The organism is Pseudomonas sp. MHK4 (genome assembly GCF_054600775.1).
Genome location: NZ_BAAIAK010000023.1, coordinates 1 through 42014, shown reverse-complemented (window position 1 = coordinate 42014; position 42014 = coordinate 1). Strand labels below are relative to the sequence as shown.

Here is a 42014-nt window from a genome sequence, read left to right as displayed (position 1 = left end):
CTGGTGCCCTTGATGCTGTCGGGGATGACGCTGGCGCTCAGGGCTTGGAGGGAGTCGAAACCGAGGGTGTTGAGCATGGCCTGCTCGTCACCGGCGCGGGGGCCGATGTGGCGGGCGATGAATTCGTTGGCGGTGGTCAGATTCACTTGAGTCATGTCAGCGCTCCTCAGGCTTCGGCTTGGGCTTTGATCAGGCGGTCGTAGGCGTCCTGATCCAGCAGTTGGCCGACAGCGGCAGCGTCAGCGGGCTGGAAGCGGAAGAACCAGCCTTCGCCCAGCGGGTCTTCGTTGACGAGCTCAGGGCTGGCATCCAGCGCCGGGTTCACTTCCAGCACTGCTCCGTCCAGGGGCATGTACACGCCGCTGGCGGCTTTTACCGATTCCACGGTGGCGGCTTCTGCGCCTTTGTCGTAGGACTGCAGCTCTGGCAGTTGTACGAAAACCACGTCGCCCAAAGCGTTCTGCGCGAAAGCGGTGATGCCGACTGTAACGCTGCCGTCAGCTTCGGTGCGCAGCCATTCGTGATCTTCAGTAAAACGCAACTCGCTCATGGAAACTCCTAAGGGGGGCCAGACTCGTCTGGTGGACGCGATTGAATGCTTGGGCAATGCCCTGATTTATGGAGGGTTACTTAGCAAGAACGCGGCCAATCTTGTTTTATTGTTATAAATCAATAAGTTAGATTATTTTGTGGTGCAGCCAAATGCGTGGAGTGTAGCGAAATCGCTACAGCTGCGGCAGAAGAAAAAAGCTTAAGGGGATCAAAGCCTTGCGCAGGGCTGGTCGCAGAGGGGTGTAGCGAAATCGTTCCGCTGTAGCGCTTTCAGTACAGGTGGAGGTCGCTTTTAGAGAGAAGATTCCATGCCGGACTCAAAACCTGTGGGAGTCAGCCTGCTGGCGATATGGCCCTCACATTCAACATCACTGTTGTCTGTAAGACCGCTATCGCCAGCAGGCTGGCTCCCACATAGGTTTGTATTGGCAGGGAGAGCTATTTCAGGTCCGAGGATTACGGCTTATTGGGAATGCCGTACTTACGCAGTCGATGGGCGATGGCGGTATGCGAGGTCTGCAGGCGGTTAGCCAGTTGCCGCGTCGAGGGATAGCTGACGTAAAGCTTTTCCAGCAGGGTCCTCTCGAACTCATCCATGGCCTGCTCCAGGCTGTCGACCTCATGATCGCTCTGGCGCGCCACCGAGGTGCCGGCGATGTCGAGGTCGCCAATGTCCACCAGGCTGCTTTCGCAAATGGCCGCCGCACGGAAAATCACATTTTGCAGTTGTCGCACGTTGCCCGGCCAGCGGTTACCGAGTAACGCCGGATAAGTGCCCGGCGCGAGGCGGCAGACCGGGCGCTGGATCTGTGCGCAGGCCTGCTGCATGAAATAGCGGGCCAGCAGCAAGATGTCCTGACCCCGTTCGCGCAGGGGCGGGACTTCGACATTGAGTACGTTGAGGCGGTAGAACAGGTCTTCGCGGAACATGCCCTCGCTGACCATTTTTTCCAGGTCGCGGTGGGTCGCGCTGAGGATCCGCACGTTGACCTTGACCTCACGATCGCCGCCAACCCGACGGAAGCTGCCATCGTTGAGAAAACGCAGCAACTTGGCCTGCAAGTACGGTGACATCTCGCCGATTTCGTCGAGAAACACCGTGCCTTGGTTGGCCAGTTCCATCAACCCCGGCTTGCCGCCCCGTTGCGCGCCGGTGAAGGCGCCCGGAGCGTAGCCGAACAGCTCGCTTTCGGCGAGGTTCTCCGGCAATGCCGCGCAGTTCAATGCCAGGAACGGTGAGCTGTGCCGTGCACTGATGGCGTGGCAAGCCCGGGCCACCAGTTCCTTGCCGGTGCCGGTTTCGCCCTGGATCAACAGCGGCGCATCGAGTGCCGCCACCCGTTGCGCGCGAACCTTGAGCGTGCGAATTACCGGTGACTCGCCCAGCAGCGCATCGAAACCTTCAGCATGATCGTGGTGCAGGGCTGAGAGGCGTTCGCCGATACGGTTCGGTTGATACAGGGTCAGCAGGGCGCCAGCGTCGGTGATCGGCGTGGCGTCCAGCAACAACGTCTGGCCGTTGACGGTGATTTCCCGCAGCGGCAGGCGAAAACCCTGTTCGAGCAACGCGTCGAGCAGCGCTGGGTCAGCAAACAGGTCGGCGACGCTTTCACCGGCCGGCTCGCGGCCGTACAGGGCAATCAATGCGGGGTTGGCCAACAACACCTTGCCGGCGCTGTCCAGCGCCAGCACCGGGTCGGTCATCGCCGCGAGTAGCGCATCGAGCTGCAAGTGCCGGCGCTGGCCGGGCAGGATGTCGACCACGGTCATCGCCTGCACACCACGCACGCTCAGCAGTGCATCGCGCAGTTCCTCGAGCACTTGCGGGCTCAGGGTCGGCGCGTCGATATAGACGTTGGGCGGGACCATTTCCACCGCATCCAGGTTGAGGTTGCGTCCACCGAGCAGGGCCAGGACTTCCTGGGTGATGCCGACTCGATCGATGAAGCTGACGTGGATACGCATGGGGCGGTTTTGGGTTCTGGCGTGCGGAGGGTGGCAAGTATGCCTTGGAGCGGGGGGTAAGGTGAAATCCAGCGCAGGACTTCAGGTCAGCGATGATTCCCTGTGGGAGCGAGCAAGCCCGCTCCCACAAGGTACGTGGGTTATTCGAAGTGCTCGGGGTTCACCGGGTCGCCGGATTTCATATCCAACTGCTGCCGGATGTCTTCGAACATCAAGTCGTAATGCTTGTGGACCGAGCCGATCTGGCTATGGGATTTCGGAATGCCGTACTTCTCGGCAATCCTCGTCACATCTCTGGCGAAGTTGTAGGCCTCCTCCTTGGGCAGGAAGAAGGGCTCCGACATGTCCTTGCCCTGAATGCTGCCGTGCATGGTGAACTGGATGCCTTTTTCGCCTTTGTCATTCTTGCTGACTTCATAGTCGAGGTGCACGTTGTAGCTGACATCGTCCGGTGTCAACGCATGACGCTCGATGTGCAAGTGACCTGGCTCAAACTGTGCCATGGGCGTCTCTCCTTACGAGTAGGTAATGCCAGGTGTTGCCGTGCTGATGCGCGTGCCGGCCGTGCCCTGGACGATCGCTTCGATATCCGCGAGTGAGCCGATCACCGCGACCTTTCCAGTATGGCGCGCGAATTCGCAGGCTGCCTGCACTTTCGGTCCCATGGAGCCGGCGGCGAAGCCGAGTTTTTCCATTTCGTCCGGGTGCGCCTGGGTGATGCTTTTCTGGGTCGGTTTGCCAAAGTCGACAAATGCGGCGCTGACGTCGGTGGCGATCACCAGCAAATCGGCTTCAAGCTGTTCGGCCAGCAGCGCCGAGCACAGGTCCTTGTCGATCACCGCTTCGACGCCTTCAAGTTTGCCGGGTGCGGTGTACATGGTTGGAATGCCGCCACCGCCGGCGCAGATCACGATGCTGCTTTTTTCCAGCAGCCACTTGATCGGGCGGATTTCGAAGATGCGCTTGGGTTTGGGGCTGGCGACCACGCGGCGGTATTTGTCGCCATCCGGGGCAATCGCCCAGCCTTTCTCGGCGGCAAGTTTTTCGGCTTCGTCCTTGGTGTACACCGGGCCGATGGGTTTGGTGGGGTTCTGGAAGGCCGGGTCATTGGCATCGACTTCGACCTGGGTCAGCAGGGTGGCGAAGGGCACTTCGAAGTCCAGCAGATTGCCCAGTTCCTGTTCGATGATGTAGCCGATCATGCCTTCGGTTTCGGCGCCGAGCACGTCCAGCGGGTAAGGCGACACCGAGGTGTAGGCCGCCGCCTGCAGCGACAGCAGGCCGACTTGCGGGCCATTGCCGTGGGCGATGACCAGTTGGTTGCCGGCATGGATCTTGGCGATCTGCTCGGTGGCGATCCGGATGTTGGCGCGCTGGTTGTCCGCGGTCATGGGTTCACCCCGGCGGAGCAGGGCGTTACCGCCCAGAGCAACGACGATACGCATGGTGCATGTCCTTCTAGAAGAGAAGTAAGCGGGCGACTCGGTCTGTCGATGGAACCCTGATCCCTGTGGGAGCGAGCCTGCTCGCGATGGGATCGCCGCGGTCGGTCAGATGCACCGCGGCGCTGCCATCGCCGGCAGGCCAGCTCCCACATTGACCCAGGTCCTTCAGTGGGAGCCGAGTGGGCCGTTATAGGTCAGCCAGCGTCGACACCAGAATCGCCTTGATCGTATGCATGCGATTCTCCGCTTGCTCGAAGGCGATGCAGGCCGGCGACTCGAACACGTCATCGGTCACTTCGATGCCGTTCTTCAGGTTCGGGTACTGCTCGGCAATCTGCTTGCCGACCTTGGTGTCGCTGTTGTGGAACGCCGGCAGGCAGTGCATGAACTTGGTGCGCGGGTTGCCGGTGGCTTTCATCAGTTCGGCATTCACTTGATACGGCAGCAGTTGCTGGATGCGTTCGGCCCAGGCTTCGACCGGTTCGCCCATCGACACCCAGACGTCGGTGTGGATGAAGTCCACGCCCTTGACCGCCGCTTTCGGGTCTTCAGTGAGGGTGATACGCGCACCGCTTTCTTCACCGTACTTTTTGCAGCGGGCCACCAGGTCGTCCAACGGCCAAAGGGCTTTCGGCGCGCAGATGCGCACGTCCATGCCCAGTTTGGCGCCGATCAGCAGCAGCGAATTGCCCATGTTGTTACGCGCATCGCCAAGGTAGGCGTAGCTGATCTCGTGGATCGGCTTGTCGGCGTTTTCACGCATGGTCAGCACGTCGGCGATCATTTGCGTCGGGTGATATTCGTCGGTCAGGCCGTTGAACACCGGTACGCCGGCAAACTTGGCCAGTTCCTCGACGATTTCCTGCTTGAAGCCACGGTACTCGATGGCGTCGTACATGCGCCCGAGCACGCGGGCGGTGTCCTTCATGCTTTCCTTGTGGCCGATCTGCGAGGAGTTCGGATCGATATAGGTGACGTTGGCACCCTGGTCATAGGCCGCGACTTCGAACGCACAGCGGGTGCGGGTCGAGGTTTTTTCGAAGATCAGCGCGATGTTGTTGCCCTTGAGGTGTTGCTGTTCGGTGCCGGTGTACTTGGCGCGCTTGAGATCGCGGGACAGGTCGAGCAGGTAGCGCAATTCGCGAGGGGTGTGGTGTTCCAGGCTCAGCAGATTGCGGTTATGGATATTGAACGCCATTTTGGATCTCCTAAGGTGTCGGTTATCCCGATGGCCAGCACTGGGTAAGTGCGGGCCAAGGCTGATGGGTTAGTAGTCGATCGGATCGCGGATGATCGGGCAGGTCATGCAGTGGCCGCCGCCGCGACCGCGACCGAGTTCGCCGGCGCTGATGGTGATGACTTCCACCCCGGCCTTGCGCAGCAGGGTGTTGGTGTAGGTGTTGCGGTCGTAGCCGATGACCACGCCCGGTTCCACGGCCACCACGTTGTTGCCGTCGTCCCATTGCTCGCGTTCGGCGGCGAAGCTGTTGCCGCCGGTTTCGACGACGCGCAGGGCCTTGAGGTTGAGGGCCTGGGCCACGGTGTCGAGGAAGTTGGTTTCTTCGCGGCGGATGTCGATGCCACCCGGTTTGCTTTCATCGGGGCGCAGGGTGAAGGCGACGATCTGGTTCACCACTTCCGGGAAGATGGTCACCACATCGCGGTCGCAGAAACTGAACACAGTGTCCAGGTGCATCGCCGCGCGGGATTTTGGCAGGCCGGCGACTATGACTTTCTCCACGGCTTTTTTCTTGAACAGCTCCACCGCCAGTTGGCCGATGGCCTGGCGCGATGAGCGTTCGCCCATGCCGATCAACACCACACCGTTGCCGATCGGCATCACGTCGCCGCCTTCAAGGGTGGAGCTGCCGTGGTCCTTGTCCGGGTCGCCGTACCAGATTTCGAATTCGGCGTTGGTGAACTGCGGGTGGAATTTGTAGATGGCGGTGGTCAGCAGGGTTTCCTGGCGACGCGCCGGCCAGTACATCGGATTGAGCGTGACGCCACCGTAGATCCAGCAAGTGGTGTCGCGGGTGAATTGGGTGTTGGGCAGTGGCGGCAGGATGAAGCTGGAGTGGCCGAGGAATTCACGGAACATCTGGATGGTCTTGCCGCCGAAACTGTCCGGCAGGTCATCGGCAGAGACACCGCCAATCAGGAACTCGGCGATATGTCGTGGCTCCAGGCTGCGCAGCCACGAACTCGTTTCATTGATCAGGCCCAGGCCCACCGAGTCGGCGGTGATCTTGCGCTCAAGAATCCAGTCCAGGGCTTCGGGGATGGCGACGATGTCGGTCAGCAGGTTGTGCATTTCCAGTACATCGACACCGCGTTCGCGCATTTTGGTGACGAAATCGAAATGGTCGCGCTTGGCCTGGGCCACCCACAGCACGTCATCGAACAGCAGTTCGTCGCAGTTGTTCGGGGTCAGCCGCTGATGGGCCAGGCCGGGTGAGCAAACCATGACTTTGCGCAGTTTGCCGGCTTCGGAATGGACGCCGTACTTAACTTTTTCCGTGGTCATTTCAGTGAACCTCCAGATGGCAAGACAGTCGTGTTACAGGGTCAGGAAGCCGTCGTAGAGACCGTAGGCCGCCACCAGGGCGCCGACGACCACCAGGGCGAAAATCAGCTTCTCGACATTGGTGAAAACCGGTTTCTTCAGTTCCAGCTTGGCCTTGGCGAACAGGATCACGCCGGGGGCATAGAGCAGGGCGGAGAGCAGCAGGTATTTGACGCCGCCGGCGTACAGCAGCCAGACCGCGTAGATCAGCGCCACGGCGCCAATGATCAGATCTTTCTGGCGCTCCCCCGCCGCGCCTTCGTAGGTTTCGCCGCGAACCGCCAGCAACAGGGCGTACGCCGCCGACCACAGGTACGGCACCAGGATCATCGAGGTGGCGAGGTAGATCAGCGACAGGTAGGTGCTGGCGGAAAACAGCGTGATGACCAGGAAGATCTGCACCATGGCGTTGGTCAGCCACAGGGCGTTGACCGGGACCTGGTTGGCGTTTTCGCGGCGCAAAAACGCCGGCATGGTGTGGTCCTTGGCGGCGGCGAACATGATCTCCGCGCACAGCAGCACCCAGGACAACAGCGCACCGAGCAACGAGATGATCAGACCGACGCTGATCAGCACCGCTCCCCACTGGCCCACCACGTGTTCCAGCACGGCGGCCATCGACGGGTTCTGCAGCTTGGCCAGTTCCGGCTGGGTCAGGATGCCCAGCGACAGCACGTTCACCAGCACCAGGATCAGCAGCACGGTGATAAAGCCGATCACCGTGGCCTTACCCACATCGCTGCGTTTTTCTGCGCGCGCCGAGAAAATGCTCGCGCCTTCGATGCCGATGAACACCCACACGGTGACCAGCATCATGTTGCGCACCTGGTTCATCACGCTGCCCAGGTCCGGGTTCTTCATGCCCCAGATGTCGGCGGTGAAGATGTCCAGCTTGAAGGCGAAAATCGCGATCAGCACAAACAGAATCAGCGGTACGATCTTGGCGACCGTGGTCACCAGGTTGATGAACGCCGCTTCCTTGATCCCCCGCAACACAAGCAAATGCACGGCCCACAGCAACACGGACGCGCCGATCACGGCGGCGACGGTATTGCCCTCGCCAAACACCGGGAAGAAGTAGCCGAGGGTGCTGAACAACAGCACGAAGTAGCCGACGTTGCCCAGCCAGGCACTGATCCAGTAACCCCAGGCCGACGAGAAACCCATGTAGTCGCCGAAACCGGCCTTGGCGTAGGCGTAGACCCCGCCGTCCAGGTCGGGTTTGCGGTTTGCCAGGGTCTGGAACACAAAGGCGAGGGTGAGCATGCCGACAGCGGTGATCGCCCAGCCAATCAGAATGGCGCCGACGTCGGCACTGGCCGCCATGTTCTGCGGCAGGGAAAAGATCCCGCCACCAATCATCGAACCGACGACCAATGCAACCAGTGCGCCGAGTTTCAGTTTTCCGGGAGCTTCAGACATTCCGTGACTCCATGCAGGAGAAGTGAGACAGCAGACTAAGTCCGCCAGCCGAACGGTGGGCTGACTTAGATCAGTACAGGTCTACATTCCATTGTTAATAACTGAATGATTAGCTCGCACAAGGCCACAGCCTGTAATGCTTGTTCCAGAGGCCTCGTTGATTTTTTGTTGAAACTTTTTCGCATTCCCTGCGACTTATGAAGCTAGTTCGTTTTTTGCAATCCGCAAATTTTCCTCATGGGTTGTTAGAACTGAATTTCCTTACTAAAAAGTATTTATAAAGCGAAAAATTATATGGGACTCTTTTCGGTCATATTCCGCAGTTGAAGGGATGTTCGTTGGCGTTATCCAATAAACGTCATTACGCTTCATCCATTCAGTAAACGCAGGATATGTGACGATTTCGCGGCGACTGCCGCCCCTGGGAAACGGAGACACAGGCATGTCGCAATCGACGCAAAAGCTACGCCTTAGCGCACTGATCGCGCTGGTGGTGGGGTCGATGATTGGTGGCGGGATCTTTTCCCTGCCGCAGAACATGGCGGCCAAGGCCGACGCCGGTGCGATATTGATCGGCTGGGCAATCACGGCTGTCGGCATGCTCACCCTGGCCTTCGTGTTCCAGACCCTGGCCAATCGCAAACCGGAACTGGACTCGGGGGTGTACGCCTACGCCAAAGCCGGCTTCGGCGACTACATGGGCTTCTCTTCGGCCTGGGGCTACTGGATCAGCGCCTGGCTGGGCAACGTCGGTTACTTCGTTTTGCTGTTCAGCACCCTTGGTTTTTTCTTCCCGGTGTTCGGCGAAGGCAACACCCCGGTCGCCATCGCCTGTGCCTCGGTGCTGCTGTGGACGGTGCACTTCGTGGTGATGCGTGGGATCAAGGAAGCAGCCTTCATTAACCTGCTGACGACCGTGGCGAAGATTGTGCCGCTGATCATGTTCATCGTGATCGCCGCCGTAGCCTTTAAAGCGGACGTCTTTACCCGCGACATCTGGGGACGCAGCAACCCGAGTTTCGGCAGCGTGATGGACCAGGTGCGCAACATGATGCTGGTCACGGTGTTCGTGTTCATCGGCATCGAGGGCGCCAGTGTCTATTCGGCGCGCGCCGAGAAACGTGCGGACGTGGGCCGGGCCACGGTCATTGGGTTTCTCGGGGTGTTGGCGCTGCTGGTGCTGGTCAACGTGCTGTCGCTGGGGATCCTGAGCCAGCCGGAACTGGCCACCTTGCAGAACCCGTCGTTGGCCGCGGTGCTGGAGCATATCGTCGGCCCCTGGGGCGCGTTGCTGATCAGTATCGGCCTGGGGATTTCACTGCTGGGTGCCTTGCTATCCTGGGCGCTGCTGTGCGCCGAAATCCTCTTCGCCACGGCCAAGGACAAGACCATGCCGGCGTTCCTGACCAAGGAAAACGCCAACCATGTGCCGGTCAATGCGCTGTGGATGACCAACGTGATGATCCAGCTGTTTTTGCTGATCACCCTGTTCTCCGCCGGCACCTACACCAGCCTCATCTACCTCGCGTCATCGATGATCCTGGTGCCCTACCTGTGGTCGGCGGCTTATGCGGTGCTGTTGAGCGGGCGCGGAGAAACCTACGAACACGCGTCCGCCGAACGGACCAAGGACCTGCTGATCGGCGGCGTCGCCCTGAGCTACGCGGTGTGGCTGCTGTACGCCGGCGGCTTGAAGTACCTGCTGCTCTCGGCGTTGCTCTATGCGCCGGGCGTGATCCTGTTCGCCAAGGCCAGGCATGAACAGGGCATGCCTTTGTTCACCGCGATCGAGAAGGGCATCTTTACCTGCGTCGTCTGCGGAGCTGGGTTGGCGGCGTATGGGCTGTATAGCGGGCTACTCCGGTTGTGAAGTTATTGCTGGCGTTCCAGCCGCCCTACGACTGGCTGGCGATGCTGGAGTTTCTCTCGGCCCGGGCGATTGCCGGAATGGAAGAGGTGGTCGACGGCGCTTACTCGCGCAGCATCGGCTTGAACGGGGTTCACGGGACACTTTCGATCAAGCCGGCGACGGCAGACTCACTGGAACTGACTCTGGACTTTCCCGATGCGAGTGCAGTGCCCGAGATCGTCGCCAGGTTGCGGCGGATGTTTGACCTGGATGCCGACCTGATCACCATGCAACGGCACCTGGCGGCCGATCCACTGCTGGCTCGCCTGATTGCACGGCATCCGGGACTGCGCGTGCCGGGGGCGTGGGACGGTCTGGAACTGGCGATTCGTGCGGTGTTGGGGCAGCAGATTACCGTGAGCGCGGCCATCAAATTGGCTGGGAAACTGGTGGCGCAGTACGGCGCGCCACTGGCCTCGCCGCACGGTGGCTTGACCCATGTGTTTCCAGATGCGGCGGTTTTGGCGGCGGCGGACCTTGCGACATTGGGGATGCCGAAAAGCCGTGGTCGCACGCTGTCGGGTGTGGCTCAGGCGTTGCTTGATGATCCTTTATTGTTTGAACCTGGTCGGCAGGGTGGAGTGAAGCGGTTGCTGGCGTTATATGGGATTGGTGACTGGACGGCGCAGTACATCGCTCTGCGGCAGTTGCGGGAAATGGATGGGTTGCCGAATGGGGATGTTGGGTTGATCAATGCGTTGGCGGCATTGGAAGGTGGGGTGGTGACGGCTCGGGAGTTGTTGGCGCGGGCTGAGGAGTGGCGGCCGTATCGGGGGTATGCGGCGCAGTTGCTTTGGACTTCGTTGAGTCGGCAAAGTGAATAAGCGTTTGGTCGCGGCGCCCTGACGTACTGTGATGACCTGAATGCGACAGGATTTTTCGGCAAGAATGAGTTTTACTTCGTCAATATTCTTCGCAGGAGTAATGCTCATGTCCATCATCGTAAGCGATTGGATATGAGATTGAATGGGCTGATGAGATCCTGCGGCAAGACTGACAACCGCTATCGCCAGCCTTCTACCAGAGAACCAGGATGTTGATTTTCAATTGCACCGAAGCCGCCAGCAACTTTTTCAGCCGTGTTCACAAGGGCAAGAAAATCACCCCGGTGGAGAAACCGACGTCGCTCATTATTGAGGACGATACGCCTGATGAGTCGGCCGAACAGTGGCTGGTTCACGCCATCACCGTTCAACGTAAACATGTGCTGTTCGTCATCCATGTGCAAACCCGGTATTGCATGATTTTCGCGGACGCGAAAAAAGCGGATATCGAAGGTTTCGTCGATCGTTTTGCCGAGCGTTGGATAAACGGCCTGATCCACCATGCGGGCCAGCACGACATCCTTCGCTGGGTCGATGACGAGCCGATGATGGAGCGCTTCCAGGAGAGTTGCCGCGAGTACGTGTTTTACAAACGCGGGCATCGCGGTGCGCAAAAACACCTCAATGAAATTGCCTGGATATTCGAGGATTGCGCCGCCGAATGGGGTACGTTGCCCCCGGATGAGTTCGCCGCTGGACGCTTCGACAGTGATATGAACGACACCCCGAGAAGTAGTAAAGGCAAGAAGGACTATTACTACCCGGATGAGGAAATGATCGTTCACTGGTTACGCCGCTACGCTGGGCTTGATGAGTCTCGTATTCAAGCCGCCCGTGAGCGGCGCATGGAAGTGAAGCGGGAGATATGGGCGCTGGAAGATAAGCTTCGGCAAGCGCTTGAGCCATTGCAGTAATGCAGCCGGCTCATGAGGGCGCGTAGTTAGTCTTCGTTGCAATGGGGTTTGCCTGACAGTCGGTGAACCCTTTGCCTTGCCTTCAGAAAAACTCTGGCTTAGGCTAGCTTAGCTAATTCCGTATAGGTGCCTTATGAGCGACCTCGTTCAAGTAAACATGCACGAAGCCAAATCCCAACTCTCCCAACTTGCTGAGCGTGCTTGGCATGGTGACAAGGTTGTAATTGCCAAGGCCGGCAAGCCTTATCTGGATCTGCTACCTCATGTCGAAACACCACGGGCGCGCAAGCCAGGGCGGTTGAAAGGGAAAATTCGAATGTCAGCTGATTTTGACAAGACTCCTGAAGACATCATTGCTGGATTTGAGGGCAGCTTATGAGGCGTCTTTTATTGGATACCCATGTGTTTCTTTGGTGGTTGTCCGATGATCCTGCCTTAGGCGCAGAAGCTCGACAAATGATTGGGGAGCCGCGCAATCAGGTACTGGTGAGCGCCGCTTCGATCTGGGAGATATCGATCAAGCAGGCAAAAGGGATGCTGGAAGCTCCAGAGGATCTTGAGGCGTTGGTTGAGGACGAGGGTTTTACCAAACTGCCGATTTCGCTGTTTCATGGACAGCAGGCGGGCAAGTTACCAGAAATTCACCGCGATCCCTTTGATCGGATGTTGATTGCCCAGGCTCAGGCGGAAGGGTTGGAGTTGGTTACAGCGGACGGGATTATTCCGCAGTATGGGGTACGGGTGATTGCGGCACGGTTGTGAGGGGGCGGCATCGACCTCACATAAGCAATGAGGTCGGGCAACAGACGCCAATTACTCCCGCTTGAGCCGCATCACCTTCGTATAAAGTGACAAGGTGAACTCAACCTTGTCGCTCGAAAGATGACAACGCCGATGACAGTTTGGGCAAAGCGCGACAGCGTTAGAAATGCAATCCGAACCTTTTTGCGCCAAATGTTTAACGTGATGAACCTCTAGAAACGGCAAGCCATCGGCTTCAAATGGTGCTTTCTGGCCGCAGCCTTCACAAATCCCCTTGGCTAAGTCAGCCACCCAGGCTCTAACTTTTGGGTCGCGGACGTAGGACGTGGTGACGGTGCTAGTCTGTTGAGGGCTCGGGTTACCAGTTGGCTCAACCTTCAGACCTTGTTTTTGCAGCTTGGATGTTCGGCGTAGCAATGTCTCATGGTTGGCGGTTGGAGCGAATTCGCCCACACCTGGCACCACTTTTTTGGCCAATACCTTGCGAATCCGCTCACCGATCCCTGCCCCAATGTTCTTGGCAGGCCTGTAGCCAATAATTCGCGGCAGATCCAATTGCTCCAGCACCGCAGAGATATTTTGCATGCGGTACTCAACCGAAGAGGCACTACGTTTGCTTAACGGGCCTTCACGCAAAAGCTGGTTCTCAACTGACTTCTTGAACGTCTGCCCGCTTTGCTCCAGGCCCAGCATTTTCAGATAAGCATCGACCGAAGCTTCAAGCTCCTGATCGCTCCAGCCACTTTTTTCCTTTGAAGTGTCCATACAATCGCCGAGGGTGGAAAACCCTCGGACGATACTGAATGGCCACTACGGCTGTCTACGAAATTTCCCACAAGAAATAGCGACGTCTCCCACAAGAGAGCCTACAAGCGCGTCATCTAACCTATCGAATGCTTCGACGACTGAAATATCTGCGCGACTCTCTGCCACCAAGGTTTAACGACAGGCACTCGGCGCTGGGTGTGGTCGTCCAGTAGGTAAGGCATATCTCGCAGTCGAATCCAGCCTTCATTCTGCCAATGCAGTAGGCTCAACGACATTTCCGGCCAGTCCAACAAACTCAACATCGGTCGATCCGAGTTCTTTGGCTTATCCGCATCTCGTAAGGCCGGTACTACCTGATGGGTTAGCCATTCGCGCAACAATCGATTTCCGGGCGCGTAGTGATACACCAGCAGCGCATATACACCGGACTCGCTGAGCATCAGTTGTTTTTTAGTTTGTCGGTAATACTCAATCCACAATGTGTGGTGCTGGTCTTTGTCCAGTTTGTTGAGCATGCGCTCACTCAAGTGAAATCCCATCAAGCGACCGACATCGCGGGCGCAGAACCATGGTTGGTTTTCAAGGAGGAGGGCGTGGAGTGGGAGGTTATGGCGGTGGAAGACTGTCGAACTGAGAAGGTCGGTCATTTCCGGTCGGTGTGAAATTTGTGCAGGCATTGCCATTACCTCTACGTGTGAAATTGAAAGGGCCAGAGCCCAACGTAGAGGATCTAAGAATCCCAACAGAGCTGTTCTCCCTTACACGCAGGAATACGCTTTTATGCTGGAAGCAGCATGCGTTCTGTGTGATGAGGTTAGCTTCTACGTTGGGCGTTTCTTAGGCACCTGCAGCAGAGATTAGAGCGGCTTTGAATGGTTATCAATGCGGATGCAACTGGAAATGCTGTAGGAGTTTTACGACTGCTGAGGATACGGGTAGGAGTTTTCCTGCTGTCAATAAAAAGCCCCGATCAGATCGGGGCTTTTAGATGTTCGATTTGGCGATTCAAGTCGCTAAATCGTGGCTTGCCAAGGAATCAATCCCAGCTAAGCGCACCACCGGTTTGGTATTCGATTACGCGAGTCTCAAAGAAATTCTTCTCTTTCTTCAAGTCCATGATCTCGCTCATCCAAGGGAACGGGTTAGTCGTCCCTGGGTATTCTTCCTTCAAACCAATCTGCGACAAACGACGGTTGGCGATGAACTTGAGGTAGTCCTCCATCATCGCCGCGTTCATGCCCAGCACGCCGCGAGGCATGGTGTCACGAGCGTATTCGATCTCCAGCTGAGTGCCTTGCAGGATCATCTGCGAAGCTTCTTCCTTCATTTCGGCGTCCCACAGGTGTGGGTTTTCGATTTTGATCTGGTTGATCACGTCGATGCCGAAGTTCAGGTGCATGGATTCGTCGCGCAGGATGTACTGGAACTGCTCGGCGACGCCGGTCATTTTGTTGCGGCGGCCCATGGAGAGGATCTGGGTGAAGCCGCAGTAGAAGAAGATGCCTTCCAGGACGCAGTAGTAGGCGATCAGGTTGCGCAGCAACTCTTTGTCGGTTTCGACGGTGCCGGTTTCGAACTTCGGATCGGAGATCGAACGGGTGTACTTGAGGCCCCAGGTGGCTTTTTTCGCGACCGATGGGATCTCGTGGTACATGTTGAAGATCTCGCCCTCATCCATGGCCAGCGATTCGATGCAGTACTGGTAGGCGTGGGTGTGGATCGCCTCTTCGAATGCCTGGCGCAGGATGTACTGGCGGCATTCCGGGTTGGTGATCAGGCGGTATACGGCCAGGACCAGGTTGTTGGCCACCAGGGAGTCGGCGGTGGAGAAGAAGCCGAGGTTGCGCATCACGATGCGGCGCTCGTCGTCGGTCAGGCCTTCCGGGTCTTTCCAGAGGGCGATGTCGGCGGTCATGTTGACTTCTTGCGGCATCCAGTGGTTTGCGCAGCCGTCCAGGTACTTCTGCCAGGCCCAGTCGTACTTGAAAGGTACGAGCTGGTTGAGGTCGGCACGGCAGTTGATCATGCGCTTTTCATCGACAGCGACACGGGCGGAGGCGCCTTCGAGTTCGGCGAGGCCTTCGGCGACGTCGAGCGAGTCCAGGGCGGCTTTGGCGCGGGCAACGGCGGCGGAGTCAGCGGCGGTCACGGCGCGAGCTTCCAGGGCGGCGGCACCGCCGGCGCTGTCGAGACGGTCCATGTTGGCTTCGGTGGCGTGGCCAGCGTTGGCGCTCTTGACTGCTACTTCCGTGTCTTCTTTGTCGAATTCGTCCCAGCTCAGCATGACGTGTCGTCTCCTGCGTGAGGGCCAGCGTGCCCGTGTGAAAATGATGGGTTGGTTTTTCACACGGCGGTGCTGGCCGCGTTGGATAGCGTTTTTTGCAGCGGTACACGCAGGCAATAAACATAAATTTTGTACGGGGTTCCGAGAGCCACTGATGGGCGCAATCAGCATCGAATGCCGTTGCGGGGCTTCAGACTGGCTATTCATCCCTGTAAGGGGATATTGCAGGCCCGTTTAAGGCCGCATTATAGGGAAATTTTTAGGGTCGTGGTGGGGCGAATCCGCGCATGGAGCGGTCGAGAGGGGTCGGAGCGAGGGTTTACAGGGCTTTGGCGGGTGAAGATTTTTTTTCGCGCAAATGGCGTGGAATCGGTTTTGCTCAAAAAGTAAGCAGAAAAGCGCCTTTTTTACTACATCTTGTGTTTGTGGGCGATTTTTGACCAGTCCAGACACAACTGAGCCCGACGTGAGCCGGGCTGGAATCGACCTTCAGCAAAGCGCTGGAGAGGCCGGATTCGGCGCAGTCAGATCAGCCGCTGGAGCAGCCGTTACCCATGACGCTGTAGCGCAGGATATGGCGTTGGCCTTTGGAGTCGTCATATTCCATTTTTGCCGGGACAACTTCACACACATTGGGAACTTCGCTCATTGAAATAACTTTGGCGATGTCCAGGTCCATCGAGTAAGTGTAATCCTCGATGGCCGGTTGTTGCTGCGCGACATCAGTCTGGACCTCGTCTGCCATGGCGGTTGCGCACAGGCTGCTGAGGGCCAGAACCAATAAAGCTTTCATCTAATGTTTACCTTTTACAAGTCGAGTGGGGTCACGCAACCTTTTTGGGGTTGCGTGTGGATCGGACTACTTGGGTTTGGGTTAACTGCCTTCGTGGGGGCTGTAACTGGGTTAACTCAGTTTGCCGGGTTGGCGCAGCGAATTTTAGGCGTGGGGGTGACATTCATATAGGCGTGGTTTTGATAAACACCTTTGGCGGATTTTGTAACAATCCCCGTGCACCCTGTAGGAGCGAGCTTGAACTCGCGATGGTCGTGAACGATAACGCGCCGTGTCTGATACCATTTGGTGTTCTCAGGTTTATCGCGAGCAAGCTCGCTCCTACAGTGTGGTGTGAGATTCGGGACATTCGTTCCAGTTCTGTTTCGCGGTTATCAAGGCGTTTTGTGTGGGCTTGTTACTACCATCGTCGAATGGTTCTATAGGCCCCGCCCGGGCTACAACAGGGTCATACAAAAACAACTATTCCACCGAGGTAAGAAAGATGAGTGCGGCTTCCCTGTATCCCGTTCGTCCCGAGGTTCTGGCCAACACGCTGACTGACGAGGCGACCTACAAGGCCATGTACCAGCAGTCGGTCGTCAACCCGGACGGCTTCTGGCGCGAGCAGGCCAAGCGCCTCGACTGGATCAAGCCTTTCACCACGGTGAAACAGACCTCTTTCGACGATCACCATGTCGACATCAAGTGGTTCGCCGACGGCACCCTGAACGTTTCCTACAATTGCCTGGACCGTCATCTGGCCGAGCGCGGCGATCAGGTCGCAATCATCTGGGAGGGCGATGACCCTTCCGAAAGCCGCAACATCACCTACCGCGAGCTGCACGAACAAGTCTGCAAGTTCGCCAACGCCTTGCGTGGGCAGGACGTGCACCGCGGCGACGTGGTGACCATCTATATGCCGATGATCCCCGAAGCCGTGGTCGCCATGCTGGCCTGTACCCGGATCGGCGCGATTCACTCGGTGGTGTTCGGTGGTTTCTCGCCGGAGGCCCTGGCTGGTCGCATCATCGACTGCAAGTCGAAAGTGGTGATCACCGCCGACGAAGGCATTCGTGCCGGCAAGAAGATTCCGCTCAAGGCCAACGTCGACGACGCCCTGACCAACCCGGAAACCAGCAGCATCCAGAAAGTCATCGTGTGCCAGCGCACCGGTGGCAACATCAAGTGGAACCAGCACCGCGACATCTGGTACGAAGACCTGATGAAAGTGGCGGGCACTGTTTGTGCACCCAAGGAGATGGGCGCCGAGGAAGCGCTGTTCATCCTTTACACCTCCGGCTCCACCGGCAAGCCGAAGGGCGTGCAGCACACCACCGGCGGCTACCTGTTGTACGCGGCCATGACCCACGAGCGCGTGTTCGACTACCGCCCGGGTGAAGTCTACTGGTGCACCGCCGACGTCGGCTGGGTCACCGGCCACACCTACATCGTCTATGGCCCGCTGGCCAATGGCGCGACCACGCTGCTGTTCGAAGGCGTACCGAACTATCCGGACATCACCCGGGTGGCGAAGATCGTCGACAAGCACAAGGTCAATATCCTCTACACCGCCCCGACCGCCATTCGCGCCATGATGGCCGCGGGTACGGCCGCCGTTGAAGGTGCCGATGGCAGCAGCCTGCGCCTGTTGGGCTCGGTGGGCGAGCCGATCAACCCGGAAGCCTGGGACTGGTACTACAAGAATGTCGGCCAATCCCGTTGCCCGATCGTCGACACCTGGTGGCAGACCGAAACCGGCGCGACCCTGATGAGCCCGCTACCGGGTGCTCATGGCCTGAAGCCGGGTTCCGCGGCGCGTCCGTTCTTCGGCGTGGTGCCGGCGTTGGTGGACAACCTGGGCAATATCATCGAAGGCGAGGCCGAGGGCAACCTGGTGATTCTCGATTCGTGGCCAGGCCAGGCGCGTACGCTGTACGGCGATCACGACCGTTTCGTCGACACCTACTTCAAGACCTTCCGCGGCATGTATTTCACCGGTGACGGCGCCCGTCGCGATGCCGATGGTTACTACTGGATCACCGGTCGCGTCGACGACGTGCTCAACGTGTCCGGCCACCGCATGGGCACCGCCGAGATCGAAAGTGCGATGGTCGCTCACCCGAAAGTCGCCGAAGCGGCGGTGGTCGGTGTGCCGCACGACATCAAGGGGCAGGGCATCTATGTCTATGTCACCTTGAAAAATGGTGAGGAGCCGAGCGAGCAGCTGCGCCTGGAACTGAAGAATTGGGTGCGCAAGGAGATTGGTCCGATTGCCTCGCCGGATGTGATCCAGTGGGCGCCGGGGCTGCCGAAGACTCGCTCGGGCAAGATCATGCGGCGGATTCTGCGCAAGATTGCCACGGCTGAGTACGATGCGTTGGGGGATATTTCCACCCTGGCGGATCCGGGTGTGGTGCAGCATTTGATTGATACGCACAGGACCATGAATGTTGCTTAAGTAGCGTTCAGGGTCATGGAAGCCCTGCCAGGTGTTGAGCCTGGTGGGGCTTTTTGTTGCCTCCAGTTTTTGTGTTGGCAGTGCGGGCCTCTTCGCGGGCAAGCCCGCTCCCACAGGGGGCTATGGAGTGTTCGCGATCTGTGTCACACCATGGAAACCTGTGGAAGCGGGCTTGCCCGCGAAGGGGCCAGAACAGCCACCGCATAAACAACAGCCAATAATTATCGGCTTCCCCTGTGGGATGTTTCCTACTGTTACCAACGATCTTTCAGGTTACTGAATGTGTAACCGCTCCGCGCCAATTCGGGGTATTGGGAAACGCCAGCGCCCCTCAAATGCCCGCACAAAAAATAAGACCCAACGCTGCGCTTGCCGGATTAGAAGGCTTTGCCAATAATAGGCCCGCAACTTGCAATACAGATCGGTTTACTGTCTTTTGCTCTCGCATGATTTTGCAGGGCTGTCAACGTGCTCGAACGGCTTTCTCGGTGCATCTGTAACTAGTTGTCGCATTGAAGAAATATCGGCTCCGGGCCTGTCGTTAGAATGCCGATCACTCGCTCGTCGTTGCCTGTGTTGAAATCTCGCACGCGTAATGTAGGACGCAGCAACGCTTTCCGGTTCCACTCATTCGCATATTGGGCTGTCGCTCACTCTGCCGTTTTAGCCCTTTACCGATGGAGTCCCAAGATGAAGAAACTCGTGCTGCTTGGCGCCCTGGCAATGTCCTGCGTGCTGTCCCTGCCAACCTTCGCCGACGAAAAACCCCTGAAGATCGGTATCGAAGCGGCTTACCCTCCGTTCGCTTCGAAAGCGCCGGACGGCAGCATCGTCGGTTTCGACTACGACATCGGTAACGCCCTGTGCGAAGAGATGAAGGTCAAGTGCGTGTGGGTCGAGCAAGAGTTCGACGGCCTGATCCCGGCACTCAAAGTGCGCAAGATCGACGCGATCCTGTCGTCCATGTCGATCACTGAAGACCGCAAGAAGTCCGTGGACTTCACCAACAAGTACTACAACACCCCGGCTCGCCTGGTCATGAAGGCCGGCACTGCGGTCAGCGAAAACCTGGCCGAGCTCAAGGGCAAGAACATCGGCGTGCAGCGTGGTTCGATCCACGAGCGTTTCGCCCGCGAAGTCCTGGCCCCGCTGGGTGCCGAGATCAAGCCATACGGTTCGCAGAACGAAATTTACCTCGACGTGGCCGCCGGCCGCCTCGACGGCACCGTGGCAGACGCTACGCTGCTGGATGACGGTTTCCTGAAAACCGACGCCGGTAAAGGTTTCGCATTCGTCGGTCCTGCGTTCACCGACGTCAAGTACTTCGGCGACGGCGTGGGTATCGCGGTTCGCAAGGGCGACGCGCTGAAAGACAAGATCAACACCGCGATCACAGCCATCCGCGAGAACGGCAAGTACAAGCAAATCCAGGACAAGTACTTCGCCTTCGATATCTACGGCAAGTAACACGGCACGTCCGAAATGGCGCAAGCAGCAGGTTTTCTGAGGTTTGCGCCATTTTTTCATCCCAACTTTCGAGGACCTGAATCATGTTGAAAGGCTACGGGGCTGTCATCCTCGATGGCGCTTGGCTGACGCTTCAGCTCGCCTTGTCGTCCATGGTCCTGGCCATTGTCCTGGGCCTGATCGGCGTGGCTCTGCGTCTGTCGCCGGTGCGCTGGCTGGCCTGGCTGGGCGACCTGTATTCCACGGTGATCCGCGGGATTCCCGACCTGGTGCTGATCCTGTTGATTTTCTACGGCGGCCAGGACCTGCTCAACCGCGTCGCGCCGCTGCTCGGCTTCGACGAGTACATCGACCTCAACCCGTTGGCCGCCGGTATCGGCACCCTGGGCTTCATCTTCGGTGCGTACCTGTCGGAAACCTTCCGAGGCGCGTTCATGGCGATCCCCAAGGGGCAGGCCGAAGCCGGCATGGCCTACGGCATGAGCAGCTTCCAGGTGTTTTTCCGGGTGTTGGTGCCGCAGATGATTCGCCTGGCGATTCCGGGCTTTACCAACAACTGGCTGGTCCTGACCAAGGCTACCGCACTGATTTCGGTGGTGGGCCTGCAAGACATGATGTTCAAGGCCAAGCAGGCGGCAGACGCGACCCGCGAGCCATTCACCTTCTTCCTCGCAGTGGCGGCGATGTACCTGGTGATCACCAGTGTCTCGTTGCTGGCATTGCGTCACCTCGAGAAGCGCTACTCGGTAGGCGTAAGGGCGGCTGAGCTATGATCTTCGACTACAACGTCATCTGGGAGGCCTTGCCGCTGTACTTCGGCGGCCTGCTGACCACCCTCAAGTTGCTCGCGCTGTCGCTGTTCTTCGGCTTGTTGTGTGCGTTGCCGCTGGGCTTGATGCGCGTCTCGAAAAACGCTGTGGTCAACATGTCGGCCTGGCTCTACACCTACGTGATCCGCGGCACGCCGATGCTGGTGCAGCTGTTTTTGATCTACTACGGTCTGGCGCAGTTCGAAGCGGTACGTGAAAGCTTTCTGTGGCCATGGCTGTCCAGCGCGACCTTCTGTGCCTGCCTGGCGTTTGCCATCAACACCAGCGCCTACACCGCCGAAATCATCGCCGGCAGCCTGCGCGCCACGCCGAACGGCGAGATCGAAGCGGCCAAGGCCATGGGCATGTCGCGCTTCAAGATGTACAAGCGCATCCTGCTGCCGTCGGCGCTGCGCCGGGCACTGCCGCAGTACAGCAACGAAGTGATCATGATGCTGCAGACCACCAGCCTGGCGTCCATCGTGACCCTGATCGACATCACCGGTGCCGCGCGCACGGTCAACGCCCAGTTCTACCTGCCGTTCGAGGCGTACATCACCGCCGGCGTGTTCTACCTGTGCCTGACCTTCATCCTGGTGAAGCTGTTCAAGATGGCCGAGCGCCGCTGGCTGGGCTACCTGGCACCGCGGAAGCACTGATATGGAACGCATCGATCATGTTTTGCCGTGGAGCAACCTGGGCAGCGAGCGCCAGATTTCGGTGTTCCGCTTTGGTCAGGGCGAGCGCAAGGCCTACATCCAGGCCAGCCTGCACGCCGATGAGCTGCCGGGCATGCGCACCGCCTGGGCACTGAAAAAACGCCTGGCCGAACTCGAAGCCCAAGGCTTGCTCAACGGCGTGATCGAACTGGTGCCGGTGGCCAATCCACTGGGCCTCGGTCAGTTGCTCCAGGGCAATCATCAAGGGCGTTTCGAGGCGGGCAGCGGCAAGAACTTCAACCGCGATTTCGTCGAGCTGAGCGCGCCAGTGGCCGCTGAGCTTGCCGGGCATCTGGGTGATGATCCGCACGCCAATATCCAATTGATCCGTCAGGCCATGAACGATCATCTGGCCGCTCTGCCACCGGCCGGCAGCCAGTTGCAGGGCATGCAGCGCATCCTGCTCAGCCATGCCTGCACCGCCGATGTGGTGCTGGACCTGCATTGCGATGCCGAAGCCGCGCTGCACATGTACGCCTTGCCGCAACACTGGCCGCAGTGGCGTTCGCTGGCGGCGCACCTGAATGTTCGGGTTGGCTTGCTGGCGGAAGATTCCGGCGGCAGCTCCTTCGACGAAGCCTGTTCGCTGCCGTGGTTGCGCTTGTCGCGTCTGTTCCCGGATGCGCAAATTCCCTTGGCGTGCCTGGCGACGACCCTTGAGCTGGGTGGTCAATCTGATACCGGTCGCGCTGAGACCGAGGCTTACGCCGAAGGCATCCTGGCATTCCTCGCCGAGCAGGGACTGATCAGCGGTGACTGGCCGCAACCTGCCCAGGAAGCCTGCGAAGGCCTGCCGTTCGAAGGCACCGAATTGCTGTTCGCGCCGCACCCCGGTGTGGTGAGTTTCCTGCGCCAGCCTGGTGAATGGGTTGAGGCGGGGGACGAGATTTTCGAAGTGATCGATCCGCTGGCGGATCGGGTCAGCACGGTGTGTGCTGGTACGTCCGGGGTGCTGTTTGCCATTGAACGGCTGCGTTACGCCCAACCCGGTTTCTGGCTGGCCAAGGTGGCGGGGCGCGAAGCGCTGCGTCACGGGCGCTTGCTCAACGACTGACTGACTGTTTTTGTGAGAACCGACCGCATGTACAAGCTTGAAGTCCAAGACCTGCATAAACGCTATGGCAGTCACGAAGTGCTCAAGGGCGTGTCCCTGAAAGCGGCGGCTGGCGATGTGATCAGCATCATCGGCTCCAGTGGCTCCGGCAAAAGTACCTTCCTGCGTTGCATCAACCTGCTGGAGCAGCCGCACGCGGGCAGGATCCTGCTCAACAACGAAGAGCTCAAGCTGGTGGCGAACAAGGACGGCGCGATGAAAGCCGCCGACCCGAAACAGCTGCAGCGCATGCGTTCGCGCCTGTCGATGGTGTTCCAGCATTTCAACCTGTGGTCGCACATGACCGCGCTTGAAAACATCATGGAAGCGCCGGTGCACGTACTGGGCGTGTCCAAGGCCGAGGCCCGCGAGAAAGCCGAGCACTACCTGAACAAGGTCGGCGTGGCGCATCGCAAGGATGCCTACCCGGGCCACATGTCCGGTGGCGAACAGCAGCGCGTGGCGATTGCCCGAGCCCTGGCCATGGAGCCTGAGGTGATGCTGTTTGACGAACCGACCTCGGCACTCGACCCGGAATTGGTGGGCGACGTGTTGAAGGTCATGCAGGCCCTGGCCCAGGAAGGCCGGACCATGGTCGTGGTGACCCACGAAATGGGCTTCGCCCGTGAAGTGTCGAACCAGCTGGTGTTCCTGCACAAAGGTGTGGTCGAAGAGAGCGGCAACCCGCGTGAAGTGCTGGTCAATCCACAGTCCGAACGCCTGCAACAATTCCTGTCCGGCAGCTTGAAATAATCAAGGCTGCCGTTGTGCACCGGGATAGTGCATGCTTCGCAACCTAGAGGCTGGCTCAGATCACTGTAGGAGCCGGCTTGCCGGCGATGGCGGTGGGTCAGCTAGCGTCTCTGGCGCGGACCTACCGCCTTCGCTGGCAAGCCAGCTCCTACAGTTGATCTGTGTAGGTCTTGAGATTTGCGTTCATTTACGGGCTAGCATTGGCCCATGCCTTCATCACTGTTCTTCGCTTCGGATTGCCCACCATGACTGCCCATCGAATTGGTTTCCTGATTTGGCCCAGCACTAAAGCACTGACGCTGGCGCTGGCTGAGGAGGCCTTGCGAGTTGCCCAGCGTGTGCATCCGGACGTGGTCTACGAACTGTCGTTTTTGCAGGCCGAACCACCGAGTGAAGGCCAATGGCAATTACCCGGTGAAGCCTGGACCGGCAAGCTGGAAAACTTCCAGAAACTGTTCCTGCTCGCTGACGAGCCACCGACCAGTCTCGCGCCGGCGCTGAGCAGTGCGCTCAAGCAGCTGGTGCGTGCCGGTTGCGTGATCGGCGGTCTGTCGGCCGGTGTTTATCCGTTGGCGCAACTGGGCTTGCTCGATGGTTACCGCGCCGCGGTGCATTGGCGTTGGCAGGATGATTTCGCCGAACGCTTTCCGAAAGTCATCGCCACCAGTCATCTGTTCGATTGGGATCGCGATCGCCTGACCGCGTGTGGTGGCATGTCGGTGCTCGACTTGCTGCTGGCGGTGCTGGCCCGTGATCACGGCGCCGAGCTGGCCGGTGCGGTGTCGGAAGAACTGGTGGTCGAGCGCATCCGCGAAGGTGGCGAGCGCCAGCGCATTCCGTTGCAGAACCGCCTCGGCTCCAGCCATCCCAAGCTCACCCAGGCGGTGTTGCTGATGGAAGCCAACATTGAAGAGCCGCTGACCACCGACGAAATCGCCCAGCATGTGTGCGTGTCCCGTCGGCAACTGGAGCGCATCTTCAAGCAATACCTCAACCGGGTGCCGAGCCAGTATTACCTGGAACTGCGCCTGAACAAGGCCCGGCAGATGTTGATGCAGACCAGCAAGTCGATCATCCAGATCGGCCTGTCCTGTGGCTTCTCCTCGGGGCCGCATTTCTCCAGCGCCTACCGCAATTTCTTCGGTGCCACGCCGCGCGAAGATCGCAACCAGCGGCGCAGCAGCAGCCCGTTCGAATTGTCCTCGGTACCCTCCGAGCGCGGCTAGCGCCAGCGCCCGTCCAACATGCGCCATTCCCTGTAGGAGCCGGCTTGCCGGCGAAGGCGTCCTCAAGGGCAGTGCATGGCCCTGGGCCGCCTTCGCTGGCAAGCCAGCTCCTACAAGCGCTCGCGACAGTTTAAACTGCGCCTTTGCGACCCTATATGTCGCATTGCCGTAAACCCGGGAAAATCCGGGGTTTGCGCTATAAGAAGTTGTCGCTTGGCGGCAAGGCCGGGCTGAAAACTGTCCTTACAATCCCCTCATCGCTCGCCAGTTTCAGGCGAGTGTTTTCTCTTCAGGAGACTCCGATGTCCGTTGAGCACGCTGCGGTACAACGCGCCGATTTCGATCAGGTTATGGTTCCCAACTACGCGCCTGCCGCCTTTATTCCAGTGCGTGGCGCCGGTTCCCGCGTCTGGGATCAGTCCGGTCGCGAGCTGATCGACTTCGCCGGCGGTATTGCCGTCAACGTATTGGGCCACGCACATCCGGCGCTGGTCGGTGCCTTGACCGAGCAGGCCAACAAGCTGTGGCACGTGTCCAACGTGTTCACCAATGAGCCGGCCCTGCGCCTGGCCCACAAGCTGGTCGATGCCACCTTTGCCGAGCGTGCCTTCTTCTGCAACTCCGGCGCCGAAGCCAACGAAGCGGCCTTCAAGCTGGCCCGTCGTGTCGGTTTCGACCGTTTCGGCAGCGAGAAGTACGAAATCATCGCCGCGCTCAACAGTTTCCACGGTCGTACCCTGTTCACCGTCAACGTCGGTGGCCAGTCGAAGTACTCCGACGGCTTCGGTCCGAAGATCACCGGTATCACCCACGTGCCGTACAACGATCTGGCCGCGCTCAAAGCCGCCATTTCCGACAAGACCTGCGCTGTGGTCCTGGAGCCGATCCAGGGCGAGAGCGGTGTGATTCCGGCCGAACTCGAATACCTGCAAGGTGCCCGCGAGCTCTGCACCGCGCACAACGCGCTGCTGATCTTCGACGAAGTGCAAACCGGCATGGGCCGCACCGGCCATCTGTTCGCCTACCAGCATTACGGCGTGACCCCGGACATCCTGACCAGCGCCAAGAGCCTGGGCGGCGGTTTCCCGATCGCGGCCATGCTGACCACCGAAGACCTGGCCAAGCACCTGGTCGTCGGCACCCACGGCACCACCTACGGCGGCAACCCGCTGGCATGCGCAGTCGCCGAAGCTGTGATCGACGTGATCAACACCCCTCAAGTGCTGGCCGGCGTCAACGCCAAGCACGACAAGTTCAAGGCGCGCCTTGAACAGATCGGCGAGAAATACGGCCTGTTCACCCAGGTGCGTGGCATGGGCCTGTTGATCGGTTGCGTACTGAGCGATGCCTGGAAAGGCAAGGCCAAGGACATCTTCAACGCCGCCGAGCGTGAAGGCCTGATGGTGCTGCAAGCCGGCCCGGATGTGGTGCGTTTCGCCCCAAGCCTGGTGGTGGAAGACGCGGACATCGACGAAGGCCTGGACCGTTTCGAACGCGCTGCGGCAAAACTGACGCAAGCCTGATAGACCCTTCGGCGCCTGACCTTTCAGGCGTCGAACCCAATTTTGTTCCGGGCTGGATCAAAACTGTGGGAGCCAGCCTGCTGGCGATGAGGGCCTGACAGCCAACATCATTGTTGCCTGACAGGACGATATCGCCAGCAGGCTAGCTCCCACAGTTGACTCTGAGTTGTTTCAGGGATGGCCCGGGATTTTTCTTCTGTAAGTTCTGAGATTAAGGAGTGACACCATGCTGGTGATGCGCCCCGCGCAAATGGCTGATCTGGGCGAGGTACAGCGTCTGGCTGCGGACAGCCCGATTGGTGTCACTTCCTTGCCGGATGACGTTGAACGCCTGAGCGACAAGATCGCCGCGAGCGAAGCCTCGTTCGCCGCCGAAGTCAGCTTCAACGGTGAAGAGAGCTATTTCTTCGTGCTCGAAGACGCGGCCACCGGCAAGTTGGTGGGCTGTTCGGCCATCGTCGCCTCGGCCGGTTATTCCGAGCCGTTCTACAGTTTCCGTAATGAAACCTTCGTGCACGCCTCCCGCGAGCTGAAGATTCATAACAAGATCCACGTGCTCTCCCAGTGCCACGACCTGACTGGCAACAGCCTGCTGACCAGTTTCTACGTGCAGCGCGAGCTGGTTGGATCGCCCTGGGCCGAGCTCAACTCCCGTGGCCGCCTGCTGTTCGTCGCCAGCCACCCTGAGCGCTTCGCCGATTCGGTGGTGACCGAGATCGTCGGTTACAGCGATGAGAATGGCGACTCGCCGTTCTGGGATGCCATCGGTCGCAACTTCTTCGACCTCAACTACGCCGAGGCCGAGCGTCTGTGTGGCCTGAAGAGCCGGACCTTCCTCGCCGAACTGATGCCGCATTACCCGATCTACGTGCCGCTGCTGCCGGACTCCGCCCAGGAAGCCATGGGCCAGGTGCACCCCCGGGCGCAGATCACCTTCGACATCCTGATGCGCGAAGGCTTTGAAACCGATCACTACATCGACATCTTCGACGGCGGTCCGACCTTGCATGCCCGGGTCTCGGGGATCCGTTCGATCGCCCAGAGCCGCGTGGTGCCGGTGAAGATCGGCGAGCCGGTCAAAGGCGTCGGTCGTCAGTACCTGGTGGCCAATGCCCAGTTGCAGGATTACCGCGCGGTCATGCTCGAGCTTGACTACGCGCCGGGCAAACCGGTGACCCTGGACCTGGAAACGGCCGAAGCCCTGGGCGTCGGTGAGGGTGCCAGCGTGCGCCTGGTGGCGGTTTAACACCTGCTGAAAAGAATGCCTAGAAAGCAGCGAGTTTCGCGGGTGGCGCAAGCGGCCCGATTGAGGAGATAGCATGATCGTTCGTCCCGTACGCAGCAGCGATTTACCCGCTCTGATCGACCTGGCCCGCAGCACCGGCACCGGCCTGACCACCTTGCCGGCCAACGAAGAGCGTCTGGCCCACCGGGTCGGCTGGGCCGAGAAGACCTTTCGCGGCGAAGCCGGGCGGGGCGATGCGGACTACCTGTTCGTGCTCGAAGACGACAATGGCCGAGTGGTGGGCATTTCCGCCATCGCTGGCGCCGTCGGCCTGCGTGAGCCCTGGTACAACTTCCGGGTCGGCCTGACGGTCAGCGCTTCGCAAGAGCTGAACATCTATCGCGAAATCCCGACCCTGTTCCTGGCCAACGACCTGACCGGCAATTCCGAGCTGTGCTCGCTGTTCCTGCACGCCGATTACCGCAGTGGTCTCAACGGTCGCATGCTGTCCAAGGCGCGGATGCTGTTCATCGCCGAATTCCCGCAACTGTTCGGCAACAAGATCATCGCCGAGATGCGCGGTGTTTCCGACGAAGCCGGGCGCTCGCCATTCTGGGAAAGCCTGGGCCGCCACTTCTTCAAGATGGAATTCAGCCAGGCCGACTACCTGACCGGCGTGGGCAACAAGGCGTTCATCGCCGAATTGATGCCGAAGTTCCCGCTGTACACCTGCTTCCTGTCGCCGGATGCGCGCAACGTGATCGGCCAGGTGCACCCGGACACCGAGCCTGCGTTGTCGATGCTCAAGAGCGAAGGCTTCAGCTATCAAGGCTACGTCGACATCTTCGACGCCGGCCCGGCCATCGAGTGCGAAACCGGCAAGATCCGCGCCGTGCGCGACAGCCAGGCACTGGTGCTCGCCGTCGGCACGCCAGGCGACGACGCCACGCCGTTCATCATTCACAACCGCAAGCGCGAAGACTGCCGCATCACCGCCGCTCCGGCACGTCTCGCCGCCGGCACGCTGGTGGTCGATCCGCTGACCGCCAAACGTCTTCAACTCAACGCTGGCGATCAAGTGCGCGCCGTGGCGTTGTCCGCTGCTCGGGAGTCGAAATAATGAATTCGCTATACATCGCAGGTGAATGGTTGGCAGGTGGGGGCGAAGCCTTCGAGTCGCTGAACCCGGTGACCCAGCACGTGCTGTGGTCCGGCACCGGTGCCACCGTCGATCAGGTCGAGTCCGCCGTGCAGGCTGCGCGCCAGGCGTTCCCGGGCTGGGCCCGACGCACCCTTGAAGAGCGTATTGCGGTACTGGAAGCCTTTGCTGCGGCCCTGAAAAGTCACGCGGACGAACTGGCCCACGCCATCGGCGAGGAAACCGGAAAGCCTTTGTGGGAATCGGCCACCGAAGTCACCAGCATGGTCAACAAGATTGCGATCTCGGTGCAGAGCTACCGCGAGCGCACGGGCGAGAAGAGCGGCCCGCTGGGCGATGCCACCGCAGTGCTGCGCCACAAGCCCCACGGCGTGGTGGCGGTGTTCGGCCCTTACAACTTCCCGGGCCACTTGCCCAACGGGCACATCGTGCCGGCGCTGCTGGCCGGTAACAGCGTGCTGTTCAAGCCGAGTGAGCTGACGCCGAAAGTCGCCGAGCTGACGGTCAAGTGCTGGATCGAAGCCGGGTTACCGGCGGGCGTGTTGAACCTGCTGCAGGGTGCTCGCGAAACCGGTATCGCCCTGGCGGCGAACCCGGGCATCGATGGGCTGTTCTTTACCGGTTCCAGCCGCACGGGCAATCACCTGCACCAGCAGTTTGCCGGTCGTCCGGACAAGATCCTCGCGCTGGAGATGGGCGGTAACAACCCGCTGGTGGTGGATCAGGTCGCCGATCTCGATGCTGCTGTCTACACCATCATCCAGTCGGCGTTCATCTCTGCCGGCCAGCGCTGCACTTGCGCCCGCCGCTTGCTGGTGCCGCAAGGTGCCTGGGGCGACTCGTTGCTGGCGCGCCTGGTGGCGGTCAGTGCGTCGATTGAAGTCGGTGCGTTCGATCAGCAGCCGGCGCCCTTCATGGGCTCGGTGATTTCCCTCGGTGCGGCGAAAGCGCTGATGGATGCCCAGGAGCATCTGCTGGCCAACGGCGCCGTCGCGTTGCTGGAAATGACCCAGCCTCAGGCCCAGGCCGCCTTGCTGACCCCTGGCATTATCGACGTGACGGCGGTCGCCGATCGCCCGGACGAAGAACTGTTCGGCCCGCTGCTGCAAGTGATCCGCTACGCTGATTTTGAAGCGGCGATCGCGCAAGCCAACGACACCGAATATGGTCTGGCGGCCGGCCTGTTGTCGGATTCCGAAGCGCGTTACCAGCAGTTCTGGCTGGAAAGCCGCGCCGGCATCGTCAACTGGAACAAACAACTGACCGGTGCCGCGAGCAGCGCGCCTTTCGGTGGCGTCGGTGCCTCGGGCAACCATCGCGCCAGCGCCTACTACGCGGCGGATTACTGCGCCTACCCGGTGGCTTCGTTGGAAACGCCGAGCCTGGTGTTGCCTGCCGCTCTGACACCTGGCGTGAAAATGGCGTGATGCTAATCGCCAGCAGGCTGGCTCCCACAGTGATCGGGTCGTACACAAGATTAGTGAGCACCACCGAACCTGTGGGAGCCAGCCTGCTGGCGATGGCCGCGCCGCGGTCTTAAATCCAGTTACTGAAGCCATAACAACAGATTCTCGTGGAGCCTCGCTGATGAAATCCTATGAAGTCAATTTTGACGGTCTAGTGGGGCCGACCCATAACTACGGCGGCCTGTCCTACGGCAACGTCGCGTCCCAGAGCAACAGTCAGCAGTCTTCGAATCCGAAGGAAGCGGCGCTGCAAGGCCTGGCGAAAATGAAAGCGCTGATGGACATGGGCTTTCAGCAAGGTGTTCTGGCACCGCAGGAGCGCCCGGACGTGGCCGCCTTGCGCCGCCTGGGTTTCAGCGGCACCGACGCGCAAGTGATCGAGCGTGCCGCCAAAGACGCGATGCCGCTGCTGGTCGCCAGTTGCTCGGCATCGAGCATGTGGGTGGCCAACGCCGCCACCGTCAGCCCGAGCGCCGACACCGCGGATGGCCGCGTGCATTTCACCGCCGCCAACCTGAACTGCAAGTACCACCGCAGCATCGAGCATCCGACCACCAGCCGCGTGCTGGGCGCCATGTTCGCCGACCAGAAGCACTTCGCCCACCACGCTGCGTTGCCGGCCGTGGCGCAGTTCGGTGACGAAGGCGCGGCCAACCACACCCGTTTCTGCCGTGCGTACGGCGAAGCCGGCGTCGAGTTCTTCGTGTTTGGTCGCAGTGCCTTCGACACCCGTTACCCGGCACCGCAGAAGTATCCGGCGCGCCAGACCCTCGAAGCGTCCCAGGCGGTTGTTCGCCTGCACGGCTTGAGCGATGACGGCGTGGTCTACGCCCAACAGAACCCCTCGGTGATCGACCAGGGCGTGTTCCACAATGACGTGATTGCCGTGGGCAATGGCGAAGTGCTTTTCTATCACGAGGACGCTTTCCTCGAGACCGACAAGATGCTCGCTGAACTGCAGGGCAAACTCGCCAAGGTCGGTGGGAAATTTCAATCAGTGTGCGTTCCGCGTTCCGCGGTAAGCGTCGAAGACGCAGTTCGATCCTACCTGTTCAATAGCCAGCTGCTGTCGCGTCCTGACGGCTCCATGCTCTTGATCGTGCCGGAAGAATGTCGTGGCAACGAGCGCGTATGGCAATACCTGCAAAGCCTGACCAGCTCCGGCGGCCTGATCCGCGAAGTGAAAGTCTTCGATCTCAAGCAGAGCATGCAGAACGGCGGTGGCCCTGCTTGCCTGAGGTTGCGTGTCGCACTCAACGAAACCGAACTGGCGGCGGTCAACCCAGGGGTTATCATGACGGCACCGTTGTACGGCACTCTGACCGAATGGGTCGAGAAGCACTACCGCGACCGTATGACCGAAAACGATCTGGCGGACCCGCAATTGCTGCTTGAGTGCCGGACGGCACTGGATGAACTGACGCAAATCCTTAAACTGGGCGCGGTTTATCCATTCCAGATCAATTGATCGACGGCGCGTTGTCATGCATGACAGCGCGCCGGTTCATCTCAAACCGAGAGCGTAAAGACATGAGCGATACCCTGCAGCTGATCCTTGAAGACACCGACGGCACGCAACTGGAAACCTCCTGCACCCGCGTCGCGGTCATGTGGCAAGGCAAAGAGCTGTGGATCCAGCAGGACGGCCGTGGCCAGTTGCTGATCGGCGTGGACGTCGAAGAAGGCGACGCCGAATACGCCAACCTGCTGTTGCGCCCATTGGCGACTAATCTGGTAAGTCTGCAGCTGGAGATGGAACCGGCTGACCTGGGTGACGACGAGGAACACGTTCACGGCCCGGATTGCAACCACGACCATTAAGGAAACCGCTCTATGCTCGCCCTCGGCAAACTGCTTGAACTGACCCTCGCCGGCCGCGAACCGGCGGAGAAGACTCAACTGACTGTCGAAGGCGTGCGCATGCGCTGGTTGAGCGAAGGTGCGCTGGAAGTCCGGCCACCTGAAGTACGCGACAACGGCCTGGACCTGCTGTTATCGGCCGGTATCCACGGCAACGAAACAGCGCCGATCGAACTGCTCGATCGCCTGTTGCATGACATCGCCCGCGGTGACCTGAAGCCGCGCGCCCGTATTCTGTTCCTGTTTGGCAACCCCGAAGCGATTCGCAAGGGCGAGCGTTTCGTCGAGCAGGACGTCAATCGGCTGTTCAATGGCCGACACGAACAAAGCAGTGGCTCCGAAGCCCTGCGCGCCTGTGAACTGGAACGCCTGGCGGCGAGTTTCTTCAGCCTGCCGGATCGCCAGCGTCTGCACTACGACCTGCACACGGCCATTCGTGGTTCGAAAATCGAACAGTTCGCCTTGTATCCCTGGAAGGAAGATCGCCAGCATTCGCGCCAGGAGCTGGCCCGTCTGCGCGCCGCCGGCATGGAAGCGGTGCTGTTGCAGAACAAGCCGTCGATCGTCTTCAGTTCCTATACCTACGACAAGCTCGGTGCCGAGGCCTTCACCCTCGAACTGGGCAAGGCGCGGCCGTTCGGGCAGAACGACGGGGTGAACGTCTCCCGCCTGGAAACCCGCCTCAAACAGATCATCGAAGGTACCGAGCCGGAGCCGACTGATGAAGCGCTTGATGGTTTACAGCTGTTCAGCGTGGCACGGGAAATCATCAAGCACAGCGACAGCTTCCGCTTGAACCTGCCAGTGGACATCGAGAACTTTTCGGAGCTGGAAGTGGGTTACCTGCTGGCGGAAGACATCGCCAATACCCGCTGGATCATCGAGGAGGAGGGCGCCCGGATCATCTTCCCGAACCCCAAGGTGAAGAACGGTTTGCGTGCCGGCATCCTGATCGTGCCGACCACCGACGAAGACCTGAACTGACAAACACCGCTAAACCCCTGTAGGAGCGAGCTTGCTCGCGAAGGTTGTCAACGATAACGCGGGGAAGCTGATGCCCCGCGGTGGTCTTGAGTTCTTCGCGAGCAAGCTCGCTCCTACAATGGGGCCGGTGTTAGACAGCGACGGCGCGCGGCTCAGTGCGACGCAGGGCGCGGATCTTGTGCAGCGTATCCGCACACGTCTTCGCCGCTTCCTGGCCTTTGTGCACGAAGTGATCGAAGAAGAACTTATGATGCAGTTCTTCACCGGCATGGAAGTGGTACGGGGTCAGGGACACCGAGAACACCGGCACTTCGGTTTCCAGTTGCACCTGCATCAGGCCGCTGACCACTGACTGGGCGACGAATTCGTGACGGTAGATCCCGCCGTCCACTACCAAGGCTGCGGCGACGATGCCGGCATAACGGCCGGTCTTGGCCAGCAACTTGGCGTGCAGGGGCATTTCAAAGGCGCCGCCGACTTCGAAGAAATCGATGTCGGATTCCTGATAACCCTGGGCAATCATTTCGGCGACGAAGCCTTTACGGCTCTGGTCGACAATGTCCTTGTGCCAGCAGGCCTGGATGAATGCGACGCGCTCGCCGTGATGGTGTTTGCTTTTGCTATCGATTGCGGTGGGTTGCATGTTCTGATTCCTGTTTGTGTGAAAAACAGGGCTTATGAATCGAATGGGATTTAAGGGTACGCACGCTTGCACGAGTGCCTGAGCGGACGGCCCTTTGGCGCCAATCCCGTTCTCTCTTCATCCGGACTATGACCGTCGGCCCCGGAATCACACCGGGTCTGCTGACCTTGTCGGCACGCACGGCAAAGGCCGTATCTGCCACCAAGCGCTCGCGGGCTATGCGTGTTGCACGCAATTACCGCCGGTGGGGAGTTGCGCCCCGCCCTGAGAACGTTTTGCTGCCAGATTGTTTGGCAGCGAAGCGTTTTTATCACATATTTCCTACGCGCGCATCGGTGCTTTCGGATGATTGTTATCGAGTTTTCCGTTGAATTAAGCGGAAGTTCCCATGCATAAGGGTTGATTATTCATCGACTTGACCGCAGTAATCCTTTCCTGAAAGCGATTTCCCCTGTTTACGAGGCCCGAGTCATGAGTGTTATTGATCTTCGCAGCGACACCGTCACCCAACCCACCCCTGGCATGCTCGAGGCGATGGCCACTGCCGCCACCGGTGACGATGTGTATGGCGAAGATCCGACGGTCAACCGACTGGAAGCCGAGCTGGCAAATCGCCTGGGTTTTGCTGCCGCACTGTTTGTCCCGACGGGCACCATGAGTAATTTGCTGGGCTTGATGGCCCATTGCGAACGCGGTGACGAATACATCGTCGGCCAGCAGGCGCACACCTATAAGTACGAAGGTGGCGGGGCGGCGGTACTCGGCTCGATCCAGCCGCAGCCACTGGAAGTACAGGCCGATGGCTCGCTGGACCTTTCGCAGGTTGGCGCTGCGATCAAGCCGGACGACTTCCATTTTGCTCGCACCCGTTTGCTGGCACTGGAAAACACCATGCAGGGCAAGGTCCTACCCATGGAATACCTGGCTCGGGCCCGAAGCTTTACCCGTGAACACGGGCTGCAGCTGCACCTGGACGGCGCGCGGCTGTACAACGCAGCGGTCAAGCTGGGTGTCGATGCCCGGGACATCACCCGGCATTTCGATTCCGTCTCGGTGTGCCTGTCCAAGGGGTTGGGCGCGCCGGTGGGTTCGGTGCTGTGTGGCTCGGTGCAATTGATTGGCAAGGCCCGGCGCCTGCGCAAAATGGTCGGCGGCGGCATGCGCCAAGCCGGGATTCTTGCGGCGGCAGGCCTTTACGCGCTGGAGCATAACGTTCAGCGCCTGGCCGACGACCACGCCAACGCCCAGTTGCTCGCCGAAGGCCTGCGCGCAGCAGGGTTCGAGGTCGAGCCGGTGCAGACCAACATGGTGTACGTCGCCATGGGCGACAAGGCCGAAGCACTCAAGTCGTTCGCCGCCGAGCGCGGAATCGTGCTCAGTGCTGCTGCGCGCTTGCGTCTGGTTACGCACATGGACGTCAGCCGCGTGCAAATCGAGCAGGTCGTCGCGACATTCGTCGACTTTTCCAGTAAGTGATAGCGTTAGCGCTCCAATTGACCGTTTCTATCGTATAAACACGCTGTACCCCGCGCGCAGGGCCGATATAATGCGGCCCTTTGCCGTCGCTTCGTCTGTTGACGTTTCGAACAGGCCTTTGGCCGCAGCCTCCGTGGAAGAACCTAATGAAAAGCGCAGAAATCCGTGAAGCCTTCCTTCGCTTCTTCGAAGAGCAAGGCCACACCCGTGTAGCCTCCAGCTCTTTGATTCCGGGCAACGACCCAACCCTGCTGTTCACCAACGCGGGGATGAACCAGTTCAAGGACTGCTTCCTGGGCCAGGAAAAGCGCGCGTACACCCGTGCCGTTTCCAGCCAGAAATGCGTGCGCGCCGGCGGCAAGCACAACGACCTGGAAAACGTCGGCTATACCGCCCGTCACCACACATTCTTCGAAATGCTGGGTAACTTCAGCTTCGGTGATTACTTCAAGCGTGACGCCATCACCTACGCCTGGAACTTCCTGACCTCCGACAAGTGGCTGAACCTGCCGAAGGAAAAGCTCTGGGTCACCGTCTACGCCAGCGATGACGAGGCGTATGACATCTGGACCAAGGAAATCGGGGTTCCGGCCGAGCGCATGGTGCGCATCGGCGACAACAAAGGCGCGCCTTACGCCTCCGACAACTTCTGGACCATGGGCGATACCGGCCCGTGCGGTCCTTGCACCGAGATTTTCTACGATCACGGCGCCGACATCTGGGGCGGCCCACCGGGTTCGCCGGAAGAAGACGGCGACCGTTACATCGAAATCTGGAACAACGTGTTCATGCAGTTCAACCGCACCGCCGACGGCGTGTTGCACCCGCTGCCAGCGCCGTCGGTCGACACCGGCATGGGCCTGGAGCGGATCAGTGCCGTGCTGCAGCACGTTCACTCGAACTATGAAATCGACCTGTTCCAGAGCCTGCTGAGCGCGTCGGCCAAGGCCATCGGTTGCACCAACGACAACCAGGCTTCGCTGAAAGTCGTGGCTGACCACATTCGTTCCTGCGGTTTCCTGATTGCCGATGGCGTGCTGCCGTCCAACGAAGGCCGTGGCTACGTGCTGCGCCGGATCATTCGTCGCGCCTGCCGTCACGGCAACAAACTGGGCGCCAAGGGCAGCTTCTTCTACCAGATCGTCGCGGCCCTGGTCGCCGAAATGGGCGAAGCCTTCCCTGAGCTGAAATCCCAGCAGGCACACATCGAGCGCGTGCTGAAAGCCGAAGAAGAGCAATTCGCCAAGACCCTGGAGCAGGGCCTGAAAATCCTCGAGCAGGATCTGGCCGAGCTCAAGGGCGACGTGGTTCCGGGCGATGTCGTGTTCAAGCTCTACGACACCTACGGTTTCCCGATGGACCTGACGGGCGACATCGCTCGCGAGCGCAGCCTGACCATCGACGAAGCCGGTTTCGAGCGCGAGATGGAAGCCCAGCGCGTGCGTGCACGTTCGGCCAGCTCCTTCGGCATGGACTACAACAGCCTGGTCAAGGTTGACGTCGATACCGAATTCACCGGTTACACCGCCCACAGCGGTTCCGCCAAGATCGTTGCTATCTATAAGGACGGGCAGTCGGTCGACGTGTTGAGCGAAGGCCAAGAGGGCGTGATCGTTCTCGATCAAACGCCGTTCTATGCCGAATCCGGTGGTCAGATTGGTGATTGCGGCTTCCTCCAGGCTGGCGCTGCGCGTTTCGACGTGCGCGACACCACCAAGACCGGCGGTGCGTTCCTGCACCACGGTGTGCTGGACTCGGGCAGCCTGATCGTTGGCACGCCAGTTCAGGCGCAGGTGGATGCCGACGTGCGTCATGCCACTTCGCTGAACCACTCCGCGACTCACTTGCTGCACGCAGCACTGCGTCAGGTGCTGGGCGATCACGTTCAGCAGAAAGGCTCGCTGGTCGACAGTCAGCGCCTGCGCTTCGACTTCAGCCACTTCGAAGCCATCAAGCCTGAGCAGCTGAAAGCGCTGGAAGACATCGTCAACGCCGAGATTCGCAAGAACTCCGAAGTTGAAACCGAAGAAACCGACATCGAAACCGCCAAGCAGAAAGGCGCCATGGCGCTGTTCGGCGAAAAATACGGCGACAACGTGCGCGTGCTGAGCATGGGCGACTTCTCCGTCGAACTGTGCGGCGGTATCCACGCCAACCGCACCGGCGACATCGGCCTGCTGAAAATCATCAGCGAAGGCGGTGTGGCTTCGGGTGTGCGTCGTATTGAGGCGGTCACCGGTGCTGCGGCACTGGCCTACTTGAACGCGGCGGAAGAACAACTCAAGGAAGCGGCCAGCCTGGTCAAGGGCAGCCGCGACAACCTGATCGACAAGCTGTCGGCTGTGCTGGAGCGCAACCGTCTGCTGGAGAAGCAACTCGAGCAGTTGCAAGCCAAGGCTGCCAGTGCGGCGGGTGACGATCTGTCGGCGCAGGCCCAGGACATCAAGGGCGTGAAAGTGCTGGCCGTGCGTCTGGACGGTCAGGATGGCAAGGCGCTGCTGGCGCTGGTCGATCAACTGAAAAACAAACTCGGCCGCGCAGTGATCCTGCTCGGCAGTGTTCATGAGGAGAAGGTCGTTCTGGTTGCAGGCGTTACCAAAGACCTGACTGGCCAACTCAAAGCCGGTGATTTGATGAAACAAGCCGCTGCGGCAGTGGGCGGGAAGGGCGGTGGTCGTCCAGACATGGCGCAAGGTGGCGGTACTGACGCTGGCGCCCTGGATGCAGCACTGGCGCTGACCGTTCCGTTTGTAGAGCAGGGTCTATAAGGCAGTGCCTGCGGCCCGCAGTCTAGTGGCGGGCCGCAACGCTGTTTGAGTGATTATTTGGGCGCCCTTCATGGGCAGAGGCGGCTTTGAAATGGCTTTGATCGTACAGAAATTTGGAGGCACCTCGGTCGGCACCGTCGAGAGAATCGAGCAGGTTGCCGACAAGGTTAAGAAATTCCGCGATGCCGGCGATGACCTGGTGGTTGTGCTGTCTGCAATGAGCGGCGAAACCAACCGTCTGATCGATCTGGCCAAGCAAATCAGTGGCGGCGATCAACCGGTTCCTCGCGAGCTGGACGTGATCGTTTCCACCGGTGAGCAGGTGACGATTGCCCTGTTGGCCATGGCGCTGATGAAGCGCGGTGTGCCGGCAGTGTCCTACACCGGCAACCAGGTAAGGATCCTGACGGATAGCGCGCACAATAAAGCGCGTATCCTGCAGATTGACGACCAGAAGATTCGTGGCGACCTGAAGGCCGGTCGCGTGGTGGTTGTCGCCGGTTTCCAGGGCGTCGACGAGCACGGCAATATCACCACCCTCGGTCGTGGCGGTTCCGACACCACCGGCGTGGCCCTGGCAGCAGCCTTGAAGGCTGACGAGTGCCAGATCTACACCGACGTCGATGGCGTCTACACCACTGACCCGCGCGTCGTGTCCGTGGCCCAGCGCCTGGACAAGATCACCTTCGAAGAGATGCTGGAAATGGCCAGCCTCGGTTCCAAGGTGCTTCAGATCCGTGCTGTGGAGTTCGCCGGCAAGTACAACGTCCCGCTGCGCGTACTGCACAGCTTCAAGGAGGGTCCGGGCACCCTCATTACTATTGATGAAGAGGAAACCATGGAACAGCCGATTATTTCCGGTATCGCTTTCAACCGCGATGAAGCCAAGCTGACCATCCGTGGCGTGCCAGACATCCCGGGCGTTGCCTTCAAGATTCTCGGCCCTATCAGCGCCGCGAACATCGAAGTCGACATGATCGTGCAGAACGTTGCGCACGATAACACCACCGACTTCACCTTCACCGTGCACCGCAACGACTACCAGGCGGCGCAGACCGTGCTGGAAAAGACCGCCAGTGAGCTGGGTGCCCGTGAAGTCATCGGCGACACCAAGATCGCCAAGGTGTCGATCGTCGGCGTTGGCATGCGCTCCCACGCGGGCGTCGCCAGCCGCATGTTCGAAGCGCTGGCCAAGGAAACCATCAATATCCAGATGATCTCCACCTCGGAAATCAAAGTCTCCGTGGTGATCGAAGAGAAGTACCTGGAACTGGCTGTGCGCGCCTTGCACACGGCTTTCGAACTGGACGCACCGGTCCGCCAGGGCGAGTGATGCGTTTGCCAAAGGGCGCGGTCTGACCGCGCCCTTTGTTTTTTTGCCAGGCGCGACCCCAAGGCTGTTCTTTTGCTCGCGCTGGTCAATACTCAGGCATGTAGGCCAACGACTATTTTGGTTGTAGGTCGAGTGCCTTTTTTTTGCAGACTGTTGTCCCTGAAAATGTAATGCGTGAGGAGAAAGGTATGCTGATTCTGACTCGTCGGTGCGCAGAAAGCCTGATTATTGGTGATGGCGAAATCACCGTGACCGTGCTCGGCGTCAAAGGAAATCAAGTGCGTATCGGTGTCAACGCCCCGAAAGAGGTTGCGGTCCACCGTGAGGAAATTTACCTGCGTATAAAGAAAGAGAAGGACGAAGAACCAAGCCATTAATTTTTATCGTTTTTTATGTTTGCAAACGGGGAAAAGGTTGGTTAAGATACGCCCCGTGTTGCGGAGAGCTGGCCGAGTGGCCGAAGGCGCTCCCCTGCTAAGGGAGTACACCTCAAAAGGGTGTCGGGGGTTCGAATCCCCCGTTCTCCGCCATTATTTGCGTAGTACGTTGTAATCTGGCTTCTTCGGTAAGTTGTTGAAATTACTAGAAAAAGTGCTTGACATAGAGATTAGACGGCCTATAATGCGCGGCAACAAATGCACTCGTAGCTCAGCTGGATAGAGTACTCGGCTACGAACCGAGCGGTCACAGGTTCGAATCCTGTCGAGTGCACCATTTAAGAGTTGTTTGCAGTAATGTGAATGACTTGGCTCCAACCAGTTGTGATCTGGTATAAAAACACAAAATGCACTCGTAGCTCAGCTGGATAGAGTACTCGGCTACGAACCGAGCGGTCACAGGTTCGAATCCTGTCGAGTGCACCATACAACAAAAAGCCCGCTTTTTAAGCGGGCTTTTTGCCGTCCGGGATTTGGCTTTCCCTTCCTGCATCCTCTCTCGTCGAACCCAATGCTTCTCCTCCATGACGGCTACCGATCAAGGTAAGCGCCCGCGTTTTCCATCGCCATTGTGTTTTCTTTTCCAGATGGGTCGTCGCACTTTGTAGTGTCAGGCGCGCGCTCAAGATTGTTTCGCAAGCGCTTGTTTCAGCCATGATTTTTTAACGTTTTAAGCCGTCAGTCGGTGTATCATTGCGCCCGTCAGCCCCGCCGGGGCTTTTGGATTACTTCCATGGACTTACCCAGTAGTTACTCAATACCCCGTTTTTCCAATCATGAATTGACTGATTGATCCTTCCGGCGCGCCCCGCTGCTGGGAGTGGAGTTCGCCTATGTCTGAAGTTGAAGTAAAGAAAACGCAGGAAAGCTTGCAGGACCGCCTGGCTCAAGTCGTTGAGCTGTTGCAGCGTCAGCGAGTGGTTGAAGACCTGACTCATCGCCAGGAAGGTCCGAATCAGGATCGCGTCGAAAACCTGGTTCACCGGCAAAATCTGGTCGAGCTGCAACGCAAGCTCGATGACCTGCACTCCGCCGACGTCGCCTATATTCTCGAAGCCTTGCCGCTGGATGACCGCCTGACGCTCTGGCAATTGGTCAAGGCTGATCGCGACGGCGACATCCTGCTCGAAGTATCCGATTCGGTTCGTGAAACCCTGATCGCCGACATGGACGATCATGAGCTCCTGGCTGCGGCCAAGGACATGGATGCCGACGAACTTGCCGACCTGGCTTCCGAGCTGCCCCGAGACGTCGTCCACGAGCTGATGGAAACCCTCGATGGCCAGCAGCGCGAGCGCGTGCGCTCGGCGTTGTCCTATGACGAGGAGCAGGTTGGCGCACTGATGGACTTCGAGATGGTTACCATCCGCGAAGATGTCAGCCTCGAAGTGGTTCTGCGCTACCTGCGCCGCCTCAAGGAGTTGCCAGGCCATACCGACAAACTGTTCGTGGTTGACTACGACGGTGTGCTCAAGGGTGTGCTGCCCATCAAGCGCTTGCTGGTCAACGATCCGGAAAAACAGGTTTCCGAAGTCATGGCCAGCGATCCGGTGAGTTTCCATCCGGACGAAGAAGCCTACGATGCTGCCCAGGCGTTTGAGCGTTACGACTTGATCTCGGCGCCCGTAGTTGACAAGAACGGCAAGCTGATCGGCCGTCTGACCATCGATGAAATGGTCGACCTGATTCGTGAAGAGAGCGAAAACGAAGTTCTCAACATGGCGGGTCTGCGTGAAGAAGAGGATATTTTTGCGTCGGTCTGGAAATCCCTTCGTAACCGCTGGGCCTGGCTGGCAGTGAACCTGATCACCGCATTCGTGGCCTCCCGGGTGATTGGTCTATTTGAAGGCTCCATCGAGAAGCTGGTGGCGCTGGCTGCATTGATGCCGATCGTTGCGGGTATTGGCGGTAACTCCGGGAACCAGACCATCACCATGATCGTCCGGGCCATGGCGCTGGATCAGGTGAGCACAGGCAATACTTCGCGGCTGATGCGCAAGGAGCTGGCAGTGGCCTTGATCAACGGCGTGATTTGGGGTGGGGTGATCGGCGTTGTCGCCTACCTGTTGTACGGTAGCTGGTCGCTCGGTGTTGTGATGACCGCTGCCATGACCCTCAATCTGTTGCTTGCGGCATTGATGGGTGTCTTGATCCCGATGACACTGGCGCGACTCGGGCGAGATCCTGCCATGGGGGCCAGTGTGATGATTACCGCCATGACCGACAGTGGTGGCTTCTTTATCTTCCTTGGGCTGGCGACGATTTTCCTGCTCTGAAGCGCTTGTTTTAAAGCCCGCCCTACGGCGGGCTTTTTTATGGTTCTTCACGGATTACCGGGAAAGACGCTCTTGATCTTCATGAAAAAGAATTCGCTATCCCGGTAACCGTACGCCATCCGCTTGATGACCTTTATTCGATTGTTTATCCCTTCC

38 protein-coding genes, 3 tRNA genes and 1 riboswitch are annotated in these 42014 nt (G+C 59.4%); of the genes, 27 read left to right on the top strand and 14 right to left on the bottom strand.

The annotated features are described in order from the left end of the window. From ACYP2Q_RS30330 to arcD (ACYP2Q_RS30295), 8 genes are all read right to left on the bottom strand, one after another. Positions 1 to 155: hypothetical protein (locus ACYP2Q_RS30330; protein WP_459733855.1), on the bottom strand; the 155-nt coding region annotated here is incomplete at its 3' end. An 11-nt stretch (positions 156 to 166) separates the two neighbouring features. Continuing rightward, a complete protein-coding gene (gene gcvH, locus ACYP2Q_RS30325) occupies positions 167 to 550 on the bottom strand; it encodes a glycine cleavage system protein GcvH (protein WP_459733852.1) in 384 nt (127 codons plus the stop codon). 458 nt (positions 551 to 1008) lie between these two features. Then, complete coding sequence (locus tag ACYP2Q_RS30320) at positions 1009 to 2517, bottom strand: sigma-54-dependent transcriptional regulator (RefSeq protein ID WP_459733850.1); 1509 nt, start codon at positions 2515 to 2517, stop codon at positions 1009 to 1011. A 140-nt stretch (positions 2518 to 2657) separates the two neighbouring features. Then, positions 2658 to 3020, bottom strand: coding sequence for a DUF5064 family protein (locus ACYP2Q_RS30315; protein ID WP_459733849.1), 363 nt, complete (start codon positions 3018 to 3020; stop codon positions 2658 to 2660). Between the two features lie 12 nt (positions 3021 to 3032). Continuing rightward, positions 3033 to 3962: a carbamate kinase gene (arcC, locus tag ACYP2Q_RS30310; RefSeq protein WP_459733848.1), complete on the bottom strand. Its 930-nt coding sequence runs from the start codon at positions 3960 to 3962 to the stop codon at positions 3033 to 3035. 187 nt (positions 3963 to 4149) lie between these two features. Next, positions 4150 to 5160 carry an ornithine carbamoyltransferase gene (locus ACYP2Q_RS30305; RefSeq protein ID WP_046819594.1) on the bottom strand — a complete coding sequence of 337 codons (1011 nt, stop codon included), beginning with the start codon at positions 5158 to 5160 and terminating at the stop codon, positions 4150 to 4152. A gap of 69 nt (positions 5161 to 5229) precedes the next feature. Continuing rightward, positions 5230 to 6486 carry an arginine deiminase gene (arcA, locus tag ACYP2Q_RS30300; RefSeq protein WP_323607799.1) on the bottom strand — a complete coding sequence of 419 codons (1257 nt, stop codon included), beginning with the start codon at positions 6484 to 6486 and terminating at the stop codon, positions 5230 to 5232. Positions 6487 to 6519: 33 nt separating this feature from the next. Continuing rightward, positions 6520 to 7947 carry an arginine-ornithine antiporter gene (arcD, locus tag ACYP2Q_RS30295; RefSeq protein ID WP_459733847.1) on the bottom strand — a complete coding sequence of 476 codons (1428 nt, stop codon included), beginning with the start codon at positions 7945 to 7947 and terminating at the stop codon, positions 6520 to 6522. A 442-nt stretch (positions 7948 to 8389) separates the two neighbouring features. Here arcD (ACYP2Q_RS30295) and arcD (ACYP2Q_RS30290) point away from each other — a divergent pair, with 442 nt between their 5' ends. The 5 genes from arcD (ACYP2Q_RS30290) to ACYP2Q_RS30270 all read left to right on the top strand — a co-directional run bounded on the left by arcD (ACYP2Q_RS30290) (position 8390) and on the right by ACYP2Q_RS30270 (position 12356). After that, complete coding sequence (gene arcD / locus ACYP2Q_RS30290) at positions 8390 to 9817, top strand: arginine-ornithine antiporter (protein ID WP_459733846.1); 1428 nt, start codon at positions 8390 to 8392, stop codon at positions 9815 to 9817. Then, positions 9814 to 10680: a DNA-3-methyladenine glycosylase family protein gene (locus ACYP2Q_RS30285; RefSeq protein ID WP_459733845.1), complete on the top strand. Its 867-nt coding sequence runs from the start codon at positions 9814 to 9816 to the stop codon at positions 10678 to 10680. Before arcD (ACYP2Q_RS30290) ends, ACYP2Q_RS30285 begins: the two co-directional genes overlap by 4 nt. A 209-nt stretch (positions 10681 to 10889) precedes the next feature. After that, positions 10890 to 11594, top strand: coding sequence for a DUF6933 domain-containing protein (locus ACYP2Q_RS30280; RefSeq protein ID WP_459733843.1), 705 nt, complete (start codon positions 10890 to 10892; stop codon positions 11592 to 11594). A 133-nt stretch (positions 11595 to 11727) separates the two neighbouring features. Further along, positions 11728 to 11973 (top strand): type II toxin-antitoxin system Phd/YefM family antitoxin, encoded by a 246-nt coding sequence (locus ACYP2Q_RS30275; RefSeq protein ID WP_459733842.1) that lies wholly within the window; start codon positions 11728 to 11730, stop codon positions 11971 to 11973. Between the two features lie 11 nt (positions 11974 to 11984). Next, a complete protein-coding gene (locus tag ACYP2Q_RS30270; RefSeq protein ID WP_459733841.1) occupies positions 11985 to 12356 on the top strand; it encodes a type II toxin-antitoxin system VapC family toxin in 372 nt (123 codons plus the stop codon). 51 nt (positions 12357 to 12407) lie between these two features. On the opposite strand, the gene ACYP2Q_RS30265 is transcribed toward ACYP2Q_RS30270, so the two are convergent. The 4 genes from ACYP2Q_RS30265 to ACYP2Q_RS30250 form a co-directional block, all read right to left on the bottom strand. After that, the gene (locus ACYP2Q_RS30265; protein WP_459733840.1) at positions 12408 to 13121 is read right to left on the bottom strand and encodes an HNH endonuclease; all 714 of its coding nucleotides are present in this window, start codon (positions 13119 to 13121) and stop codon (positions 12408 to 12410) included. Between the two features lie 116 nt (positions 13122 to 13237). Next, entirely contained in the window at positions 13238 to 13771 is a 534-nt protein-coding gene (locus ACYP2Q_RS30260) for a BRO-N domain-containing protein (protein ID WP_459733854.1), read from the bottom strand. 389 nt (positions 13772 to 14160) lie between these two features. Next, on the bottom strand, positions 14161 to 15408 hold the full coding sequence (locus ACYP2Q_RS30255; RefSeq protein ID WP_160389719.1) for a ribonucleotide-diphosphate reductase subunit beta: 1248 nt from the start codon (positions 15406 to 15408) through the stop codon (positions 14161 to 14163). Positions 15409 to 15937: 529 nt separating this feature from the next. Further along, complete coding sequence (locus ACYP2Q_RS30250) at positions 15938 to 16201, bottom strand: DUF2790 domain-containing protein (protein WP_459733839.1); 264 nt, start codon at positions 16199 to 16201, stop codon at positions 15938 to 15940. Between the two features lie 484 nt (positions 16202 to 16685). Here ACYP2Q_RS30250 and acs point away from each other — a divergent pair, with 484 nt between their 5' ends. The 14 genes from acs to astE all read left to right on the top strand — a co-directional run bounded on the left by acs (position 16686) and on the right by astE (position 32925). After that, a complete protein-coding gene (acs, locus tag ACYP2Q_RS30245; protein ID WP_274077886.1) occupies positions 16686 to 18641 on the top strand; it encodes an acetate--CoA ligase in 1956 nt (651 codons plus the stop codon). 690 nt (positions 18642 to 19331) lie between these two features. Then, on the top strand, positions 19332 to 20108 hold the full coding sequence (locus tag ACYP2Q_RS30240) for an ABC transporter substrate-binding protein (RefSeq protein WP_459733837.1): 777 nt from the start codon (positions 19332 to 19334) through the stop codon (positions 20106 to 20108). 83 nt (positions 20109 to 20191) lie between these two features. Next, positions 20192 to 20881 carry an ABC transporter permease gene (locus ACYP2Q_RS30235; RefSeq protein WP_459733836.1) on the top strand — a complete coding sequence of 230 codons (690 nt, stop codon included), beginning with the start codon at positions 20192 to 20194 and terminating at the stop codon, positions 20879 to 20881. Beyond that, positions 20878 to 21576, top strand: coding sequence for an ABC transporter permease (locus ACYP2Q_RS30230; protein WP_459733834.1), 699 nt, complete (start codon positions 20878 to 20880; stop codon positions 21574 to 21576). The genes ACYP2Q_RS30235 and ACYP2Q_RS30230 overlap by 4 nt, the downstream gene beginning before the upstream one ends. A gap of 1 nt (position 21577) precedes the next feature. Next, a complete protein-coding gene (locus ACYP2Q_RS30225; protein WP_459733833.1) occupies positions 21578 to 22690 on the top strand; it encodes a M14 family metallopeptidase in 1113 nt (370 codons plus the stop codon). Between the two features lie 27 nt (positions 22691 to 22717). Then, a complete protein-coding gene (locus ACYP2Q_RS30220) occupies positions 22718 to 23482 on the top strand; it encodes an ABC transporter ATP-binding protein (RefSeq protein ID WP_034151461.1) in 765 nt (254 codons plus the stop codon). Positions 23483 to 23727: 245 nt separating this feature from the next. Continuing rightward, positions 23728 to 24708, top strand: coding sequence for a transcriptional regulator ArgR (gene argR / locus ACYP2Q_RS30215; RefSeq protein ID WP_459733830.1), 981 nt, complete (start codon positions 23728 to 23730; stop codon positions 24706 to 24708). Positions 24709 to 25010: 302 nt separating this feature from the next. Next, positions 25011 to 26231, top strand: coding sequence for an aspartate aminotransferase family protein (locus ACYP2Q_RS30210; protein WP_459733828.1), 1221 nt, complete (start codon positions 25011 to 25013; stop codon positions 26229 to 26231). Positions 26232 to 26457: 226 nt separating this feature from the next. Continuing rightward, positions 26458 to 27477: an arginine/ornithine succinyltransferase subunit alpha gene (gene aruF, locus ACYP2Q_RS30205; protein WP_459733827.1), complete on the top strand. Its 1020-nt coding sequence runs from the start codon at positions 26458 to 26460 to the stop codon at positions 27475 to 27477. Positions 27478 to 27550: 73 nt separating this feature from the next. Further along, positions 27551 to 28576, top strand: a complete 1026-nt coding sequence (gene astA, locus ACYP2Q_RS30200) for an arginine N-succinyltransferase (RefSeq protein WP_274077893.1) — start codon at positions 27551 to 27553, stop codon at positions 28574 to 28576. Next, positions 28573 to 30042, top strand: a complete 1470-nt coding sequence (gene astD, locus ACYP2Q_RS30195) for a succinylglutamate-semialdehyde dehydrogenase (protein ID WP_459733853.1) — start codon at positions 28573 to 28575, stop codon at positions 30040 to 30042. The genes astA and astD overlap by 4 nt, the downstream gene beginning before the upstream one ends. A gap of 160 nt (positions 30043 to 30202) precedes the next feature. Then, a complete protein-coding gene (gene astB / locus ACYP2Q_RS30190) occupies positions 30203 to 31549 on the top strand; it encodes an N-succinylarginine dihydrolase (protein WP_459733825.1) in 1347 nt (448 codons plus the stop codon). Between the two features lie 62 nt (positions 31550 to 31611). Further along, positions 31612 to 31902, top strand: a complete 291-nt coding sequence (locus ACYP2Q_RS30185; RefSeq protein WP_045057447.1) for a hypothetical protein — start codon at positions 31612 to 31614, stop codon at positions 31900 to 31902. A 12-nt stretch (positions 31903 to 31914) separates the two neighbouring features. Continuing rightward, a complete protein-coding gene (astE, locus tag ACYP2Q_RS30180; protein WP_459733824.1) occupies positions 31915 to 32925 on the top strand; it encodes a succinylglutamate desuccinylase in 1011 nt (336 codons plus the stop codon). Between the two features lie 130 nt (positions 32926 to 33055). Here astE and ACYP2Q_RS30175 read toward each other — a convergent pair whose 3' ends face one another. Then, positions 33056 to 33568: a 6,7-dimethyl-8-ribityllumazine synthase gene (locus ACYP2Q_RS30175; protein WP_459733823.1), complete on the bottom strand. Its 513-nt coding sequence runs from the start codon at positions 33566 to 33568 to the stop codon at positions 33056 to 33058. A gap of 104 nt (positions 33569 to 33672) precedes the next feature. After that, positions 33673 to 33844: riboswitch (FMN riboswitch) on the bottom strand. 195 nt (positions 33845 to 34039) lie between these two features. Between ACYP2Q_RS30175 and ltaE the strand changes: the two genes are divergently transcribed. The 8 genes from ltaE to mgtE all read left to right on the top strand — a co-directional run bounded on the left by ltaE (position 34040) and on the right by mgtE (position 41858). After that, entirely contained in the window at positions 34040 to 35044 is a 1005-nt protein-coding gene (gene ltaE / locus ACYP2Q_RS30170; RefSeq protein WP_459733822.1) for a low-specificity L-threonine aldolase, read from the top strand. A gap of 146 nt (positions 35045 to 35190) precedes the next feature. Continuing rightward, entirely contained in the window at positions 35191 to 37812 is a 2622-nt protein-coding gene (gene alaS / locus ACYP2Q_RS30165; protein WP_459733821.1) for an alanine--tRNA ligase, read from the top strand. Between the two features lie 91 nt (positions 37813 to 37903). Then, a complete protein-coding gene (locus ACYP2Q_RS30160; protein WP_274077899.1) occupies positions 37904 to 39145 on the top strand; it encodes an aspartate kinase in 1242 nt (413 codons plus the stop codon). Between the two features lie 188 nt (positions 39146 to 39333). After that, complete coding sequence (gene csrA, locus ACYP2Q_RS30155; RefSeq protein ID WP_002554426.1) at positions 39334 to 39522, top strand: carbon storage regulator CsrA; 189 nt, start codon at positions 39334 to 39336, stop codon at positions 39520 to 39522. 62 nt (positions 39523 to 39584) lie between these two features. Continuing rightward, positions 39585 to 39675 (top strand) — tRNA-Ser (locus ACYP2Q_RS30150). A gap of 107 nt (positions 39676 to 39782) precedes the next feature. Continuing rightward, a tRNA-Arg gene (locus tag ACYP2Q_RS30145) sits at positions 39783 to 39859 on the top strand. 72 nt (positions 39860 to 39931) lie between these two features. Beyond that, a tRNA-Arg gene (locus ACYP2Q_RS30140) sits at positions 39932 to 40008 on the top strand. 407 nt (positions 40009 to 40415) lie between these two features. Then, positions 40416 to 41858 (top strand): magnesium transporter, encoded by a 1443-nt coding sequence (mgtE, locus tag ACYP2Q_RS30135; protein ID WP_459733820.1) that lies wholly within the window; start codon positions 40416 to 40418, stop codon positions 41856 to 41858. A 47-nt stretch (positions 41859 to 41905) separates the two neighbouring features. Here the strand turns inward: mgtE and ACYP2Q_RS30130 are convergent. Then, on the bottom strand, positions 41906 to 42014 hold a 109-nt coding region (locus tag ACYP2Q_RS30130), incomplete at its 5' end, for a transposase (protein WP_163003228.1).

What these genes read in the sequence shown, in the direction of transcription:
- gcvH (WP_459733852.1), bottom strand. Translation starts at nt 550, where the DNA reads ATGAGCGAGTTGCGTTTTACTGAAGATCACGAATGGCTGCGCACCGAA.
- ACYP2Q_RS30320 (WP_459733850.1), bottom strand. Translation starts at nt 2,517, where the DNA reads ATGCGTATCCACGTCAGCTTCATCGATCGAGTCGGCATCACCCAGGAA.
- ACYP2Q_RS30315 (WP_459733849.1), bottom strand. Translation starts at nt 3,020, where the DNA reads ATGGCACAGTTTGAGCCAGGTCACTTGCACATCGAGCGTCATGCGTTG.
- arcC (WP_459733848.1), bottom strand. Translation starts at nt 3,962, where the DNA reads ATGCGTATCGTCGTTGCTCTGGGCGGTAACGCCCTGCTCCGCCGGGGT.
- ACYP2Q_RS30305 (WP_046819594.1), bottom strand. Translation starts at nt 5,160, where the DNA reads ATGGCGTTCAATATCCATAACCGCAATCTGCTGAGCCTGGAACACCAC.
- arcA (WP_323607799.1), bottom strand. Translation starts at nt 6,486, where the DNA reads ATGACCACGGAAAAAGTTAAGTACGGCGTCCATTCCGAAGCCGGCAAA.
- arcD (WP_459733847.1), bottom strand. Translation starts at nt 7,947, where the DNA reads ATGTCTGAAGCTCCCGGAAAACTGAAACTCGGCGCACTGGTTGCATTG.
- arcD (WP_459733846.1), top strand. Translation starts at nt 8,390, where the DNA reads ATGTCGCAATCGACGCAAAAGCTACGCCTTAGCGCACTGATCGCGCTG.
- ACYP2Q_RS30280 (WP_459733843.1), top strand. Translation starts at nt 10,890, where the DNA reads ATGTTGATTTTCAATTGCACCGAAGCCGCCAGCAACTTTTTCAGCCGT.
- ACYP2Q_RS30275 (WP_459733842.1), top strand. Translation starts at nt 11,728, where the DNA reads ATGAGCGACCTCGTTCAAGTAAACATGCACGAAGCCAAATCCCAACTC.
- ACYP2Q_RS30265 (WP_459733840.1), bottom strand. Translation starts at nt 13,121, where the DNA reads ATGGACACTTCAAAGGAAAAAAGTGGCTGGAGCGATCAGGAGCTTGAA.
- ACYP2Q_RS30260 (WP_459733854.1), bottom strand. Translation starts at nt 13,771, where the DNA reads ATGACCGACCTTCTCAGTTCGACAGTCTTCCACCGCCATAACCTCCCA.
- ACYP2Q_RS30255 (WP_160389719.1), bottom strand. Translation starts at nt 15,408, where the DNA reads ATGCTGAGCTGGGACGAATTCGACAAAGAAGACACGGAAGTAGCAGTC.
- ACYP2Q_RS30250 (WP_459733839.1), bottom strand. Translation starts at nt 16,201, where the DNA reads ATGAAAGCTTTATTGGTTCTGGCCCTCAGCAGCCTGTGCGCAACCGCC.
- acs (WP_274077886.1), top strand. Translation starts at nt 16,686, where the DNA reads ATGAGTGCGGCTTCCCTGTATCCCGTTCGTCCCGAGGTTCTGGCCAAC.
- ACYP2Q_RS30240 (WP_459733837.1), top strand. Translation starts at nt 19,332, where the DNA reads ATGAAGAAACTCGTGCTGCTTGGCGCCCTGGCAATGTCCTGCGTGCTG.
- ACYP2Q_RS30235 (WP_459733836.1), top strand. Translation starts at nt 20,192, where the DNA reads ATGTTGAAAGGCTACGGGGCTGTCATCCTCGATGGCGCTTGGCTGACG.
- ACYP2Q_RS30230 (WP_459733834.1), top strand. Translation starts at nt 20,878, where the DNA reads ATGATCTTCGACTACAACGTCATCTGGGAGGCCTTGCCGCTGTACTTC.
- ACYP2Q_RS30225 (WP_459733833.1), top strand. Translation starts at nt 21,578, where the DNA reads ATGGAACGCATCGATCATGTTTTGCCGTGGAGCAACCTGGGCAGCGAG.
- ACYP2Q_RS30220 (WP_034151461.1), top strand. Translation starts at nt 22,718, where the DNA reads ATGTACAAGCTTGAAGTCCAAGACCTGCATAAACGCTATGGCAGTCAC.
- argR (WP_459733830.1), top strand. Translation starts at nt 23,728, where the DNA reads ATGACTGCCCATCGAATTGGTTTCCTGATTTGGCCCAGCACTAAAGCA.
- ACYP2Q_RS30210 (WP_459733828.1), top strand. Translation starts at nt 25,011, where the DNA reads ATGTCCGTTGAGCACGCTGCGGTACAACGCGCCGATTTCGATCAGGTT.
- aruF (WP_459733827.1), top strand. Translation starts at nt 26,458, where the DNA reads ATGCTGGTGATGCGCCCCGCGCAAATGGCTGATCTGGGCGAGGTACAG.
- astA (WP_274077893.1), top strand. Translation starts at nt 27,551, where the DNA reads ATGATCGTTCGTCCCGTACGCAGCAGCGATTTACCCGCTCTGATCGAC.
- astB (WP_459733825.1), top strand. Translation starts at nt 30,203, where the DNA reads ATGAAATCCTATGAAGTCAATTTTGACGGTCTAGTGGGGCCGACCCAT.
- ACYP2Q_RS30185 (WP_045057447.1), top strand. Translation starts at nt 31,612, where the DNA reads ATGAGCGATACCCTGCAGCTGATCCTTGAAGACACCGACGGCACGCAA.
- astE (WP_459733824.1), top strand. Translation starts at nt 31,915, where the DNA reads ATGCTCGCCCTCGGCAAACTGCTTGAACTGACCCTCGCCGGCCGCGAA.
- ACYP2Q_RS30175 (WP_459733823.1), bottom strand. Translation starts at nt 33,568, where the DNA reads ATGCAACCCACCGCAATCGATAGCAAAAGCAAACACCATCACGGCGAG.
- ltaE (WP_459733822.1), top strand. Translation starts at nt 34,040, where the DNA reads ATGAGTGTTATTGATCTTCGCAGCGACACCGTCACCCAACCCACCCCT.
- alaS (WP_459733821.1), top strand. Translation starts at nt 35,191, where the DNA reads ATGAAAAGCGCAGAAATCCGTGAAGCCTTCCTTCGCTTCTTCGAAGAG.
- ACYP2Q_RS30160 (WP_274077899.1), top strand. Translation starts at nt 37,904, where the DNA reads ATGGCTTTGATCGTACAGAAATTTGGAGGCACCTCGGTCGGCACCGTC.
- csrA (WP_002554426.1), top strand. Translation starts at nt 39,334, where the DNA reads ATGCTGATTCTGACTCGTCGGTGCGCAGAAAGCCTGATTATTGGTGAT.
- mgtE (WP_459733820.1), top strand. Translation starts at nt 40,416, where the DNA reads ATGTCTGAAGTTGAAGTAAAGAAAACGCAGGAAAGCTTGCAGGACCGC.